A 57,671-nucleotide genomic window follows, 5' to 3' on the forward strand; every position below is an offset into this window, starting at 1 on the left:
TCGCCGCTCTGCTCGTCGGTCACGCCCATATCCATCGGCAGGTCGCCGCCTTCGCCGCCGGCGCGGGAGAACACGACCACGGCCGTATCGCTGAACTGCTTGGCGGAGTCCATCATGTCGTAGACGTCGGTGCATTTGGCGTCGTAGATGTTGTAGTCGCCGCCGTTGGGCGAGAACACATTCCATGAGGCGCTGTCCTGGGACTTTTCGGTGTAGAAGTTCCACAGGTCTTCGTTGATCTCGAGCCCTTCGGCTTCGAACGACTCCTTGAGCGTGTCGTTGTAGGATGCGCCGGACGTGGAGCCGGAGCCGGAGCCGCCGTAGACGAGGTTGACGCTGCCGTAGCCGAACACGTTGATCTTGTTGGAGGTCAATGGCAGGGCGTTGTCGTTGTTCTTGAGCAGGGTGGCGCCTTCGCCGGCGATCTCCTGCGTGATGTCACGGGCGGACTGGTAGATTTTGTCGTCGCCGCCGTTCTTGATCTGCGCGTTGAGATCAAGGGTGGACGAAATGGTGCCGGAATAGCGGGTGAGGGCCACATTGGCGACGATCATCGCCATGACAAGGATCGTGGTGAGGATGAGGCCGATCACGCCGAACGACTTCTTGACCGGATGCACGAGCTTCTTCATCGCATCTCCTCCCGGTACTCCTGGTGGCTGCAACGCATGGCGTTCATGGTGCGTTCTCCTTCTCTGTGATTGAGGATTCACGGCGGCTTCGCCGGTTGATTGCCATTTCACAGGAAAGGCGTCGCACATGCCGGGCAAACGGCACGGTTGGTCGCGTTCGCGGCACGGTTGGTTACCACGCCGGGCTGTCACCGCGCCGGGCGTCCCCCGATTTTCCGCAAACCGCTCCACTGACGGACATGCAGCTGCTTCCGCAACCATTTTTCGACTGTATGTCCGTCAGGGAGGGACGTCGCGCAAGAATGAAAACCGGATGATTGACGGCAATCGTCCCGTCACCGTCGATTGGACAGTTCCTCCACAAACCGGTCAAAATCCGACTCCTGCGTATCGTTGAATCTACGGAACTCCGCAACGGCCTTAGCATCAGCCTGCTTCTTGCTCACCGTGCCCTTGCCCTGCAATGTCGCCCCGCCCGTAAACATGATGTACTGATTGCACAGTTCCACGCATTCGGCCATCGTGGTGGTCTGATGGTTGCGCACTCGCAGTTCGGCGGCATCCAGAAAACCGGAGACCAATTGATTGAGATGGCTGAGCTCATCTTCGCTGAGATAGTTCTTGGCAACTGTCACGTCTGACGAATGGATGCGTCCTTCCGGCGATCCTTTCCACGTCGTCAGCCCCATGTTCGGCTTGCCGGCATCGGCACGTTCGTTGATGATCTCCGCCGCGGTATGGCCGCTGACGGCGTAATGGAACCGATTCTGCACGTTCGCGAAGAAATCGCGCGCCTGCTGGCTTTTCGAATCGTAATCCACGCTGATGTCCTGGAACAGATCAGTGATCTTCTGATAGAACCGTCGTTCGCTGGCGCGAATGTCGCGGATGCGGCGCAGCAGTTCGTCGAAATAGTCCTTGCCGAACGGACGGCCGTTTCTCAGCATGTCGTCGTTGAGCACGAATCCCTTGATGATGTACTCGCGCAGTGTTTTCGTCGCCCATTGGCGGAAGCGGGTCGCCTTCATGCTGTTGACGCGGTATCCGACCGCGATGATGGCGTCAAGATTGTAGAACGCCACCGCACGATTGACCTTACGAACGCCCTCCTGCCGAACTATCCGGAAATTCCGGATAGTTGCCGATTCCTCCAGTTCTTGACTGGAGTATATATTCTTCAGATGTTCGTTCACCGTGCGCACATTGACGTCGAACAGCTCCGCCATCGCCTTCTGCGTCAGCCAGAACGTCTCGTCTTCGTACCGCACCTGAACCGGCACGTTGCGCCCGTCATCCTGATACAGCACGATGTTCGTCTCGACGGCGTCCGCCCCAGCCGCGTCACCGCCTTCAGGCACCGTCATCCCGTTCATCCGGTCCGTCATCGTGGTCATGGTGATCATCTCCTTCCCAGCGATCATCATCGGTCTCATGCTCCAGCTCCCGGAGCACGTCGGCAGCGTCTTTCCCGAAGAAATGGCACAAGGTCACGAACTCCAACAACGTCGGCGTACCGTTTTTCTTGCGTAGAATATCCATGACGCGGTTATGCGTCATGCCGGTACCCGCGCCGATGCGGCGATATGACGGCGTTTCGTCGGCATCCTCACGCAACCGCATGAAATACTCCGCCGTCAACCGTTCGAGTTCACTCCATTGTCTGCCTTTGACTGCCATGTTGCCACCCTATCATCTAGGTTGAATATTCACCCAACAAGCGTGTTGTTCACCCGCCCCAATGGGCATACGGCCGGAATCGAAGGTTGAATCGGCTGTATATGCGCTGGAAGATGCGGAAAAAGGAAAGGAACCCCGCCTATCGCCGCGCGGTGGACTCGCGCTCGATGAGCTTGTACCCCACGTTCACGGTCTGCGGGAAATACTCCTCGTCGGGGTGCTCGATGCGGCGCATGAGCAGCGAGACGGCCGTGTTCGCCATGCCCTTGAAATCCGTGGCGACGGTCGTCAACGACGGCACGGTGTACTGGCCGGACGTGATGCCGTCGAAGCCGATCACCATCACGTCGTCCGGAACCTTCACTCCGGCGTCGGCCAGGCCGCGCAGCACGCCGATCGCGATGCCGTCGTTCAGGCAGTACAGTCCGTCGTAGCCTGTCTCGCGCAACGTCTGCGCGATCGCATGGCCGGTCTCGATGCCGCCGTCGATCGACCATGCGGACTTGATGAAGTCGCGCGTCTCGTCGAACGGCAGTCCGGCGGCCAGGATCGCGGCCTTCGCGGAATGCATGCGCAGGTCGCGCGAGCCGGGGACGACGTTCGGGTTGCCGGGGTCGCGGTTGTCGCCGACGATGCCGATGCGCGTGCAGCCGCGCGCGACGAGATGTTCGATGGCCGCGCGGGAGCCTTCCGCGCTCGGTGCGTTCACGGTGTCGATGCCGGTGCCGGTTTCGTAGTTTTCGAGCATGACGGACGGATGCTCGTGCAGGATGTCGAGCGCGCGCGGCGCGTTGATCGCGATGATGCCGTCCGAGAACGTGTACGACAGATCGTTGCTGCCGTTCAGGTAGCGCGACAGTTCGATGAGCATGTGCGAGCCGCGACGGTTGACCTCGTCGGCGACGCACATCGACAGATGGGAGAAGTAGTCGCCTTCGAGACCGGACGTGAGGAACGTGATCGTGTCGCTGCGGCCGGAGCGCAGGGATCGGCCGGACAGGTTGGTTTTGTAGCCGAGTTTTTTGGCGGCCTCGCGCACGCGCTGGATGGTTTCGGGACGCACGTAATCCTTGCCGCGCAACGCGGCGGATGCGGTCGTGGCCGTGACCCCTGCCAGTTTGCCGACATCCTTGAGCGTTGCCATGCGATCCCTTTCTTTCCCTGTGATTACAGCGCTTTATCGTTAAGATTGATTCGTTAAGATTGATTGTAGGCCCGGTATTCGCGGCGACTCGCGGATACCGGGCCTACAACGACGTTTCGCCCCACGACACTTGGGACGGGACCGCCGGATTACCGGCTCGTCACCAGGTAGGTACGCGTGGTGACGCGGTCCTCGGACGTGACGATGATGCGCGTCTCATCCGATCCCACAGCCGGCGGCACCACGGTGATCGCGACATTGGAGCCAGCCACCGGCACCGGTTCGACGGCCGGTTGCGAACCGTCACCAGACATGCCGGATGCACCCGACGTATACGTCTCCACGTCCGGATCGAACGCGACCGGCTCGCCGTCGACGAGAATCCCTGCCAGATCGGCGTCGCCATGCGCCGCCGGAATCTGCGCGTCGCCCCGCACCTCGGTGATCGCCACGACTTCGCCGTCATCCGTATGGAAGGTGATACGAATGCGCGAGGTGCGCACCATCTCGAACGAGTACGTCGTTTCGTCGCCGTTCGAGACCATCTCGTTGCCCGGCTTGTCGCCGACGGTCGCGTACGCCCACGCCGCGTCGTTTTTCTGCTCGACCGGATGATGGGTCACGGACAGATCACGCACCGGCTTCCATGAAACCGCGTCATCCGACCCCGCATCCACGGAGCCGTCCACATCGAGATACTCGACATCCACGTGCTCCGGCAACACCACGCCGTCGCCGTCCAGGCAGTAGTACACCGTGAACGAGTCAAGCATGAACGGCGTCTCCTCGCCGTAGCCGAAGCGGTATTCCAGCCACGCCGTGTTCGACGGATCTCCGGCCGTCGACCAACGGTTTTTCAGGTTGTAGCCGAGGCGGGCGGTGTACGAGACGGTACCGTCCATCAGGTCAGCCACGTCCTCCTGCGCCTTCGGGTCGGCGTTGGTGTAGGAGGCGCGTACCTGCGGGTACACGTCGTTGCGGAACGAGAACAGGTCGCGGTTCTGCACATGCTCGTCGGTCACGCGAACATGCGCGACGGCACGGCGACCGGTCACCCCGGCGACCGCGCCTTCGACCGTGAACTCGCCCGGTGCGGCGACAGCCGTCGCGTCGATCGCATCCCACACGACCGGCAGGTCTTCCTTGAGTCCGTCGCTCCAGTAGACCGCGACGGTCGGGAAGGTCTCGGCCAGATCGGGCACGATATGCGTGATGGTCGCGATGGATACGTTGGCCACCGCGGATACCGCAACGACGACGATCGTGGCGTGTGCGGCCAGTCCGGTGTCGCCGACGGTTCCGGTGACGGTCACGCGACCAGGTTTGGCCAACGCATCGCCCGGGACCGGCTGCCAATCGACCGGAATCTCGGCATCGAATCCGTGGTCGAACGAGACAGTCGCCGCGGATGGCAGTTCGGGGGCCTCACCCACGATGGTACGCAACGTGACGTCACGCACGGCAGTCGGTCGCTTGGCATGCGTACCGTGCGCCACGGTGAGCGGCAGGGGAGCGCTGGCGACTACTGCGCCGCCGTAGGCGACGGTCGCGGTGACGTTCGCGGTTCCGGCGAGCACTGTGACGAGGGCATGATCAGCCCCGCCGGTCGCGGACTCGGTCCGACCGTAGGCAGGATCATCGGCGGCGAGCACGGCATGATTGGAGCTGTCGATGACAACGTGCGCGTCATCGAGGTCGATCGGCAGGCCGTTGGTATCGGTCGCGGAGACGACGACCGGCACGATCGTGTCTTCGACCGGATTGGCAACGGTCGCAGCGATGCTCACGTTGCCGACCGGAGCGGGGGCGATATCGAGACCGATCGTGTACGTGCGGCCTCGCTTGCCGTCTTCGGAAGTGACGTGTACGCGGTACGCGCCGTTCGGCCAGTTGGCCGGCGGCAGCACGTAGACGAGGTCGTTGCCTTCGGCTTCCGCCTCGATGACCGGCTTGGGCTGGTCGTAACGCTGGGCGAGCGTGTATTCGGTGCGTTCGGGATCGAAATCGGCAACTGGCTTGCCGTTGATGCGCAGCGAGCGAAGCGCAGGTTCGTTGATCGGCCGCTCGCCGTCGGCGAGGATGCGAACGGACGCATGCGCGGTCAGCGAGCGCGACGGACCGGACGCGCCGCCGGGCACTGCAACGGTTCCGGATACCGCGACAACGCCACCGCCCGCAGCATCGACACCATCGGGCAACGCATCCCACGTCACCGGCAACCGCATGAATCCGCCATCACTGGTGATCGCGGTTACGGCATCCGGCAACTCCACCGGGCGATCAGCGCCACCATCGTCGGCGACGGTCAACGCGACCGGCACTATGTCATCCACGGTCACCACGACCACATCAGCGAAGGTTTCACGTGAAACACCATCGCCGCAGTCGATCGCACCGCACACGCGGAACGCACCGGCCGCCGAACCGCAACCATCATCGACCGCATCCCACGTCACCGGCACCGCCCGCCTCGATCCGTCACCGAACCGTACGGTCACAGTCTCCGGCAACGTCGGCGCGACGCCCGCAACCGTACGCACGGCCACCGGCTCGACATCGACCACGTCACCGGCCGCCACGTTTCCGGCAACCGCAATCACGCACGACGCCTTCTTCAATCCCTTGCCACGCGCGGTCACGCGAATCGGCAACCCGGACCCGTCGGATGCGACGATCGCCACCACCAGACCGCTGTACGCGCGATGCGTGGCGGATTGCAGCGGCTCGGTGTTCGTCTGGCTGCCGTTGTCGGTGCCGAGCAGCCGGCCATGCTCCACGCTGAACGTCACCTCGTCGTCGGCACGCGGCACGGTCACGCCGATGTCGTCGGTCACGGCGGCAGTGACGTAGCTCAGATCCTTGCCGTCACCGGCGATCACGTGACGGTCGGCGGATAGCCGCAGAGCCGCCGGCGAACCCGGCGTGGCCTTGCTGTCACGCGCCACGATACGGCCCGTGGCATCGCGCGCCACGACCTCGATCACGCCCGGCTCGAACGGCACTTCCCAGTCGAGGCTGAGCTTGCGGCGACTCGGATTCGCCTTCGCGTAGCGGTACTGGAACGGCTTGTCCGCATGGGACGCATCCAGATGGAAGTCCGTGTCGAAGCTGTCGAATTCGCGCACGCCGAGCGATCGCCCGTTGAGGAACAGCTCGGCCGACGCCGCGTTCGTGTACGCCCACACGCTCACCGCCTCGCCGACGCTCCAGTTCCAGTGCGGCAGCAGATGCACCATCGGCGCATCGTCCGGGTCGGTCCACAGCGATTTGTAGATGTACCACTGATCCTTCGGGATGCCGGCCGTGTCGACCATGCCGTAGTAGGAGCGCAGCGGCGCAAGTACCGTGCCGTCGGACTCGGCCATGTCGGGCTTGGTCCAGTATGAGTTGGAGATGTACGGCGCAGGTTCGCCGATGTAGTCGAAGCCGGTCCATCCGAACTCGCCCACGTTGAACGGGATGTGGATGAGTCGCTCGAACGCGACGTCGATGTAATTGCCTCGCTTGCCGCGGATGTTGTAGGCGCTCAGCTCATAGGTCGTGTCATTCCACGACTTGCGGCCCGGCTCGAACTCGTACTTGCTGGTGTCGATCGGCGGCAGCACGGCCGGGCACTCGCTCACTTCGGTGGGGTAGACATAGTAGCCGCGGTTGGAGCAGATGTTCGCGCTTTCCGAGTTGACGATCACATCGTTCGGGTTCTTCTCGTGGACTTCGAGCATCTTGTCCTTGCTGATGTACGAGTAGCCGCGCACGTCCATGCGGTGATGGATGTCGTTGCCGATGCCGTCGATGCCCTTGGACAGGTAGGACGCGTCGTTGACGGAGTTCGGGCGGGTTGGATCGAGCAGGTGGCAGCGGCGCGTGAGGTCGGCCGCGATCGGCAGCTCGGATTCCTGCCAGGCGATTTCGTTGCCCATGCCCCACATGAATACGCTCGGCTCGTTGCGGTCGCGCAGGATCATGGCCTTGAGGTCTTCCGGGTAGTCCTGGGCGAAGTAGTTGGAGTAGTCGTTGCGGTTCTTCGGCGCGGTCCACATGTCGGTCAGCTCCTCGAGCACGAGCAGTCCGAGCCGGCTGCATTCGGCGACCTGCGTCTTGCATGCCGGATTGTGGCTGGTGCGGATCGCGTTGACCCCACCTTCCTTCATGATTTCAAGCTGGCGCGTGACGGCACGATGGTATGCGGCCGCACCGAGCGCACCTTGGTCGTGGTGCATGCACATGCCGAGCGCGCGCATGTTCACGCCGTTGAGGAACAGGCCGTGCTGCGGGTCGAGCGTGATCCAGCGCAGTCCGAAGCGTGTCTCGTACGTGTCGAGCACGGTGCCGTCGGCGGCGAGCAATGCGGTGCGCGCGAGGTATTGGTATGGGTCGGCGGTGTTCCACAAGTGCGGCTCGGCGATGGTGAGCATCTGTTCGGCGGTCGGTGCGGGCGCGTACTGTAAGTCGGCCGACGCAACGGATTCGTTGGCCGGCGCGGCAACGATACGACCAGTCATGTCAGTCGGCACCGCCGTGACGTCTGTCGTGTCTTCGGCGACGATATTGCCGTCCGCGTCGATGATGGTCGTGCGCAGCGTGACGGCTGTGGCGGCGGACGTTTCGTTGGCGATGGTGGTCTTGACGTTGACGTTGGCGACGCCGTGCGTGACATCGTCGGCCAGCGTCGGCGTGGTGATCTGCGTGCCGTACTGCGCGACGTGGATCGGATCGGTGACGATCAGCGTGATGTCGCGGTACAGGCCGGCACCGGCGTACCAGCGCGAGCTCGGCTCCTCGTTGACCGCACGCACGGTGACGACGTTGGGGTCGTCGCCGAAGCGCAGATGATCGGTCACGTCGAGTTGGAATGCGGTATAGCCATAATGGTGTTCGCCGACCTTGTCGCCGTTGATCCAGATCTCCGAACGGTCCATCACGCCGTCGAAGTCGAGCACGAACCGTTTGCCGGCGAGCGCGGCGGGGATGGTGAACGTCTTGCGGTACCAGCCTTCGCCAACCTTGAGGTAGCCGACGGTGGCGCGGGCGTTGCGCGAGAACCGCCCCTCCACGCCGAAGTCGTGGGGCACGGTGACCTCACGCCAGGAGGAGTCGTCGAAATCGGGGCGTTCCGCGCCGGACGGCGAGCCGCGGAAGAAGCGCCAGTCGCCATCGAAGTCGATGATCTGACGGCCGTCCGCGGACTCGACCAACGCCGGTTGCGGTTTGCTGACGGGAGGTTCGTAGGTGGTGAATTGCATGGGAAATGCTCCTTTGCGCATGGACACGAATGAAAAAGCGAAGTAGGGAAGGTGAGAGGGGAACCAATACCGTGCGCCGCAAAGAGAACGCCGGCGCACCAGAAAACAGGTATAGAAAAACCGGCGGTTTCCGACCCGGCAATCGGATCGGAAACCGCCGGCTGCAAACATCCGTCAAGCGAGAAACAGGAGTTGCACCTGACGGAAAATCAGATCACATCATCGAACCGAAGTCCAAGGTGAAGCGGCTCAGCCGCGGTTGGAGATGTTGATGATGTTGTTGTGGCCCCAGCACTCCTCGTACTTCATGCCGGCGAGATCCTCGACGACCTTGCGGGTCTCCGGGGTGACGTCCGCCATCGAGCCGCCTTCGCGCAGACGCTTGGCCTCGGCCACGAGCACCTTGTGGTTCTCGTCGTTGAGGTGCATGCGGTAGGTGAGGAAGTTGCCAAGCAGGGCGAGGACCATCGGGGTGAGGCAGTACATGTACAGCAGGGCGTTCACGGCGCCGGCGGGCTGGCTGTCGGCGTTGGACTGGAAGCCGACGAGCTGCAGGACGATGCCGGTACCGGCCACGGCGAGGGCCTGGACGACGGTGGACAGCGTCTCGGTGATGCCGGCGTACTGGCCTTCGCGGCGCTTGCCGGTGACGATCTCGTCGACGTCCGGTACGAAGGCCTGGATGTACTGCTGCGCGTTGACGATGCCGGAGTTGCCCAGTCCGAACGCGGTGATGAGCACGGTGAAGCCGATGGCCAGCTGGGTGGCGTTGAAGTTGCCCTTGGTCAGGCCCATCACGAGGATGGCACCGAAGATTATGGTGGTGATGTAGCCGCCGGCGCGGTAGGTCTTCAGGCCGCCGACCTTGCTGGTGGCCCAGCCCCAGAAGGTGACGAACGCGATGCCGAAGACGAAGCTGATGCCGGTGGAGACGGACACGGCCTGCGGGTTGAGCAGCAGCACGAAGATGATGAAGTAGGAGTTCAGAACGCCGCGCACGTTGCGGAAGATGATCTGGGTGAGGAAGATCCACAGGTAGTTGCGGAACGTACGGATGCGGACGACGGAGACGAAGTTCCAGAAGACGGAGACGATCTGCTTGAAGAAGTTCGTCTTGCCCTTGGCGTCCTTGTCGGCGGCGGCGACGTCGGTGGACGGGTCGTACGGACGTTCCTTGATGGCGAACGCGGCGAGGATGAGCAGGATGGTGCCGGCGATCGCGTAGATCATGGCGATCTTGAAGTACGGGTCCCAGGTCTTGGTGCCCCAGATCTGGAACAGATAGGCGTTGAGCATGGACAGGCCGAAGGAGCCGATGGCGCCGCCGATCTGGCCGCCGACGACGAGCTGGGCGCGATCCTTGGAATCATCGGTCATTTCGGACGGCAGGGCGTAGTCGATGGTAGTGACGCCCGGCCAGACGGCGAAGTAGCCGACGTTGAACAGGATGTAGGCCCACACCGGCATGTTCGGCAGCCACAGCAGCACGTAGAACAGGAGGTTCAGCGGGGCGAGGATGAGCAGCATGGCGCGGCGGCGGCCGAGCTTGCGGCCGATGGCGGTGGAGTACATGCGGTCGGACAGCCATCCCCAGATCGGGGAGATGACCGCGCCGGCCCACTTGCCGAACGCGAGCATGGTGGTCACGACGCCGACGCCGATGGCCATGAAGGACGTGTAGTAGAACATCTGCCACGTGTTGACCATCGTGGACATGGTGAACGACAGGCCGAAGAACGCGTATGCGATTTTCGCCCACGAGGACAGGCGACCGGTCTTGGTCGCGCCGCTCGCTATTGAGGTGCTAGTCATTGCTGACCTCTTTCTTTTTCTCCGTTGCTTTCCGTCCAATGGGAACCGGCATGGCTTCGCCCGTATGACGAGTGCAGGCGTTGCGTTGCGCCGGTGACCGAACGATGCCGGCATCACTGCCCGTATCGTTCCGAATAAGTAATTCGATTGAGACGGCTTGAATTGTTGCAAGACTTAATGTAGCACAATCCGGAACCTTCCGGAAATCATCCGGGCCGTTCGGCGTGTCTCATCGATAAGATGACAAGGACCGAAAGACGACGAGACATGAAAAAGGCCCGCGATACCGTGGTATCGCGGACCCTACGATCAGGTACCGAGACGGTTCGATTCGTCAACGGGCGGTGGACTCGCCCTCCACAAGCTCATACCCGACGGTCATGCATTGACGGGCGGCCTTGTCGTCGGGATGCTCGATGCGGCGCATGAGCAGATCCATCGCCACACGCGCCATCGTCGAGAAGTCGGTACGCACCGACGTAAGCGACGGGCTGTAATACCGGCCTTCCAGCACACCGTCGAAACCCATCACCGCCACGTCGTCCGGCACCCGCACGCCACGCTCGTTCAGACCGCGGATCACGCCGAGCGCGATGCCGTCGCTCAAGCAGTACAGGCCATCGAACGGCATACCGGCATCGGCCAGTGCATGCCCGGTCTCGATGCCTCCCTGCCGCGACCACTGTGACCGCACAAACGAGTCGTCGTCGAACCGCAATCCGAGCTTGCGGCACTCGTCTCGAGCCGATTCGTAGCGCAAGTCTCGCGAACCGGGATACACCCCCGGTCCGCTGTTGTCACCGACCACGGCGATGCGCGTGCAGCCGCGTTCGGCCAAATGCCGGATCGCAGCACGCGAACCGGCGGCGCTGGACGCGTTCACGGTGTCGTACGGGCACTCATCGTCGTAATTTTCCAGCACTACGGTGGGATGCTCGCGCAACAGCCGTTCGACGTGCAGCGCGTTGGTGGCGATGATGCCGTCCGACATCGGGAACGGGATCTTCTGCTTCGCGTCGTCGCGCACGAACTTCGTCAGCTCGATCAACATGTACATGCCGCGACGGTTGATCTCCTCGGCGAAGTATGTGGCGACTTCCGCAAAGTAGCTGCCCTGGATGCCCGACGTCAGAAACGTGATGGTATTGCTGCGCCCTGAACGCAACGAACGCGCGGAAACATTGGGCTTGTAGCCCATCTGCTCGGCGATGGCGCGCACGCGCAGCATGGTCTTGGCGCTCACATCGCCTCCGCCGCGCAACGCGTCGGACGCGGTCGTTTTCGACACACCGGCCTTGGCGGCCACATCCTTGATCGTCACCATCGCATACACACCTTTCCTGTACATCACGATCTTCCTCGCATATTACCCGGTGCAACGCATATGTTCGAATCGTTCCGGACGCCAATCGGACAAGGCCGGCGACGGATCTGCGCAGCCGGCCGGCGACGGCGTCAGCGCACAGCCGGGATGTGTGCGGCGGGATGGTGCAGCGTCTCGCGCACGAGCGGCACGTAGTACCGTTCCACGGCCTCCGGGCTGGGATGCGTGCCGTTGCCGGCAACGATCGGCTCGCCGTCGGCGTCCACCTCGTCAAAGCTCAGCGTCTTGCCGATCTCGCGGTCGCGCGTATCGAGCGGCGAATCCTCGAACATGTTCGCCACCGGGATGCCGAGTTCGCCGCAGATACGCACGGCCGTGCCGTAGACGGCGACCTGCACGTCCCAGTCGCGCTTCCACAGGCGGTGCACGGTCACGTACACGACCAGCGCGTCCGGCCAACGCTTGCGGATCAGTTCCGCGGTCATGCGGAACATCTCGCCGAATCGGTCGATGTCGAGATCGGTGTGCACCGCGTCGTTGACGCCGCCGTCGAAGATGATCACGTCCGGATCGACGTGCTCGGCTGCGGCGTTCTTGACCTGGCGCAGGATGTGGTGCGTGGTGTCGTGGTACGGGGAGTCCGGTTCGGTGAAGTCGATGATGGTCGATCCGTTGACCGCATGGCACACGTAGTCCATGCCTTCCAGCTCGGCCACGCGCTTGGGGAACGTGAACTTGGGGTAGTAGTGGCCGTGGCAGATGCTGTCTCCGAAGGAGAACATGAGTTTGCCCTTGAACGCGCCTTTCGCTGATGTCGTTGTCCATTGCTGACCTTTCCGATGATCGGTGATGATTGATGATCGCCGGCCGACGGCGAACGTTCCAGCGGCGGAACGTCAGCGACGGACGATGCGATTCCGAGCGATTCGGAACGTGACGGATAATCTGAGGTGATTCCCATACACGCCGATGCGCAAATCATTGTAAAACGAAGTATTATGGTTTTCAAAATCCATCCGGAACGTTCCGCGTTTCGTTTGGCCGATACCTCATACAAGCACCACATCCATCCAACGAAGGACAGCGTCGATGAAGATCTACGAAAACTTGAGCACACCAGGCCATCGCGCGATCACGCCCGCCGCGCCCGTCATCGTCGACAGCGCCTACCGGCCGTCCGAACGCGACCCGCACGCCGAACGCACCTGGCGGCAGGTCACCCGAGCCGTACAGGATCTGCGGCAGGACATCGCCATGACCACCGGCTCAATCGACTGGCATACGGTGCAGCAGCTGTTCGCCGACGATCCACAGGCCCAGGCCGATCGTCTCGCCGCAGCCGATCCGTCCGCGACACCGGCCCTGATCCGGCTCGACTCGCCAGAATCGGCACTGCGCCAATTCGGAGGCGACGCCCCGATCGATCGCGCCATCATCGTCGGTACCATCGGCCGCAGCGCGATCATCGACACGATCACCGCCAACGGTCGACTCGACGAATCCGAACAGATCGCCGACCGGCAGGAAGCGTTCGCGCTCAAGGAAGTCGATGATCCGATCCCCGGCGTCGCGCACGCGATCGTCATTGCCGGCAGCGACGCCCGCGGCACGATCTACGGCATCTACGCACTGTCCGAACGCATCGGCATCTCCCCGTGGTTCTGGTGGGGCGACGTACCGGTCGACGTACGCCCGATCATCGACGCGAACTACACGCACGCCTGCGTTGAACTCGGTCCGGCCGTGCCGTACCGCGGATTCTTCATCAACGACGAGGACTGGTCAATGGTCCGCTGGAACCGCAAGAAGTTCCCGAACCCGCAGATCGCGCCCGAAGTCAACTACTACCGCCACGTCTTCGAACTGCTGCTACGGCTGCGCGGCAACCTGCTGTGGCCGGCCATGCACCCCGAATCGGTCGCGTTCAACACGGCAACAGGAGAAGACGGCGTGCCGGTCAACGCGCGCGAAGCGGAACGGTACGGCGTCATCATGGGCACGCACCACTGCGAGATCCTGCTGCGCAACAACGAGGGCGAGTGGGACCAGTGGTACGCCGAGCACCACGAGCAGTACCACATGCGCGGCGCGTCCGTGCGCGAATCGTACGATTTCACGCTCAACCGCGAGGCGCTGCTCGCCTACTGGCGCGAGCGGCTGGAGACGAACAAGTCATGCGAGTGCTCACTGACCGTGGGCATCCGCGGCGTGCACGACGGCCGCTTCAACGTGGCCGAGCTCGACCGCTACCCGGGAGATACGACCGAGGAGAAGGAGGTCGCGTTCATGAAGGACGTGATCGCGGCCCAACGCGCGCTCATCGAGGAGGTGTACGGGCCGGCTGAGGCCGCGCGCATCCCGCAAGTGCTCATCACCTACAAGGAGATGAACGACGTGTACAACCACGGTCTGAGTCGGGTGCTGGAACAGCCGGAATACCGCAACATCACGCTGATGTGGCCGGACGACGACTACGGGTTTCTGCGGCAGGTGCCGACCGTTGCGGAGGCGGCGCGCGAGGGCGGCGCGGGCGTGTACTACCACAATTCGTATGTGGGCCGGCCGACGAACAACACCTGGCTCAACAGTTCGCAGCTGCCGCTGATGACCGAGCAAATGCGCCGCGCGTGGAACACCGGCATGCGCAGGCAGTGGGTCATCAACGTGGGCGACATCAAGCTGAGCGACATGTCGACCGAGTATTTTCTGCGGCTCGGCTGGAATCCGGACGCGTGCACGGCCGAGTCGATCGGCGCCGATTTCGTGCGCATGTTCGCGCGGCGCGATTGGGGCGCGGACAAGGCGACCGCGGCAGAACTGGCCGACTGCTTCGACGAGTTCAGCCAGCTGATCGCGATTCGCCAGCCCGGGTTCAATCTCGCCAGTCTGAATCCGGAAGGCGTGGCCGCCGGGATCGATCTGGAGGAGTTCGCGTTCAATCCGTCCTCCTTCGGCGACGAAGCGCAACGCTGGCTCGACCGGTGTGCCGCGCTGACCTCGCGCGTGCGACGCGTGGCAGACGCGCTGCCGGACGCGCGACGCACGGCGTTCTTCGAGCAGTGGTATTACGCGGTGCTGTCGCAGTCCGATACAGCGGCCGAGTACGTGAACTTTTGGGAGGCGTGGGCCGCGTTCCACGACGGACGAATTGGCGATGCACGGCGGTACATCGCATTGTCGAAGGCGGCCCGCGATGCGATCATCGCGCGCAACGACGAGCTGGATGCGATCAACGACGGCAAATGGGCGGGATTCATCAAGTACGACACGCACTTGGGCGACGATCATGATCTGATCGAAGATGACCAGTATCCGAACGTCGAGATGGACGACGGTGATTCCGACGGTGTCGAGGACACCATCGGCGGGATCACTGCGACAAGCAACGACTCAGCCAGGCCAGCCGGCGTCCCGGCCGAGCCAGTCGGCGCGGCACCGTCCGAATCCGCACCGCTCGGATTCGTCGCGACCGACGGCATCGTCGCATGCGAGGCCGAGCATCCGACCCGCATCATCCCCGGCATGGACGGCTCGTATTGGGCGCCGATTGCGAACGAGGGCCAGCATGGCGACACGATGAAGGCGTTCCCGGACCGTGGCATCAGCCGCCCCGGCGAAGGCGCGACGCTCGAATATCAGGTATGGTTCGAGCGGTCCGGCACCGTGCGCGGCACCATCAACCGTCTGCCTACGTTCAACGAGGGAGTCGAGGACGACGGCACGCCGCGCGGTTGCCGTCTGGCCGTGCACGTCAACGGCGACGAGCCGATCGTGCTGGCTGGCAACAACGCGTGGGGCGAGTCGCGCAACCGCCATTCGCTGACCACCGTGTGGGAGCGCAACATCATCCGTGGCTACGAGCCGCTGCAGTTCGAAGCCACGGTGCATGCCGGCTGGAACACGCTCGCTATCGAACGCGTCGACGCATCCGTCGTCATCGACCGCATCGTGCTCGCCGCCAAACCGCTGCCGCGATCCTTCTACGGTCCTGACGAATCCCGTCGCATCTCCGTATCTTATCGATGAGATACACTATATCACAACGATTCCGCCCCGCCTCTAGTTCAAGGACGAACCAATCATGACTGACATCACCGAATATATCGATCAGGACTACGCCGGCAACGGCCGGCAATCACAGAAACTGTATCTTGCCATACCGGCCGGCGCGTCAGCCGGCCATCCCGTTCCCGTCGTGATCTACATCCATGGCGGAGGCTGGATCGGCGGCACCTTCGCACCCGGTTCCACCGGACTGGCGACCGGCCGCGACGACACGAACGCGTTCCTCGAAGCCGGATATGCGGTCGCGGTCATCAACTATCGACTCTCGACCGAGGCGCGATGGCCGGCGCAGATCCATGACTGCAAGGCCGCGGTGCGCTTCCTGCGAGCGCACGCGGGGGAGTACGGCATCGATCCAGATCGGATCGTGGCGTGGGGCGCGTCGGCCGGAGCGCATCTCGCACAGTTCCTCGGATTCACGAACGGCGATGCGCGGTACGACGACCCGGCATCGGCCGCATCCGGCGTCTCCAGCGACGTGAATCTCGTGATCGCGGCGTTCGGCATCAGTGACATCAGCCGGTGGGTGCTTCCCGGACCGCGTTATGACGAGGTCGAGGACTACAAGACGAAACTGCTCGGCGCCGGGTATACGCAGGAGGCCGCGCATGACGCCAGTCCGATCGACCACGTGCACGCCGGCATGGCGCCGATGCTGCTGGCTCACGCCGACGACGATGCGCTCGTGCCGTGCGACCAGACGCATTGGCTGGAGGCCGCGATCCACGAGGTCGGCGGCGGCGCATCGATCGAGACCTGGTATCCGCACACCGGCGGCCACGGCGATCCGCGCGTCTGGCGCGCACCGGAAGCCACCGACCGGTTCATCGACTTCTGCGACCGTCACCTGCGGTAGCCGTCGAGCCACCACGAATACTTTCTGCCGCCACTGCCGCAAACCGCAAACCGTCACCATGCGCGCGCGATCACGAGCGCGCACTCAGTGACATTGGGACATCCCGTCCATCGGAACAGCGTGAGCCGCGTTCCGGACAATCGTTTGCCGAAACACGGTCTCGCACTGCTCTCACACTGTGTCCGGATGCGGTCATGCCGCCTTGTGCAGGGCATTGATCACGTTGTTGTGGCCCCAGCATTGCTCATAGGGCATGCCGGTCAGGCTTTCGACCAGGGCGCGCGTCTCGTCCGTCACGTCGGCCATCGAACCGCCCTCGCGCAACCGCGCGATCTCGGCCAGCAGCAGCCCGTGGTTCTCCTTGTTGAGCTTGAGCCGGTAGGTGAAGAGTATGCCGAGCAGACACAGCATGATCGGAGCAAGGCAGTACATGACCGTGATGGCCGTCATCGTGCCGGCCGGCTGTGTCTGCGCGCCCTCGATGAAACCGGTCGCCTGCAAGACCCAGCCGATGAGCACCGTCTCGACCGCGGCGAAGATGTCGTCAATGGTTGCGTTGACGGACGCGTACTGTCCTTCACGCCGCTTGGATGTGATGATTTCATCCACGTCGGGAATGAACGTGTACGTGTACTGCGTCGCGTTCACCACGCCCGTGATGCCGAAGTTCATGAACAGGCCGAGCACGATGAACGCGACGGCCTTGGCGCCGGACGACAGTTGGGACGAGAACATGGCCAGCATGAACAGCGACAGGAACACGCCGATCACCTCGAAGCCGCCGATCCGGTAGGCGCGCGGGCCGCCGACTTTCGCGGTAAGCCACATGAAGAACGTGAGGCACGCGATGCCGAACATGGTGTTCACGCCGGTGGCGAGCGAGACGGTCTGCGGATCGAGCAGCAGCACGAAGATCACGAAATACGTGTTGATGGTGCCGCGGATGGCGCGAAAACACTGTTCGGACAGATACAGGCCGAGATAGTTGCGGAATTCCCGCACCCGCATCACGGACACGAAATTCCAGATCATCGAGACGATGCGCTGCCAGATCGGCAGTTTGTCACCCGTCGTCCCGCCATCGGCTTCGGACACGTCGGTCGACTCGTCGTATGGCCGCTCCTTGATGGTGAAGAAGCCGACGACGAGCACGCCCACACCGATAGCACCGTAGATCATGGCCATCTTGAAGTACGAGGTCCACGTGTCCTTGCCCCAGAGGATGAACAGGTACACGTTGAACAACGACAGGAACGTGCTGCCGATCGCGCCGGCGATCTGGTTGATGCCGACGAGCTGCGCGCGTTGGCTGGAGTCCTCGGTCATTTCGGACGGCAGACCGTACTGGATCGTAGTCAGGCCGGCGAGGAAGACCCAGTACAGCAGACTGGAGGTGAAGTATGCGGCGACCGGCAGCCCCGGAATCCACATGATGGCGTAGAACAGCGCGTTGAGCGGCACGGCGATCAGCATGATGGACCGGCGGCGGCCGATGCGGCGGCCAATCCTGGTGGCGTACATGCGGTCGGACAGATATCCCCAGACCGGGCCGATCACCGAGGCGATGATCTTGCCAGCGGCGATGAGCGCCGTGGTGGCGGCGACCGGGATGCCGAGGAATGTGGTGAAGTAGAACAGCTGCCATGTACCGATCATGGTCTGCATGACGTATGACAGCGAGAACGTGGAGTAGCCGAGCTTGGCTTTCCACGACAGTGGCGGCAGCACATCCTGCCGATGATTGCGTTGAGACATCATTGTCCTTTCCTGAATACTCGATACACCCCACAATATCCGGTTCGTTCCGGATTTACAAATCGTCTACATTCCAGTCAATTAACGAACTTTTATACCGCAAAAACTATGGTAATCTGTATTACAAGCAGGAACGTTCCGACATATATCGGCCGTCATATCCATGTCATCGCCGGTCATATTACAGTGCTCGCGCCGGCGGCAAAACATGGCATGGCGACGCGGGGCGATCACCGCGGCCATAAGCTCGATGGGCGAGCGTACAGGGAGGCAAATCGGTCATGATCAACGTGCTGTGCTTCGGCGATTCCAATACGAACGGTTCGAATCCGGCGGGCGGCCGCCATCCGCGCGACGTGCGCTGGACCGGCCGCCTGCAGCGGCTGCTCGGCGACGACTGGTATGTGATCGAGGAGGGGCTCGGCGGGCGCACCACCGTGTTCGACAATCCGATCGAACCGCATCGCAACGGACTTGCGGCGCTGCCGGGCGCGCTCATCACGCACCGGCCGCTCGACTACGTGATCATCAGCCTCGGCACGAACGACATGAAGGCCATGTTCCACGCGGACGCGCGCGTGATCGCGGCCGGACTCGACATGCTCGTCCACGAGGTGAAGATCACCGACAACCGCGGGGCGCCGGCGCCGCGCATCGTCGTCGTCTCGCCGATTTATATCAAGCCCGGCATTTCGACCAGCGGGTTCATCGGCTTCGACGAGGGCGCGGTCGAACTGTCGCACCAGCTGTCGGGGGAGTACCGGCGCGTGGCCGAACGGCAGGGATGCCTGTTCCTCGACGCCGCGCAGGTCGCCGAGCCGAGCGATCTCGACCAGCTGCACATGGACGGCGAGAACCACGCCAAATTCGCCGACGCGATGGCCGCGCTGCTGCGCGAGGATTGGGCGGCGCGTCACTGAACCTCGCCGACGCGATCACCGTCACCATGTTCGAACGATCATGATATGGACGCGAACATAGTGACGGTTACGACCGCCAAACAACGCATGAGGCCTCGTTCCGGGCAGGCGTAATCCCGGAACGAGGCCTCATGCGTTGTTTGGTGTTCAGTTATGAAGGGAAGCCGCGGGAGCAGGAGAGATTGGATGGAAGAAAGACCACTCCCGCAGCGAGCTCAGCGAGCCGAGATCATCAGCCCTTGTGGGTCGCGTTGATCACGTTGTTGTGGCCCCAGCACTGCTCGTACGGGATGCCGGCGAGATCCTCGACGACCTTGCGGGTCTCATCGGTGACGTCGGCCATCGAACCACCGTTGCGCAGGCGGGCAGACTCGGCGACGAGGATGTCGTGGGTCTTCTCGTTGAGGTGCATGCGGTAGGTCAGCAGGATGCCGACGAGGGCGAGCACGACCACGGTGCCGCAGTACATGTAGAGCAGCACGTTGACGACGGTCGCGGACTGGGTCTTGACGTCGGCGCCGGACTGGAAGCCGACGGCCTGCAGGATGACGCCCACGAGGATGGTGACCACGGTGTTGACGATGACCTCGAGCGTGGACTGGATGCCGGCGTACTGGCCTTCACGGCGCTTGCCGGTGACCAGCTCGTCGACGTCCGGGACGAAGGACTGCACGTAGGTCTGCGCGTTCACGATGCCGGAGTTGCCGAGCGTGAACAGCGTGATCAGGATGGTGAAGACCAGCGTGACGGTCGCCTTCGGCAGGGAGGAGACGTTCAGCGCGAGGATGTAGATGCCGACGAACAGCGCGATGGTGAACCAGGAGCCGATGCGGTAGGCGCGCATGCCGCCGAGCTTGGTGATGATCGTCGCCCAGATGACGACGCAGACCATGCCGAACAGGAAGCTGAAGCCGGTGGACAAGGAGACCTCGGCCGGGGTCAGCAGCAGCACGAACATGATGAAGTAGGCGTTGATCTGGCCGCGGACGGTACGGAAGGTCATCTGCGACAGGAAGATGCCGAGGTAGTTGCGGAAGGTCTTGATGCGCAGCACCGAGAGGAAGTTCCAGAAGACGGAGACGAGGCGGCCGAAGAAGCCGACCTTCTCGGCGTTGCCCTTGTCGGCGGAGGAGATGTCGGTGGTCTCGTCGTACGGACGCTCCTTGATGCACAGCGCGCCGATGACGAGCAGCGCGGTGCCGAGCACGGCGTAGATCATGGCGATCTTGAAGTACGGCTGCCAACCGTCGGCGCCCCAGATCTTGAACAGGTAGGCGTTGACCATGGAGAGGGCGAAGCCGCCGACGCCGCCGCCGATCTGCTGGACGGCCACGAGCTGGGCGCGATCCTTGGAATCATCGGTCATTTCGGAAGGCAGCGAGTAGACGACGGTGTTGATGCCCGGGTAGACGCCGTAGTAGATGACGTTGATAACCAGGTAGTACCACACCGGCATGTTCGGAACCCACAGCAGCACGTAGAAGATGAGGTTCAGCGGTGCGGCGATGAGCAGCGTGCCCTTACGACGGCCGACCTTGCGGCCGAAGGAGGTGGAGTACATACGGTCGGAGATGTAGCCCCAGATCGGCGTGATGAAACCGCCGATGGCCTTGCCGACCGCGAGCATCGTGGTGACGATGCCGATGGAGATGGCGAGCGGCTGGGTGTAGTAGATCATCTGCCAGGTCATGACCATGGTGGTCATGGTGAACGACAGCGGCAGCAGCGCGTAGGTGAACTTGGTCACCCACGTCAGCTTGCGGCCGACTGCGGGAGTCGAACTGGACATTTCGTGTTCTCCTGTTTCTCTGCGGAAAATCGCGCGCGGCAAGGTCACGGGCTGTTTGCGGTGCGGCGTGATCTTTGGTTGCGGGTGGACTGCTCCGTCCGTTTCCACGTTCCCCCGCAGAGTCTTATCGTTGAGATTCTGCGGTTCGATTTCCCTTACTTGATGTTTGCAAAACCTACCTTACCACAAATCTCATCGATAAGATTATTTTTGCGATTCCGGCGTGTCGCAAACGTTACCGATACGTCTGCAACCGCAGAAGTCGCTTCTACACAATGAGGCTCGACGCCTTATGACGCCGAGCCTCATTCATCAAAAATCAGGGCAGTGAATACCCCGGCGACATGCTCCACGAGAAAAAGTCTATGTTGCGCACCATAAATACCCGTGGTGGTACAGCCTGTCACCGCTCTTATTATGACACAGTTCCTCCCATTTTTCACATGCGCAACCGACCGCAACCGCACATTCCAGTATTCTGAGACACATCTCTTCGACTCCGTTGGTACCGGACGAAAGGAGAACGGTGCACACCGAAAACCATCAAAAATCAATAGTGATAAGGAGGAATCCCATGGGTTCCAAAGAACGCAAGCCGAATAACGGCAATTCCGAAATGTTCCCCGTCATTGCGGCGGCATCGTCTGTCGCCTTGGCCGGTCAAATATCGCCAACGCTGGCATGGGTCACTTACGTGGCCGTTCTGGTATACGCTGCGGTAACTGATCGAAGCAACAAGCGGAAGTAACCGAACGGTTTCTTTACGTTCCCCAGCCTCCGCTGGGGGACGTTCCTTATCCACGTCTCACCCACGCCGGGCGACGTTGATGACGTTGTTGTGGCCCCAGCACTGCTCGTACGGCATGCCGGTCAGGCTCTCGACCAGCGCGCGCGTATCGTCCGTCACGTCGGCCATCGAACCGCCCTCGCGCAACCGCGCGATCTCGGCCAGCAACAGCTCGTGGTTCTCCCGATTGAGCCTCAGCCGGTACGTGAACACAATGCCGACGATGCAGATCACGATCGGCACGAACGAGAACAGGCACGCGAGCGCGAACACGGTCTGCGGCGGCTGCGACTGCGCGCCCTCCACGAATCCGGTCGCCTCCAGGACCAGGCCGATCACGATCGTCTCGGCTGAGGAGAAGATGTCGTCGATCGTCGAGTTGATGGCCGCATACTGCCCCTCGCGCCGTTTGGACGTGATGATCTCGTCCACGTCGGGGATGAACGTGTACGTGTACTGCGTAGCGTTCACCACGCCCGTGATGCCGAAGTTCATGAACAGGCCGAGGCCGATATACAGCACGGCGCGGGTGCCGGTCGGCAAGGCCCCGGCGTTCATCGCGAGCACGAACATCGCGAGGAACACGAAGATCACCTCGATACCGCCGAGACGGTACGCCCGCGGGCCGCCGATGCGCGCGGTGACCCACATGAAGAAGCCGACGCACGCGATGCCGAACAGCAGGTTCACGCCGGTGGCGAGCGAGACGGTCTGCGGGTCGAGCAGCAGCACGAAGATCACGAAGTACGTGTTGAGCGTGCCGCGCACGGTGCGAAACATCTCCTCGGACAGATACAGTCCGAGATAGTTGCGGAATTCCTTGACCTTGAGCACGGACAGGAAGTTCCAGACGACCGAGACGAGCCGCTGGCCGAAGCCGAGACGGCCGTTTGCGGCAGCATCGTCGTCGCCGACGTTCACGTCCGCGTCGGACACGTTGGTCGATTCATCGAACGGCCGCTCCTGGATCGACAGGAACCCGAGCAGCAGCACGGCGGTGCCGATGATGCCGTACAGCAGGGCCATGTTGAAGTACGATTCCCAGTTGTCCTTGCCCCAGATGGTGAACAGGTAGACGTTGAGCACGGACAGGAACGTGCCGCCGATCGCGCCGGCGATCTGGTTGACGCCGACGAGCTGCGCGCGCTGGGTCGGGTTCTCGGTCATCTCGCTCGGCAGACCGTACTGCACGGTGGTGATGCCGGCGAAGAACGCCCAGTACAGCAGGTTCGCGAAGAAGTAGACCGGAATCGGCAGGTTCGGGATCCACAGCAGCAGGTAGAAGACGAAGTTGGCGGGGATCGCGAAGATCAGGATGGACCGGCGGCGGCCGAACCTGCGGCCGAGCGCGTTGCGGTACATACGGTCGGAGATGTATCCCCAGACCGGTCCGATGACGGACGCGACGATCTTGCCGGTGGCGATGAGCACGGCGGTGACGGCCATCGGCACGTTCAGGAACGTGGTGAAGTAGAACATCTGCCACGTGACGATCATGGTCTGCATGACGTACGACAGCGAGAACGTGGAGTAGCCGAGCTTGGCCTTCCACGGCAGCGGTTTGACGGTGGCTTCGGCGGCTGACTGGCGGCCGTGCGGCGCACGTGATGACTGTGACATCGGTGTTCCTCCTGCTTCGTTGCGTCTGCGGTTGCTCGTCAGACCCGTGCGGCCTGGCCGTGCGGCGTGGTGTCGGTTCGCGGGTTACGCCGCGATGGCATGGCCCGGATCTGCCCCGTGGTGTCGCGACTTCGCGACACGCCGTTGATGCATCGTTCGTTGATCTGGTTCAAAACTATATCATCGTTAAGATTTTCGCGCCATCAACGGCGTTTTGGCAGCCTATCAAATCAACATTTTTCAACAATCTTATCGTTGAGATGATATGCTGGTTCACGTCACATAGAAGTTCACCGGATCCCCTCACAAAGGAAGCCGGTTCAACACGCAATGCTGCACCAAGCTCGCTCATCACAAGTCAATGGAGGTCTTACGATGACGACAGACACCAACCCGACCGACGCGTTCCCGCAGCGCGCCAACGATTTCAACCACGGATGGCGCTTCTTCCGCGGCACGCCGAACGGCGCGGAGAAGCCGGCCTACGACGACGCCGACTGGCGCCCCGTCACCCTGCCGCACGACTACGGCGTGGAAGGCAAGTTCTCGCGCAACGCCCGCGCCACCGTCGGCTACCTCAAGGTCGGCGAAGGCTGGTATCGCAAGACCTTCGTCGCCCCGGAGTCCCTCGCCGGCAAGCGCGTCACCCTCGACTTCGACGGCGTGATGGACCGCGCCGAAATCTGGCTCAACGGCGTCAAGATCGCCGAGCACCACTACGGCTACACCGCGTTCAGCATCGATCTGACCGGCAAGCTCAAGCTCGGCGAGGAGAACGTCATCACCGTGCGCTCCAACAACGAGGAGCCGAGCTCGCGCTGGTACGCCGGCGCCGGCATCTACCGCGACGTGACGCTCACCGTCACCGAGCCGGTCCACGTCGCACGCTTCGGCACGCAGGTCACCACTCCGACGCTCGAATCCGACGTCAAGGACGGCATCGCGAACGTGCACGTCGCCACGATCGTCGCCAACGAAACCGCCACCGACGCGGCCGTCATCCTGCGCAACGAAATCATCGACGCCGACGGCACCGTCGTCGCCGCCGTCTCCGATCACGTCACCGTCCCCGCGAACACGCCGGACACCACGCACGCGGCCGCCCACTACGACGACGCGGACGCGGCCAACCGCTACGAGCAGACCGTCACCGTGTCCGAACCGCACCTGTGGAGCACGTCCGACCCGTACCGCTACACGCTGCGCACCACCGTGCTCTCCGAGTCGGGCGACGAGATCGCGGATGCGACCGAATCGAAGATCGGCCTGCGCTGGATCACGCTCGACCCGGCGTCCGGCCTGTATCTCAATGGCGTGAACATGCGCGCGCTCGGCATGTGCATGCACCACGATCTCGGCGCGTTGGGCGCGGCCACCTACCGCCGTGCCGTCGTGCGCCAGCTTGAGATCCTCAAGGACGCGGGCGTCAATGCCATCCGCACCAGCCACAACCCGTGCTCGAAGGTGTGGGCCGAGGAGTGCAGCCGCATGGGCTTCCTGCTGCTTGAGGAGCTCACCGACATGTGGACCGCGCCGAAGAACCGCAACGACTACTCCAACTACTTCGCACAGGACTACCCGGAGGATCTCGCCACGATGATCCTGCGCGACCGCAACGAGCCGTGCGTGTTCATGTGGGGCATGGGCAACGAGGTCGCCTGGCAGGAGGCCGAGATCCCGATCGCGGCCGACCTGACCCGCCGCTGCCACCTGCTCGACCCGACCCGCCCGAACTCCGTCAACGACGCGTCCTACCTGTCCAAGGGCATCGACGGCATCGGCAACAAGATCCACGAGCAGATGGACGTGCGCGGCTACTCCTACATCAACCGCGACCAGATGGAGAAGGTGCACGAGAAGCACCCGAACGACGTCATCCTCAACTCCGAATCCGGCAACTGCACGCCGTGCCGCGGCTTCTACGTGCACCCGACGATCCTGACAGACGAATGGCAGCTGCGCGGCCGCGACTACCCGTTCGCCAAGGGCCGCCGGCCGTGGACGGAGGACACGTACGAGATCTCCGACTACAACGTCACCACGAACCGCGGCTACCCGCTCGACATCGCGTTCGACCGTCTCGTGAACCTGCCGTTCAACGTCGGCGAGTTCGCGTGGACCGGCTTCGACTACATCGGCGAGCCGGCGCCGTACATCTCGAACTTCTACTGGAACAAGCCTGAAATGCCGGAGTCCGACGGCACCGTGCTCGCGCCGTTGCGCTCGTACTACGGCATGGTCGACACGGCCGGCTTCCCGAAGAACCCGTGGTGGCTGTACAAGGCGCTGTGGACCGATCCGGAGGATGCGCCGATGGTGCATCTGCTGCCGCACTGGAACTGGGACGAGGGCGAGTCGGTGGCCGTGTGGGCCTACACGAACGCCGCGTCCGCGGAGCTGTTCGTGAACGGCCGCTCGCTCGGCAAGCGCGAGTTCGAGTCGCACGAGGCGACGTTCCATCTGAGCAACAAGTACGCCGACAAGCCGTTCGAGTACCGCTACCAGAAGAACGGCAACGAGCCGAAGCAGCTGACCCTGCAGTGGGAGGTGCCGTTCGAGCCGGGCACGGTCGAGGTCGTTGCGTACGACAAGGCCGGTAAGGTCGTCGCCCGCGATTCGATCACGACCGCCGGCGCACCGGCTGGAATCAAGCTGGTTCCGGACCGTCATGTGATCGATGGCGACGGTCACGACCTGAGCTTCGTCGAGGCCGACGTGATCGACGATGCCGGCGTGATCGTGCCGCGCGCGAACAACGAAATCGTGTTTCACGTGGAACACGGCGTGCTGCTGGGCACCGACAACGGTTATCAGGCGAACACCGAGCCGCTGCAGTCCCCGGTGCACTCCGCATACTCCGGCAAGGTGCTGGCGATCGTCGCGTCCGACGGCTCCGGCAAGCCGATTCGCGTGACCGCAACGGCCAAGGGCCTGCGCTCCGATTCGGTCGAGGTGTTCCTGAGCGAGTCCGTGACCGACAAGGCTGCCGACGCCGTGCTCGAGGTGCGCGACGCCGCGGTGCGTGTGCGTGCCGGTGAGACGCCGGCGTTGCCGCAGACCGTGACCGCGCTGCTCGCCAACAACTCCCGTGCCGAAATCCCAGTCGAATGGGCCACCTCCGAGCTGCTCGACCAGGCCACCGCAGCCGCCGCCAAGTCCGGCGCGCAGTCCTTCGTCATCAACGGCGAGGCCGCCGGCCTGCCGGTGCACGCGACCGTCACCGTCGCGCATCCGCTCGCCGCACGTCCGGTCACGCTGGCCGCCGCAGCCGGCACCGATCCGGTACTTCCGGCCCGTGCGATGGTCGTTTTCGACGACGGTAGCGAGACCGACGCTCCGGTCGCATGGACGCCGTCCGGCAACGGCACGTTCAACGGCGAGATCGAAGGCTACGACCTGACCGCAACCGCCACCGTGCGCACGCTGGCATCCGCCGACGACGCCGCGCACGACACGACCGACCTCGCGTCGATCACCGTGGACGGCAAGCCGCTCGCCGACTTCGCCGCGGACACGCACCGGTACACGCTGCACCGCGCGTACACCGATCCCGCGCCGGTCATCGAGGTCACCGCGGCCGACAACGCGACCGCGTACGTCGTGCCGCCGCTGCACTACCCGTACGGTTCGTACGTCGTGCGCGTCACGTCCGAGGACGGCGAGCAGCACAACTCGTACGCGCTCGATCTCGACGTGCCGCCGGCACCGGTCGCCGAAGTGACGATCGTGCCGCCGACGCACACGCTGGCCGAGGACGACACCGTTACGCTCGAGGCCCGCGCGACCGACGAGGTCGGCCGTCCGATCGAATTGGCAATGAACGACGACGCGACGGTCACGTTCGCATCCAGCGACGAATCCGTGGCCGGCGTGACCGATGACGGCACCGTCGAGGCCCGCCTGAGCGGCACCGCGAACATCACCGCGTCCGTCACCTACGGCGGCGTGACCAAGACCAGCGCGCCGGCGATCGTCACCGTCACGGCCGGCAGCGAACCGAAGACCCCGGTCAAGACGACCGTCGCCAACGTGCGCACCGTCGCCGGCACCACGCCGACGCTGCCCGCCACCGCGATCGTCACGTTCGGCCACGGCGTCGACGCGCCGCTGCCGATCGTCTGGGAACCGGCGTCCGACGCGGTCTTCGCCACCGCCGGCACGGTCACGCTGCGCGGCAAGATCGCGCGGTTTGATCGCGACGTGACGACCACCGTGCATGTGGTCGAGGTCGCCGCCGTGCAGACGGTATCCCTCGCGACGATCACCGGCATCGAGCCGCTCATCCAGGAGGACGTACCCGAAGTCACCGTCTACTGGTCCGACGGCGCGAAGGAACAGCGCCCGGTCACGTGGGATGTTCCGGAAGCGGCCACGTACCGCCATCCGGGCACGTTCTCGCTGCTCGGTACGGTCGAAGGCATCGAGGAGCAGGCCGTCGCGCACGTTCGCGTGACCGACGATCACGAGCAGAACCGCGATCTGTTCTCGTACCGCAACGACGTGTACCCGCAGGTGCGCGCCTCCTACACGAACCCCGACCCGAAGGCGCAGGAGGACAGCTCGCTGCTCATGGACGGCATCGTCTCGTACACGCCGCGTGTGGGCTACAACCTGAAGAACCGCTGGTCCACCACCGGCGATCCGTCGCGCACCGCATGGCTGGAGTACCGCTTCGGTTACGGCGAGGAGACGCCGTTCATCCTCGGCGCGTTCACCGTGTACTACTGCCTGGACGGCGAGCACGTGGCGCTGCCGGAGCACGTCGGCGTCGAATATCTCGACGCGAATGGCGACTGGCGGCCGGTGCGTAACCTGACCGTCACGCCGCATCCGGTCGAGCAGACCAACGACGCCGCGTGGGTGTACGCGACCGTCGGCGACAAGCCGGGTTCGTCGATGTCGTCGAAGGGCGACGAGACGACCTACTCGTTCGACATGGTGCGCACGTCGCGCATCCGGATCACGTTCGAGTCGGCCGAGGACGCGGTCGTGGCGATCACCGAGGTGCGCGGCGACGCGCAGATCCCGGCGCTCAACTCCGACGCGACGATCGCAGGCCTGACCGTGGACGGCGAGGCGCTGGCCGGATTCGACCCGGCGGCCGAAACCGTGCACGTCGCGGCCGGTCATGAGTCGAGCCTCGCGGTGCTGCCCGCCGGCAACAACGCGGCCGTGACCGTGGTGCCCGGCGCCGACGGCTCCGGCAATGCCGAAACGCAGGTGATCGTCACCTCCGAGGACGGCACCGCCACCCGCACCTACCACGTCGTCTTCGACAAGTAGGAGATACGGTAACGGTCGCGGGATGGAAAATCCGTCTCATATTCCATCCCGCGACCTCACCACCACCTTTTCAGACCCACCACAACCGAGGTGATGCCTATACGACCACATCCGCTTAGCTGATCAGCCGTCTCTTGTTTCCATCCTGCTTCAGACGGCCGCACGAAGCCTCCGCACAACCCCGCGGAGGCTTTGCCATATCCGGCCATATGTCAGTCAACCGTCACCTTCCCTTAACCCAACCGCAATTATCTTAACGATGAGATACGCTATGCTGGACGTCAGCCAAGCAGGGGAGGAGGTGACGCACGATGGATATTCTCAAGTACGTGAAGCGCGGACTGGTCATGACCGGATTCGCCAACATGAAGCACATGGACGACGACATGGCCAAGACCATGATCACGATCGCCCGCGAATACGATCAGGACAGGTAACCCAACCATCAACGAAGCTGATCATTCAGGACAATGGCGTCCGCTTTTCATCGTACTTACATATATTCCGCACACCGCACCGTCACCATGTTCGAGCGATCGCGACACAGACTCGTACATAGTGATGATTCAGACCTCTCAAATATCACTATGTACGAGCCGACGTCACGATCACTTGAACATAGTGACGGTTGCCGTTCAGCACACAACCGATGTGAACAATCTCACGCATGGTTCCGGTGCGAGTCGCGCGTTGCACACCAAGAACGTCGGCATAGCGCTGATTGTCGGCGTCGACAGGGGACAGCAACGCCGATAAACGCACACCAACGATGTTGAACCGCACCTCGATTGTCGGACTGGAATAATCCAAGTTCGATGATCGGAAGTACGGTTCATTCACCGCTCACGGCCCCTCGGCATTACGCCCCCGAAACTCGCGAATCCCAACATGGCAACTCCCGCGTGCTTACATGCAAGGATTGTTGTAAGCAGACAAAAGGAGGGTGCGCGGCATGACCGGTGCCAGAAAACCCGTGTCACGCCCCGATCAGGCCGAGCATCTGCGGCACGCTCTTCTTGCCGAACTCGACCTTCTGCTCGCCGCCCTGGTTGATGACGATGCACGGCACGCTCATCGCGCCGTACTGGTCCTTCAGCTCGGGGAAGTGCGAGATGTCGTACGCTTCCGCTCGCACGCCGGGGTTGAGCGACGCGATGCGCTGCGAGGCGAGCACCGTCTCCGGGCACATCGTGCAGGTGAGCGACACGAGGATCATGATGTCGGTCGGGCTGGCCGCAGTCGCACGTTCGCGCAAGTCGTCGTCGATCGGCTGGCCCGGGCCGGCCGCGTTGTACAGTCCCAGCACGAACGAGTTGAACTCGTGCCCGCTCGGCACGCCGTGGAACGCGAGTCCGGTCGCCGTCAGTCGGCCGGCGGACTCATCCCACACGCACAGACGCACGGCAGGACGCGCGACCGGCAGCAGCCCGGCCGGGTCGAATTCGGCGCGACCGTTGTCGTCCAGCGATCCGTACACCGACAGTTCGGTACCGCCGGGCAGCACGATCGTCGCCGGCTCGCCGACCACCAGTTCCGTCGGTGCGCTCTCACCATCAACGGACGAGACCAAGCCGGCCGCATCGATCGCGACCGAATTCAGCTTGCCGCCGGACAGCGCGACCATCTCGCCGATAAATCCCTGCAATTCCGCGGACAGCGGGGTATCGTCCAGTTCCAGCGCGAGCGTGACCGGCCGGGTCATGCGGCCGAAGACGACGCCGAGCTGCTGCTTGATCGCGGCGGAGAACAGTTCGCCGGGCTTCTTCGCGGTCTGCGCGGCGGCCGCGGCGGCATCCGCGCTGCGCTTGACCGGCGCGGGGGCGGGCGTGGTGCCGGCGTTCGCAGCGACACTTACGTTCGCTGTCGCGCTCGCTTCGGCCTGCTCGTACACGCTCGCGGTCGGGCGCGGCGGCACGAGTCCGGTCTTTTCACTCATCGACTTGGCGTAGCGTTCCAGTTCGACGGCCGCGATCGCGCCGTCGGCGGTCGCGGTGACGACCTGACGCAGGTTCTTGACGCGCAGGTCGCCGGCCGCGTACACGCCCGGCACCGACGTCTCGAGATAGCCGTGCGTGACCACATAGCCGTGATCGTCGAGTTCGACGACCCCGCGCACGAGATCGGTCGCGGGCACGTATCCGGCGAACACGAACACGCCGAACGTGCCGTCATCAGCCGGCTTCCATGTCTCCGTCTCGCCGGTCTCGACGTTGCGGACCGTCGCCTCGCGCAGGCCGCCCTGACCGGCGGTCACACCGTCAAGCACCGTGTTGTAGCGCACGTCGATCTTCGGGTTCTTCTTCGTTTCCGCCGCGACGGACGCATCACAGGTGAAATCGGGCTCGCGCACAAGCACAGTGACCTTGCTCGCGTACTTGGTGAGGAACACGGATTCCTCGGCCGCCGCGAATCCGCCGCCGACAACCAGGACCTCGCGGCCGGTGAAGAACTCGCCGTCGCAGGTGGCGCAGTAGGCCACGCCGCGGCCCGCATATTCGGCCTCGCCCTCGAAGCCGAGCTTGCGCGGGGAGGCGCCAGTGGCGAGCACGATGCCGAACGTGCGCAGGTCGCCGCGCGAGGTGTGTACGGTTTTGATGTCGCCGTCGACATCGAGTCCGGTGGCTTCCGCGGACAGGAACTCCGCGCCGAAATCGCGAGCCTGCTGACGCATGGTCTGGGTGAGCGCGCGGCCGGTCGTGCGGCCGACGCCCGGGTAGTTCACGACTTCGTTGGTGATGGTGATCTGACCACCGAAATCGTCCTTTTCGAGCACGAGCACGCGGTAGCGGGCGCGCGCAAGGTACAGGCCCGCGGTGAGTCCCGCCGGACCGCCGCCGATCACCACCACATCGTAGAGATTGCTGGTATCAGTCATGAAAAAGCTCCTTTGCACCACAGGAAAACGAGATGAAAACGGCTCCCTCACGCGAGGGAGCCGCAGAAAACGTCACGATCAGAGCAGGCCGACCAGATCGAGGCTCGGCTCGATGGTGTCCTCACCCGGCTGCCACTTGGCCGGGCAGACCTGGTCGCCGTGCTCGTACACGAACTGCGAGGCCTGCACGCGGCGCAGCAGCTCGTCCGCATTGCGTCCGACGTTCGAGGAGATGACCTCGTACGCCACGACCTTGCCTTCGGGGTTCACGATGAAGTCGCCGCGCTCGGCCATGCCGTCGGCTTCGTTGTAGGTGTCGAGGTCGCGCGCGAGCAGCGCGGTCGGGTCGGCCAGCATCGGGTACTGGATCTTCGCGATCTTCTCGTTCGCGTCGTGCCACGCCTTGTGCACGAAGTGCGTGTCGGTCGAGACGGAGTAGATCTCGCAGCCGATCTTCTTGAAGTCCTCGTACTTCGCGGCGAGGTCCTCGAGCTCGGTCGGGCACACGAACGTGAAGTCGGCCGGGTAGAAGAAGAACACGGACCAGTGGCCGAGCACGTCGTCCTTGGTCACCTCGTGGAATTCGTTGTTCTGGAAGGCCTGCACCTTGAAATCGGTGAGCTCGTGCTGCAGCAGGGTCATCGTCGTTCCTTTCTGAAAAACTCGGCGTTCCGCTCGGGATACGCGTTCCCGAGCACCGTTTTCTATCGTATCCCGGCCGTCCGCGCCGCGCCGAGTCCCTGCGCCGGCAGCGCACATGAGAATAATCACACCGCAAATCAGCATGACGTTGCCTTACTATGGATGCATTCGGACCACGTCGAAGAGGAGCATCATGTCAGCAGACCAGTTCGAACAGAACCCCGACAATACCGTCAACCCGGACGACGCCGACGGCGCGCAGCGCGAGTCGACCGCAAACTCGACGTGGAGTCGTCTGCTGGCCGGCAATCGCCGGTTCGCGGAAGGCAAGCCGGAGCATCCGTGGCAGGACACGACCACGCGCGAGTCGCTGATCGATCGGCAGAATCCGGACGCGGCGGTGCTTTCCTGCTCGGATTCGCGAGTGCCGCCGGAGATCATTTTCGATGCCGGACTGGGCGACCTGTTCACCGTGCGCACCGCCGGACAGGTGCTGGATGACGCGGTGATCGCGTCGCTCGAATACGCCGTCAGCAAGTTGCACGTGAGTCTGCTGGTGATCCTCGGCCACGAGGGATGCGGCGCGATCGACATGGCCGCACGCGAGCTGGACGAGATGATCGAAGCGACGACGCACGATCCGGCCAGCTCGTTGGAGGCCGCCGAGGCGATCGACGATCTGGACGAGCGGATCGCGGAAGCCGAATCGATCATGCTGCGCACGGTCGGCATGTCGGTGTGGCAGGCGAGGCAGGCCGAACTGGATGCGCACGAGGACTTCGAACGCGTGCACGTGGCACACACGATCGAGGAGCTGGTCACGCGTTCCGAGGTGATCCAGGACGCGCTGGCCCACGACAAGCTCATGATCGTCGGCGCGCGCTACCAGCTCACCACCGGCAAGGTCGAGGTGCTCAGTTTCTGACCCCTCCCAAGTCGGACCGGACTGGACCGGGCCGGCGGAATGTGGGGATGGAGACACCAATAACCGCCGAATATCCGCTTCCACATGGTGTCTTTGTCCCCACTTTTGGGAATGTGGGGACAAAGACACCAAATATTTCGATTTTCGGGAATTATCTGGTATCTCCATCCCCACATTCGAAAATATGCGTCCGTCTATCCCCACATTCAGGGTTCCTCCGCTTATCCTGATTGACGTGCCACACCTCTAGAGTGGAGGGCATGTCACTTGGTATGAACATCCTCCTGATCTTCGTCTTCCTGCTCCTCGGTTCCGTGTTTTCCGGCACCGAACTCGCGCTCGTTTCGCTGCGCGGCTCGCAGGTCGACCAGATGGAACAGGAGGATGCCCGCGGCGCCCGCGTGGCGAAGATCGCCCGCGACCCGAACACGTTCCTGTCCACCGTGCAGATCGGCGTGACGCTCTGCGGCTTCCTGTCCGCATCGTTCGGCGAATCGTCGATCTCCCCGTACATCGTGCCCGTCGTCGAAAGCTGGGGCGTGCCCGCGCACATCGCCGCGCCGCTGACCACCATCAGCCTCACGCTCATCATCTCGTACTGCTCGATCGTCATCTCGGAAATGGTGCCGAAGCGCATCGCCATGCAGCGCACCGAACAGATCGCGCGCGCCGTCGTGCCCGCGATCGACATCTTCGCGACGATCTGCCGTCCGATCATCTGGCTCATCGGCAAGAACACGAACGGCATCGTCCGCCTGCTCGGCTTCGATCCGAACGAGACGGAAAGCGAGGTTTCCGACGACGAGCTGCGCGTGCTGGTCAACACGAACACGTCGCTGAGCAAGGACGAACGCACGATCCTGGACGACGTCTTCGACGCGTCCGAAACGATCGTGGCCGAAGTCATGCGCCCGCGTGCGGACGTCGTGTTCCTTGACGGCTCGCAGTCGATCGCCGACGCGGCCGCCTACGTGCGCGAGATGCCGTACTCGCGTTACCCGGTCACCGGCAAGGACTTCGACGACGTGATCGGCTTCGTGCACGTGCGCGACCTGCTCGACGTGCGCGACCCGAACGCGAAGACCGTGGCCGACGTGACGCGAGAGGGAATCTCGCTGCCGGGCACGTCGAAGCTGCTGCCGAGCCTGTCGCTGCTGCGCAAGCGCGGCATCCACCTCGCCGTGGTGATCGACGAGTACGGCGGCACCGACGGCATCGTGACGCTGGAGGACATGACCGAGGAACTCGTGGGCGACATCCGCGACGAATACGATCTGCCGGAGGAGTCGGGCAAGACCGGCAAGAATGGGCGCACCGCGTTCGTGAACGGCGTGGCGACGATCGACGGCGGCATGACGATCGAGGACTTCGACGACCTGACCGGCATCGAACTTGAGGACGGCCCGTACGAGACGGTGGCCGGATACTTCCTTGCGCACACCGGCAAGATGGGCGAGGAGGGCGACGTACTGCACTCCGACGACGGCTACGACATGGTGGTCACCAAGGTCGACGGTCGCCGCATCGAAACGATCGAGGTACGTAAGGCTGCCGAGGCGTAAAGCGGACAGTCCAGTGGACTGTCCGTAGCCGAGGCCTGAGCGAAACGGTAGTTGAGCGAAGGCAACATTGGGCCTCGCCAACGGCGAGTCCATAATTGCCGATACCCGATCACGCGCCGGTGGCCGAGGTGTAACGCAGCCGCAGAACTCACCTGACATGATGCCCGTTCCCTGTTGGGGAGCGGGCATCGTTCGTTGTGAGGGGAATGGCTTGGACAGCGGTCATGGCAGTGCGGGATACGCACTGTGAGATACGACACTGTCGGACCGCGTGTGGCGGCGGGCCGGGGACCGTAGAGTGGATATACCCGGCTCCCACAAGAAGCCAACCACCGAAAGGAGCAAGTCATGACGCTTGCATTCGTTGTTCCCGGACTCGACGAGGCCACGTCCGAAAAGGCCATCGCCATCCTGCAGAACCGTCTCAGCCAGGAGCAGGAGGCCGCGCTGGTGCTCAAGCACGCGCATTGGAACGTGACCGGACCGAACTTCATCGCCGTGCATGAGATGCTCGACCCGGAGGTCGAATCCGTGCTGGCTCAGGCCGACGAGACGGCCGAGCGTATCGCCACGCTGGGCGGCACCCCGGACGGCCGCGCGGACGCCATCACCCGCAACCGTACGTGGAAGCCGTTCGACGTCGAAGGTCGCGCCGGCACCACCGCCTATCTCGAGGCGCTGATCGAATACTACGACGCGTTCATCGCCGAGGACCGCCGCGCCGTGGCTGAACTTGACGAGCTGGACTTCGTCAGCTCCAACGTCATTCAGGACCACGTCCAGCAGCTCGAGAAGTTCCAGTGGTTCATGCGCAGCCATTTGGCGTAGCGCACAACGCTCTACCGCGCGGTTGACATACACTGAAACCGTCTCGGTTTCTCTACCTCGAACCCGTTATTGGATCTGGGCGTGAGAGGCCATTACGCTCGTTTCGCAGGAAGCGACCTTATACAGCGTCCTTATGCGGCTCACCGGTCGCATAAGGACGCTGTTGCATTGTGCTCACATATGGACTCAGTTACGGCCGTCGCATCACCGGCTGCCGGTCAAGCTCGCGTTTGAGCCGCCGCCAATCCGGCTGATACATGTCCATGCGCCGCTGGAATTCGGGACCGTGACCGCGCGTGTTCCACAAATGCGTCATCTCGTGCACCAGCACGGATTCCAGGAACTTCGGATCCATCAGCCCCAGTTGCAGGTTCAGCCGGATCCGCCCGGTCTTGGGCGTGCACGACCCCCATCGCGAGGTCATGACGCGCAACGAGATATGCGAGGGGGCACGGCCGATAATCGGCTCCCATTTCGCCAGCAATCCAGGCAATGCGGCACGGATCGACGCCTCGGCCCGGCGCGCAAGCTCGTCCGTCCAGACCGGCGCATTCTGCGCCCCGCCCGAGCCTCCTCCCGCCAGACCGCTCAATCGGCTCCGCTGCAACGCGATCCATTCACGCCGCGACCGCACGAAATCGACGATCTGCCTCTCGCTCATGCGGGCCGGCGCGGAAATCTCCACGTCACCGTCAGCGGAACGCACGCGCAGATACATGTTCTTGATCGGCTTGCGCGTCACCGTCACCGGCAATCCATCAACATCGATCCGTGTCGTCCGGACGCGTCCGGACGTCGCCCGTCGTGTCTCCGAAGCCACCGGTCAGCGCAGCTGTCCGGTACCGGTGCCGACCTTGCCGCCGTCAAGCAGGAACCGCTTCATGTTGCGCTGTAGCGAGGTATCTTCGGGAAGCGCCTCGACGGGCAACGGGGAACGCCGGAACACCCATTCGCGCCAGTCCTGCGCGTCCGGGTTCGTTTCGAGAATGTCGAAACGATGCTGGAATGCGAGGATATGCGAGCTGGACGGCAGCAGTTCGTTCAATGCGGGAGACAGCAGCCAGGATTCGCACGCATACGGCAGCTGCGCCCATTCGGGGAAGAACCGTGCGAAGAACGCGCGGGACTTGGCGATCGACAGGTCGCAATGGTCGGGATCGAGACGCGCGTCGGACGGAATGTGCATGCTGACGACGCGGGACGACCCGAGACAGGCCGGCACGTATTCGTAGGCGAGTTCGAATTCCAGATCGCCGAGACGGAACAGTCGGGTGCTCAGCTGACGGTACGTCCAGAAGTCGCGGTCGAACCCGTAGGTGCCGTAGCTGGCCTTGTGCTCGCCGACGAACCGCGTGAAGCAGGCCATTGTCGCGTCGAATACCGGGTCGGAGATGCCGAGACGGCAGTATTCGCGGAACGTGTACTGTCCGGCAGCGTACAGCATCCAGTACAGCATGCGCATGCCGTCCGGATCCTCGCCGATGACGGACTTGAGCGCAAGCCACGACTCTCCCCGTCGCTGAGGTTCGGTAAGCCCGCGTACGGCGTCCATGCCTTCGTCAGGCAGCGTTTCGCCGTTCTCTTCGAGGGTACGCAGCATCGCCGCAACCGGCTCGAACATGCCGATGCGGGCGGCCACTTCCATAACCGTCAAGCGATTGTTGCAATCGTCCATCCCACCACACTTCTCTTCTTCTCTATGGGATCTGCCCGGACGACTCTACCAGCGAACGTCGGGGGAAGGCAACGGACGACCGAACATCGGTCACGCATGCGGTCACGCGCGTAGCAGGTCGGCGCAACGCCAGATCACGTCGGCGATGCGGCGCAGTTCCGATTCGGCGCTGACCGTACGCCAGACGGTCGCATACGTTTCGAACCATCGTTCGAGATCGCGGGCGACGGAGCGCTCGTATCGGGCGAATTCGTCGTCGGACGTACCGTCGTTCGCGTCGCCGACGACCATATCGCCGTCAACGGTACCGCCGGCAGCCGCGGCGCCGGGCATGTCCCCAGCTCCGTTATCCGCATCGATCACGCCGCCACGCACAGCCATGCACCAGCCAAACAGGTTGAGCAGCCGCTGTCCTTCGGCACCCACCAGAATCGGCGCCAACGAACCGGAGGCCGCACCACGCGCGCCGGCCGAGGTCATCCCGGCCGCGACCGCACCCAACCCGGCAACAGTCCGGTCCAGTTCGCGGTTCGCTGCAGGAGTGCGCGCAAGATCGTCGCCAAGCCATGCGAGCAGTCGTTCCCGCGCCTCGGCAACGGTCTCACTGGCCCGGATGTGAGCCCGCGCGTCCGCATCGTCGCCTGTCCAGATCGCGTCCCGCACGTCGCGGTTCAGCGAACCGTCGCCCATGTCCAGTTCGAGATACTGCACGAGCCGGTCCCAGCCGAACGTCACCTGCCGTGACGCCTCGCGCAGCAGCGCGACGAACGTGCCGGTCGCGTCACCGTATTCGGCCACGGAAACGCGCCGGTTCATCTCGTCGATGTCCTGCACGGCGTCCGGGTTCCACGCGCATTGCGCGCCGTAGATCATGCCGGTCACGGCCATGCGCGGGTCGTTGACGTGCCCGTAATCGCCCCAGTCGGTCACGAGGAATCCGGCCGCGTCGTAGCGCATGCCGTAGCGGGCGAGACGCGAGATGTTGTTCCACGCCCAGTCGAGCCGCGGCAGCAGCGCGTTCCAGCACCAGACGGCCGGGCACACGTACTGCCGCGCGCCGGATTGCGCGACGAGCCGTACCTTGTCGTCGGTGATGTTCGGCGCGTACAGCCAGTTGAGCAGGGTCACGTCGTCGGGCAGCATGGTCAGGATCTCGGGCATTTCGATCGCGATGTCGCCCCAGAACAGCGGTTCGCGGCCCTGTTCGGACAGGTGGCCGCACAGGCGAGACACGTAGTCGGCGTACATCGCGGCCACGCCTCGGCGGTCGGCTTCCGACTTGGATCGGCCCTTGCCGAGATCGAAGGTCTCGTCGCCGCAGATGTTGAACTTGCGGGTGCGGAACAGGTCGAGATAGTCGTCGATGAGCGTGAACGACAGGGCCAGCGAGTCCGGTTCGGTGATGTTGAGCGTGTGGTGTTCCATGCGTTCCACGAGGCTGTACGGACGGTCGGCCTGTTCGGGGAATTCGCCGAGCCGGCGCAGCTCGCGGGTGCGCAGCGCCATGTACAGGTGTCCGAACGTCGAGACGGACGGTACCAGTTCGATGCCGCGCGCCGCGCAGTAGTCGTCGAACGCGATGATGTCGGCCGGAGTGAGCGGGCTGGTGCCGCGCCACGTTTCGCTCATCCCATCGAACAGGAACGTGTGCTCGACGTACAGCTGCAGTTGGTTGTACTTGTACAGGCACAGCTTGTCGGCCCAGGTTTTCAGCCAGTCGAGCGTGGGCACGCGGCCGCGCGTCGCGTCGAGATAGTAGCCGCGGGTCTCGTATGCCGGGTGGTCCTCGATGACGAGCGAGGGCAGGACGGGCGCGCACTGACGGATGATCTGGCGCAGCGTCTGCACGCCGTCGCGCAGGCCGGACTCGTCGTTTCCGGTGACGCGGATGCCGTCGGAGCCGACCGTCAGGCGGTAGGCGTGGGCTTGTTGCGGCAGGACGGTTTCGTCGATCGACAGGGTGACGAAGGACTGCCAGCGGCCGCCTTTCGTCACGTCCCAGCGCAGTCCGGTCGCGGCGGCGATGTCGTCGGCGATCTGGTTGGCGAGGACGCAGGATGGGTCATGGTCACCGGTTTGCTGGGCGATGCGACCGGAGTACGGCAGCGTTACGGTTGCCGTACCGCCGGCGGTGGCGTTGCCGTCGGTTGCGTTACCGTGTCCGGACGCGGGAGCAAATTCGATGCGTTGCGGCTGGGGGATGAGTTCGAAGTCCCGAACGATGACGTCGGGAGACGCGTTGTGCGAGGTGGGAAGCTTGACCGAATACTGCACGATGACCGATCCTTTCGCGCGTGCGGCGCGTTCGTTGTGCCGGACACCACTTCATGCACGGCAATATGCTGATTGACGACGGTTTTCAGTCTAGTGACGGACGACGCTATCGCAGTGATCGGCGCGCGACGTTGCCTCGATCGCAACGGACCGGAATGGATCGTGATGGATTGCATCGTGATGGATTGCAGTGGACCGGGGCGGACGGAACGAGCCGGAATGGACTAGGACCGGCCAGGACGACCGGTAGAGACACCTGAAATCGCTTGAGACAGAATGCGACACGCCGAGGACACCCACCGGCTTGACGCAGAAACGATCTCTGGTAATCTAGTCGATTGTGCGCTTTTGAAGCGTATGGATCGGGCCCGTAGCTCAGGTGGTTAGAGCGCATCCCTGATAAGGATGAGGTCGGAGGTTCAAGTCCTCCCGGGCCCACAGGAAAAATGAAGCGGCCTTCGAGCCGCTCTTTTTTTCTACCCAACCAGATACGGGGCATTGGCGCAGCTGGTAGCGCATCTGCTTTGCAAGCAGAGGGTCGCCGGTTCGAACCCGGCATGCTCCACTTACAAACCCTTGGAATTCCAACGATTCCGAGGGTTTTTGCTTTCGTTGGACATCGGCTGTTTTCACGCTCCAAATGGGATTACCGCCACGCCTAATGGAGCGTTAAGTGCACGCGGAGCGCACGGCACCGAATAAAGGGGCTATAGGAACCAAAACTGAACCGCACCCCGATTGTTGGACTGGGGGTTATAGGCCAAATTGTGTGTCTGGTGGTCTGGTCGTTCGGTGGCCATTGGGGTTAAGTAAAGAAACGTGGGTCTTGTCCGCGCGTGTTGTCGGCGTGGCGTGGGTCATTTTGAGCGTCCGTCCCATCCTGTTCTGATGCCGATGCGGGCTCTTTCGGGCATTATGCGTGTCGTTGGCGTGCCACGGTAGCGGATTTAAGGTGATTTGGGGCTACCGTGGCAAGCGTCATGATGGTGGGGAAATCCTGTCATTTCGAAAATGGCGGAATTCCGCGGTTTTGCGGGAGCGCATGTTGTCCCGGTTCACGAAGTAACCGCTTACCCTCCCTACCGTGGCAAATGCGCGTGCCACAGTAGCGGTTTTCCGTCGATTTTCCTCTACCGTGGCACAAAAGAAGCATGACGGCCCAGTGAATCCCTTCACGGACTCATCCCGACATTCCCAAGAAACTCTCAGGATTCTCGGATGTTGCGTCATGAAACGGGTGGTTATATGTAGTCAACGGCCGAAAGGCCCGATAACTGAAACTTCTTCCTTCTTCTCCTTTCTTCTCCTGTGAAAGCCCGGCCCAATCGCCGGGCTTTTTGGGTTGTGCGCGCGGGAGCCGCCTTGTTGCGGCGCCGCACTCCACGTCGTCCGGGCGACGAATCACAATGGACGGGCTGCAAACCGGCACGCTCTCGCCGGCAGAACAACGAACAGCACAATCAGAAGGAATCAGCCCGTATGACATCGCACCTCGCCGAAGCAGGACGCACCATCATCCCACGCAAGAACGATCGGTACGGTTTGCTCAATCCGGCGCTGGTCGTGCTCACATTCGTCGCCGGACTGGTGGATGCCCTGAGCTATCTGGCGCTCGGACACGTGTTCGTGGCGAACGTTACCGGCAACATCGTGTTCCTCGGGTTCGCGTTCGCGCACGCGCAGGGCTTCGTATGGTGGACGTCGGCGCTGACGCTGGCCGCGTTCATGGTCGGCGCGCTGATCGGCGGGCGCATCATCCGTCGTTTCGGCGCGAACCGTGCCAAACATCTGCTCGTGTCTACATGCGTGCAGCTGGCGTTCGTGATCGCCGCACTGGTTGGTATCTGGCTGCTCAACCGGTTCTCGCCCGAACCGACGATCGGCGGGATCGGCGGAGGCACGGCGGCTTCCGCAACGTCGTCATCGGCAGTCGCATCTGCGGCAGCGAGCGCACAGGCCTCGCAGCCGAGCCTGAATTTTCCGACGGCGAGCCATATCGATCTGCATATCATCACGCTGATCGTGCTGCTCGCACCGGCCATGGGCATACAGAATTCGACCGCGCGCAAACTGTCCGTTCCGGACCTGCCGACGACCGTGCTGACGATGACGCTGACCGGCATTGTGGCGGACACGTCGGCGCACGGCCACGAACAGTCGAAGCTGGGCCGTCGCGCCGTGGTGATGTGCGCGCTGGCGCTCGGCGCGCTGACCGGCGCGATGCTGCAGACGCGCGGCTACGAGGACGTGATTCTGATGGTGATGATCGCATGCCTGCTGCTGGTGATCGCGATGATGCTGCCGCACATTCACTCCGACGCCCGATGGGTCGCTGGTGAACGCTGATCGTCGTATCGTTGAGTACGACGACAACATGTGAACCCAATATGTACAACCCATATCGGCAAAGGAGCGAATATGAAGACCCAGGAAATAGGCCAGTCCGGCATGATCGCGTCACGCGTGGCGCTTGGCGTCATGCGCATCGACGCGCTTGACCAGGATGCGGCGACGCGCACGATCGCGGCCGCGGCCGAATCCGGCATCGACTATTTCGACACAGCCGACATTTACGGCTTCCATGCACACGCGCTGCATGCGAGCTCGCGCCGGTTCGGCAAGGCGTGGAAGGACGCGGGTCTTGACCGCGACAAGATCTTCATCCAGACCAAGTTCGGCATCGACTACCGTTTCGATGACGGCGGCGCGCATGGCTACGACTTCACCGCCAGGCATCTGCTGGATGCTCTCGACGCGGAACTTGAGGCCCTGCAGACCGATTACGTGGATGCCGTGCTGCTGCACCGCATCGATACGCTGTTCGAACTGGACGAGGTCGCCGAGGCGTTCGACAAGCTGGAAGCGAGCGGCAAGGTGCGTCACTTCGGCGTGAGCAACATGGGCCCGTGGCAGATCGAACTGCTGCAAAGCGGCCTGAAGCAGAAGCTGGAGATCAACCAGCTGCAGTTCGGACTCATGCATACGCAGATGCTCGACGCGGAGATCCATTTCAACGTGGACGACGATCCAGGCGCGGACCGCACGGGCGGCATCCTGCCGTACTCGCGGCTCAAGCACATGACGATCCAGGCGTGGTGCCCGTTCCAGTCCGGCACGGAATACGGCCCGTTCGTCGGCAACGAGCATTTCCCAGAACTCAACGCCGAACTCGACCGGCTGGCCGCCAAGTACGATTCGACGCCGAACGGCATCGCCGTGTCGTGGATCCTGCGTCACCCGGCAGGCATCCAGCCGCTGATCGGTTCGATGCGCCCCGAGCGCATACGTCAGATGGCCGCCGGCGCCGACGTGGAACTGGAGCGCCGCGACTGGTGGTCGCTGTATCAGGCCGCCGGCAATAAGCTGGTCTGATCGGCAGCCGACGGAGCTACAGCAACCGGCCATGCCTTATGAATACGGGGTGATGTTTCACATGAAACATCACCCCGTTTCGTCGTCGGTCAGTACCGCGCCGTCACGCGCCGCGCTTGGCGAGCTCGTCGCGGATCTCCTTGAGCAATGCGACCGTCTGCTCCTCGGGCGTCGGCTCGGGATCGGACTGAGCCGCCTCCGCCGCGGCCTTGTCCTCGGCTTCCTTGAGCTTGGCCTTGACGAGCAGCGCGTCGGACATGTCGCGGAACTTGTTGATCGGCACGAGGATGAAGAAATACACCGCCACGGCGATGATGAAGAAGTTGAGCACCGCTCCCAGCACCGCGCCGATCGAAACGGTGGCGCCGTTGAAGGTGAAGGCGAGCAGACCGTCCATGTTCGGCTTGCCGAAGATCATGGCGATCAGCGGGTTGATCAGGCTGTTCACGATCGCGTTGACCACCGCGGTCACCGCACTGCCCATGACCACGCCGACGGCCATGTCGATCATGTTGCCGCGGGAAATGAATTTCTTGAATCCGTCGATCATACGTATCTCCTTGCCTGCGTCGTGCGCATCGCCGCGCTGCTGCCATCGTACGCCTGTACCGGCACCATCACACGCAAGGCATGACGCAAGGAGACCGCACCGGCCGACAGCCGGTCACCGCGGTCATCTGACTGCCGCGGTCACCGCAACCACTCGACTGCAGCGGTCACTTGACTACTGCGCCCGCTCGGCCTCGACAACGTCTGACGGTGACGCGAACGGGAAACTGTCCGCGTACGTGACCTTCCACCGCGCAATGCATCGTTCGATGCGCTTGTATCCGATGATCTCCGGTCCCAGACCGGCCTCGCGGAACATCTTCACCGGGGATTCGCCGCGCGAATACCGCTCCATGCACTCTCGCTGGAAGTCCTCCGCGTATTCGATGCGATTCGCCGTCGCCGAGCGCACTGCCGGCAATCCGTTGAGGTACGTCACCTGACCGTCATCGAACAGCACTTTTTTGATAGCCATCGTTCCCCGTTCCAATCCACACTCGTCGCCGCGAGTGGCCCACTTGCTTAACGTTCGCACGCCAAGGTTACGCTAACCTTCACGCATACGCTACAAGATAAGCCCCCCCCCCGGGATGTATTTTTGCCGTGATTTTACTCGTAAAATGCTACGAAACGGCTTCAAACCGGGCATTGAGGCATCGATGACGCACATCGCACCGCACACCATTTTCCCCCTGACAACGTTGACAGAGTGAGACGCGAGCCAAATCTTGGAAAAACCCTGTACATCACCGGCCTCGAACCCTACAATGAAGCCGTCTTACTGATGACTGAACCAAGGGAGATCCATGTTCACCAACGAGTACATCAATCGCGTCTATGCCCAGGTCGAGAAACGAGACGGCGATCAGCCCGAGTTCCTGCAGGCGGTGCGCGAAGTGTTCGAAACCCTCGAACCCGTGATCGAGAAGCACCCCGAGTATGAGAAGGCGGGCGTGCTCGAGCGCATCGTCGAACCGGAGCGCGTGGTCAAGTTCCGCGTCGCCTGGACCGACGACGAGGGCAAGGTGCAGGTCAACCGCGGCTACCGCATCCAGTTCAACTCCGCGATCGGCCCGTACAAGGGCGGCCTGCGCTTCCACCCGACCGTCAACGAGGGCGTCATCAAGTTCCTCGGCTTCGAGCAGATCCTCAAGAACTCGCTGACCACGCTGCCGATGGGCGGCGGCAAGGGCGGCTCCGACTTCGATCCGAAGGGCAAGTCCGATGCCGAGGTCATGCGTTTCTGTCAGGCCTTCATGACCGAACTATGCCGTCACATCGGCCAGTTCACCGACGTTCCGGCCGGCGACATCAACGTGGGCGGCCGTGAGATCGGCTACCTGTTCGGACAGTACAAGCGCATCCGCGACGAGTACTCCGGCGTCCTGACCGGCAAGGGTCTCGAATTCGGCGGCTCGCTCGCCCGCACCGAGGCGACCGGCTACGGCGTCTGCTACTACACGCAGGAGGCCCTGCGCGTGCTGAAGAACGACTCGTTCGAAGGCAAGACCGTCGTGATCTCCGGTTCCGGCAACGTGGCGATCTACGCCGCGCAGAAGGCCGAACAGCTGGGCGCGAAGGTCGTGACCGTGTCCGATTCCAACGGCTATGTCTACGATCCGAACGGCATCGACGTCGCCGTCGTCAAGCAGATCAAGGAAGTCGAGCGCGGCCGCATCAAGGAGTACGCCGAGCGCGTGCCGTCCGCCGAGTACCACGAGGGCTGCTCCGGCGTGTGGACCGTGCCATGTGACATCGCGCTGCCGTGCGCCACGCAGAACGAGATCAACGAGGAGTCCGCGAAGGCGCTCGTGACCGGCGGCTGCAAGGTCGTGTGCGAGGGCGCGAACATGCCGTCCACCCCGGAGGCCATCGCCGTGTACCAGGAGAACGGCCTGCTGTACGGCCCGGCCAAGGCCGCGAACGCGGGCGGTGTGGCCGTTTCCGGCCTTGAGATGAGCCAGAACAGCTACCGTCTGAGCTGGACCTTCGAAGAGGTCGACGCCAAGCTCAAGAACATCATGGAGACCATCGTGGCCGAGTCGCTGGCCGCCGCCAAGGAGTACGGCCACGAGGGCGATCTGATGCTGGGTGCGAACGCGGCCGGCTTCGTCAAGGTCGCCAACGCGATGGTCGCGCAGGGCGTGCTGTAAGCCAGTGCCGTAAGCCGTCATCTCAGACGACGCAATCAAATGGCCGTAACCGAGTCCACGTCGCACCGTTCGGACCCGATTACGGCCGTTTTTCATGCCCGAAACGGCCGTAGTTGAGTCCGCATCACCCCGTCCTGACTCGCTCACGGCCGTTTCACATGCCCAAAAAGACCGTAAGTCACCAGATACGACGAGTTCCCGTTGACTTACGGTCGATTTCGCGGTTTGAAACGACCGTAACTCAACGGGAACTCATCACATCAGAACCCCCGGAACAGTGGGAAAGGGGACCAGCCCCGGCCGCTACCGGCGGCGGGAGCGACGGAACAGGACCAGCGCGATGCCGGCGACCGCCAGCACGACGACGGCGATCACGACGCCCAGCACCGCGGAACCGGTGGACGGCAGCGTATCGGCCTTGTTCGCACCGTTCGCGTCAGCCGAGTCCTGGCCGGTACCCTGACCGGCACCCGGCGTGGTCGGCGTGCCAGGAACCGGCTCGCCCGGCTTGGTGTAGTTCGCGTCGTACGCGAACGGCCAGGAGCCGTCCGGCACGGTCCACAGGCCGGCGCCGTCGCCGAAGCCGAGCTTGGCGATGAGCTGCGCGCGCACGGCGGCGACCTCGTCGGCGGACGGGTTCTCCATCGTGCCGAGCACGATGTTCTTGTAGTCGGCCGGGTCCAACAACGTGCCGTCGGCCGCGTGGCTGGCGATCTCACGGAACCGCACGTCGGCGTGGTACGTCACGTCGACGGACTTGCCGTTCTTGTCCTTGCCGGTCCACACGTTCCAGCGGGTCGCGGGCACCTGGTCGGGCATGGTGCTGTCGAGGTAGGTCACCGCGGAGGAGACGTCGGCGTACTTCGGGTCCTTGGTCGAAGCGTCCCACGACTCGAGGTAGCTGCTGCCGTCGGCGTTGCGGTGGGTGGTGGTGGCGATGACCGTCTGCCACGGGCGGCCGAGCGAGGCGTGCGCCTTGCCGCCGTATTCGGGCGACACGGTCAGGTCGCAGCGGTCGAACACGAGTCCGACGCCGGCCTTGCCGGTGTTCGCCGCGGTGAAATAGCCGTTGTTCTTGCCGGGGAACGCGGCCATGTGCAGCTGCGTGCCGGTGAAGTACGCGTTCGCGTCGCCGAACACGAAGTCGACGGTGCCCTCGACGTAGCCGCCGTCCACGTACACGCGGTTGCCGGTTCCCTGCACGTACAGCGTGTCCTGACGGCCGATGACGCGGCTGTTCTTGAGGTACACCTTGTCGGCCTTGGTGTTGAGCGCGACGGCCGGGGTCTGCTCGCCGGCGGCGGTGTGGTCGGTGACGTTGTAGTCGTTCTGGAACGTGATGCCGTAGGCAGCGAAGCCGGTCGCACCGGCGGCGATCGTCACGGTCGCGCACTTGTCGGTGCCGAGATCGTGGTCGTCCTGCGGCACGAAGACGCCGTTCGCGTCGAACGTGTTGGAGGAGTAGTACGACGCGCGGATCGTGACGGCGCGCTTCGCTGTGACGTCGGCGTTGGCGAAGGTGACGCCCGGCTTGGTGACGGTAACCTTCTCGCGATAGTCGCCGGGGGCGATCTTGAGCACGAGACGGTTCGTTTCGGACGAATCGTTCGCGTCGAGCGCGGCCTGGATGGTCGGATACTGTTCGTTCGGACCGACGGTGACGACGTGGCTGGTGGCGGCCGGGCGGTCGCTGGCGTAGTCGATGACGATGCCGGTCAGGTACAGGCTGCCGGTGCCGGCGACGGCGATCGGCACGTACCTCACGGAATCGGTGGCGACGACGGTGCCGGTGCCCGTGGAGATGGCGTTGCCGTCGAGGCTGAGCGTGGCGCCGTAGGCCTGGCCCTGCACGGTGATCGTCGCGCCGCCTTCGGCCTTGGCAACCGGGACGTACAGGATGGTGCCGGAGTTCACCTGGGTGTCGCTGCCGCCGGTGGCCGCGGTACGCGGGGCGAACTTGGCGCCGGCCGCGCGGGCGTCGATGGCGATGCCGTCATACGTGCCGGTGTTGCCCTGCAGGCTGGGGCGGTCCTTGCCGTTTTCGGTGAAGTCCCAGGTCTTGTCGGCCGCGGCGACGTCGGTCGGCGTGCCCGGGAACACGACTTCGGGCTGGTTCGCGGCGACGGTGAGGCCGTTGACGTAGGTGGTCGCGGTGACGGTGATGTCGACGGTACCGTCAGCTTCGGTGGCGGGCAGGGTGACGACGTTGCCGTCGACCGTGCCTGCGGACGCGCTGATGGACGCGGTGCCGCCGGACAGGCTCAACGTGATCGTGGTGCCGTCGGCGCTGACCGGGACCGGCACGGTGATGACGGTGCCGGGGTTGATCTGCACGTCGTTGGTGCGCGGGGCGAACTTGGCGCCGGTAGCGGTGGCGTCGATGGTCAGATCCTGGAATTCGGCCTTCGTATTCTGCACGGTGCCGAGCGCGGCGAGGTCGGCATTGGTGCTCGGGTCGAGAGTCCAGGTGCGGCTGGACGCGGCGTCCTTCGTCGTGGCGGACTGATCGGCCGTCGTGGTCGTTGCGTTCGCGGTCGTCTCGTTCGTTGACTGCGTCACGGATTGCTCAGCCGTGGCCGGAGCGGCCGGTTCGGTGGCCGACGCGATGCCGACGGTGCCGAACAGGAGTCCGGCGGCCAGTACCGCGCTGGTGATGGCATGCTTGCCCATGGTCTTTTCCTTCGCGTGTATGCCATGTCGTAGGTATGCGGGCATGACGGTTATATGTGAACAGCTTGCGGCCCCGACAGGCAGTGATATGACGCCCCGTTCGAGCCCGCAGCGGGCATACTTTCCCCAGCCCACGAACCTAGACACTCTCATCCCGCGACGCAATGCCCCGTCGCATTGCCCCTAACTGGCCCCTGTTTCGAAAAGCACGACGCTCGTTCATGCAGCCGCATGGCGGATCGGCGGAAGATACGTCGAGCGTGACGCCTTCATCGATCGCACGACATGGATCAGCAGGCCGCCCGCAACGGTCACGGCCGCGACGACGGCGAACACATACGACCTGACGTCGGATGAGGAAGCGGCGGCAACGGATCCGCCGTCATCCTCCCGTATGCCGGATACCAGCAGCCGGTGCGTGTTGACGCCGTACGGGGTGCAGGTCATCAGCGTGACGCGGTCCTCGCCCGGCGTGACGGCAAGCTGCGTGGTATCGTCCGGATCGATCACGGCGATGCGGTCGACCCGATACCGCAACGTCTTGCCCAATACGTCGATGAAGAACTCGTCCCCCTCGCGCATTTCGTCCAGCCGGGTGAACATGGCGGCCTTGATGAGCCCGCGGTGCCCGGTCAATACGGCATGCGTGGAGGCACCCCCGACCGGCAGCGACGAGCCTTGCAGATGCCCTATCCCGGAGGTCAGCGCGGTGGCCGACGTGCCGTGGTAGATCGGCAGGTCGACGGAGATTTTCGGGATGCGAATGGTGCCCATCACGCCGTTGCCCGTATTCAGCAACCCGTCGTATTCGTCGTTGGATGACGACGATGCGGAATCGCCGGACGCCAATGCGACTGCGGCGGTACCGTTCACGGACCCGTCCGCCACCGCGGTTTCCAGCAGCGATTGCGGAGCCTTGGCAAGACGACGGTTGTAGTCGCGCGCCGCGGCGAGCGCACGGTCGACCCGTCCCGCGGGCCACCCGGCCACGACGTCCTCGCTGTTTTCCGCCACCGTCGCCAAATCCCGGGCCGTGCGGTACTGGGCGAGTATCGGGAATCCGAGGGAGAACGCCGCGATGACGGCGAGGATGATCGTGGCGACCCGTACGGCCAACGCACGGCGACGACGTTGGCGGAGGCGCGCGGCCATGCCGTCAGCATCGATGATGTCATCGAAGGCCATCGCGGACATCCTTTCATACGTTCGTGCGATGCGATGTCACGTTGCGGCGCGGTCGCAACGCCAGCGGTAAAAACGACAAGAGCGTTGTCCGGTCTCCCGAAGGAAGGCAGGACAACGCTATTGCTCTATCGGCTACCTATCGGCGCGGATCACCGCACGTAGGCGTCCTTGCGGGAACGCACGCGAAGCACGACGATGCCGGCGAGCGCCAGCACGCCGATCACGCTCAGCACGGCCCCGCCGATGGAACCGGTGAGCGGCAGCTGCGAGATCGCCTTGACGTTCTTCACGGTCACGGCGGTGTTGTCGTCGTTCGCGGCGACCAGGCCGAGGCTGTCGGCGGTCGAGGCGAACGTGACCGTGCCGTCGGCGGCGATCGTCACGTCGAACTTCGGCTTGAACTGGTTGGAGTAGCCGTCGGCCGGGGTGACCTCTTCGATGGTGTAGGTGCCCGCGCCGAGGCCGTTGAACGTCACCACGCCGTTCTTGCCGTCCACGGTCGCGGAGGTCACGGTGTAGTCGGTCGCGTTCGTGGCGAACGACCAGCCGGCCGGGTTCCAGCTGTCGACCTTGCCGAACTTGAGGTAGCACTGCTTGACGCCGTTGCCGGTCACGCATCCGTCGTCGCCGGCCTTGCGGATCGCGAACGCGGCGCCGTTCAGGCCGTCCGCATCGGCGTCCACGCCGACCTTCTGGAAGGTGATGGCGGCGGTGCGCAGCGTGTTCGCCTCGCCTTCGACCCACGTGGCCTGGTCGAGGCTCACGGACGGGGTGTTGGTGAACGTGGAGGGGAACACGTTGGAGTCGATGTCGGCGCCGACGTTCGCGGAGTAGGTGACGCCGAGGTTGGCGATGCTGCCGTCGAGTCCGATCAGTTTGATGACCGTCGTGATGCCGGACTTGTAGTCGCCGGTCTGCGAGGCGAGGACGTAGTCCGAGCTGCGCGCCAGCGTCGTTTCGCCGCTGTCGTATTTGCCGTTGCCGTTGGCGTCGTTGAATACGCGGTAGCCGATTTCGCCGTTCGGCACCTTTACGCCGGCGGAGGTGACGATCTTCAGGTACACGTCGCCGGTGAGTCCGTCCAGCTGCTCGGTGGTCGTGTAGGTCGGGGAGCTTCCGTACGACACCGTGGGCGCGGCGTCGCGGCTGGACGTGGTGACCGGCTTGTTGAGGGTGACCTGCTGCTTGGAGTTGACCGTGCCGCTGGCGTCGATACCGGTCTGCGTGCCGTCGGTCGTCGTGACCGGGATCGTCGTGAACGTGGTGCCATCGGCGGTGACCGGCGTGGCGACGATCGCCGACGTGCCGGCGGTCACGGTCGACTGCGAGCCGGTGGTGTCGGTGATCAGGTACCAGCCCTGCGCCACGGTGAGCTGCACGGTCGAACCGTTGCCTTCGACCGACGGCTGGCCGTCATAGTGGCCGGCCAGGGACTTGCTGAGCTCGTCCGCGAACGTGCGCAGCTTGGTCTGGTCGAACGTGGCGACCGCGGCGGCGGGATTGTTGGCGTACTGGTCGGACAGCGCGCCGCCGTTCGCGGTCTGCGCGGCCTCGCGGACCGTGTCGTCGTATCCGCCGACGATCAGGCCCGAACGCCAGCCTTTCGCGGTGTTGACGTCGATGGACGTGAGCGCGCCGTCCGTGACCTGCGGGTTGTCGAGCGTAGCGAACAGGTACGCGGTGTACGTGTGACCCGTCTGCGTGTTGTTGATGGTGATGGCCGGATCGGTTTCGGCTGCCTGCGCGGATACCGCGCCGACGGCCAGTCCGCCCAGCAGCGTCGCCGAGGCCGCAAGTCCGGCGACGATCTTCCTGATCTTCATTGATTGTTCCTTTCCTTGGTTGTGGCGTACGCCACGGTGTTCAAGGCCTTTCCGGACAGGCAGAGGCGATGTATGTGGTATGGCAAAGGCCGGGGCATCCCGAAGTGGAATGCTCCGGCCTTTGAGAACGGTTCAGCGGATGACGTTACTTCTCGACCGTGAAGCCCTGACCCTCGGCGTAGTCGATGAGGGACTTCTGGAAGTCCTCCATGGACTTGGAGAGCTTCTCCTCCTTGCGGTACGCCTTGCCGGCGTAGTCGCCGAAGGTGTTCTGCACCTGGCTCCAGAAGGGCAGGAACTCGAAGTCGCCGACTTCCTGCTCGGCCGCCTGGGCGAGCACCTCGGTGTACTTCTGGCCGCCGAAGTACTTGTTCAGGTCGTCGGTGCCGTTGAGGTAGTAGTCGGACTTGAAGGACTCGGAATCTGCCGGGAAGGCGCCGGAGGAGACGCGGTTCTTGATGCCTTCCTTGCTGTGGCAGACGTACTCCATGAACTTGAAGGCGGCGTCGGCGTTCTTGGTGCCCTTGATGAGGGTCAGCGAGGAGCCGCCGTTGAAGGAGTTGACGTTCTCGCCTTCATTCCACTGCGGCACGGTGGCCACACGGAAGTTGCCGGAGGCCTGGGCGGCGCCGGAGAGCAGGTTGCCCGGCATCCACGCGCCGGTGACGAGCGAGGCGATGGTGCCGTCGCCGAGGCCCTTGTTCCATTCGTCGGACCAGCTGGTGACCTTGGTGTTGATGAGGTCCTCGTCGATCATGCGCTGCCAGTATTCGACGGCCTTCTTGGTGCCTTCGTCGTTGACGAGGTCGATGGAGACCTTGTCGCCGTCGACCTTGAACGGGGCGCCGCCGGCCTGCGCGATAAGCGACATGAACACGGTGGACTGGTTGTTGTCGCCGGCGTCGGAGGTGATGTAGTAGTCGTCGCCGAGGGCGCGGATCTTCTTGGCGTCCTGGTAGTACTCCTCCCACGTCTTCGGGGCCTCGGTGATGCCGGCCTTGTCGAAGACGGCCTTGTTGTAGAACAGCGCGTTCGGGCCGGAATCGACCGGCAGGCCGTAGACCTTGCCGTTGACCTGCACGCCCTTCCAGATGCCGGCAGGATAGTCGGCGTCGAAGCCGGAAGTCTTGTCGGTGAGGTCCTCAAGCGCGTCGGACAGCGCGAACTGGGCGATGGAGTGGTATTCCATCAGGGAAATGTCCGGAGCGCCCTTGCCGGCGGCGATCGCGTTGTTCAGCGAGACCTGGGTCTGGGCGGAGGTGCCGACGTTCAAGACCTTGATGGTGACGTTCGGATTCTCCTCCATGTACTTCTTGGCCGCGTCCTCGATGGTGGTGTCCCAGCTCCACACGGTGATGGTGGACTTGCCGTCGGCGGAGGTGCCCGAGTTATCGGACTTCGCCCCTGTATCACCGGACCCGCAGGCCGCCACGGATACCATCATGGCCGCGGCGCCAAGCACCGCCACGGACTTCTTGATCGAAAACGACATCATATTCTCCTTTGATGTTGACTGACGTTCCGTTGATTGCGTTGGTTATGTAGGTTGTCGGTTGCACCGACCGTCACTTGACCGAGAATCCCTGGCCTTCGGCGTAGGACTTCAGGTCCTTCTGCCATGCGGCCACGCCGTCGGACAGCTTCTGGTCGCCGGTGTACGACTTGCCGACGAAGTCACCGAACTTGCCGCGGGCGTAGACCTCGAACGGCAGGAACTGGTAGTCGGTGGACACGTTCTCGGCCGCCTGCGCGAGGACCTCGTTGTACTTCTGGCCGCCGAAGTAGTCGACGTCCTCGCCGTCGGAGTTCTTCACGGTGGTCGCGTTGATGAAGCTGTCGGACTTGAGCGACTCGGTGTCGGCCGGGAACGCGCCGCCGGCCACGCGAGTTGCCACGCCGTCGCCGTGGTTCGCGTATTCGATGAACTTGAGGGCCGCTTCCTGCTTCTTGGAGGAGGCGAGGATGGCGAGCGAGGAGCCGCCGTTCTCGGAGTTGGTGGCCGAGCCGTCCGCGGTCGGGGTCGGGGCGACGCGCCACTTGCCGGCGCCGCCGGGGGCGGAGTTGGCGAGGTTGGCCGGCATCCAGGCGCCGGTGATCAGCGAGGCGATCGTGCCGTCGGCCATGCCCTTGAACCAGTCCTCGGACCAGCCTGCGGTCTTGGTGTCCAGCAGACCCTCGTCGAGCAGCTTCTGCCAGAAGTCGTTGAATTCCTTGACCTTCTCGTCGCCGGTAAGGTTGATGGTGACGGTCTTGCCGTCCGAGGAGGTCTCGAACGGCTTCGCGCCGGCCAGCCAGGTCATCGAATCGTAGAAGCCGGCGTCACCGGTGTCGGACGTGATGTAGTAGTCGTCGCCCAGCGCGTGGATCTTCTTGGCGTCCTGATAGAACTCGTCCCACGTCTTCGGGGCCTCGGTGATGCCGGCCTTGTCGAAGATCTCCTTGTTGTAGAAGAAGGCCATCGGGCCGGAGTCCATCGGCAGCGCGTAGACCTTGCCGCCCCACTGCACGGAGGACCAGGTGCCCGGCGTGTAGAAGCTGTCGTAGCCGGAGGTCTTGTCGGTGATGTCCTGCAGGGCGCCGTCGATCGCATAGTTCGGCAGCGCGTAGTATTCGATCTGGGCCACGTCCGGTGCACCGTTGCCGGCGTTGAGCGCGTTGGTCAGTGAGGTGTAGGTCTTGTTGCCCTGACCGGAGTTGACGAGCTTGACCTTGATGTCGGGGTTGGCCTTCTCGAAGTCCTTGACCACCTGGGTCAGGGTCGTCTCCCACGCCCACACGGTGATTTCGGTGGCGCCGCCGGTGGAGCTGTCGCCGCCGCTCTGCTGCGCGTTGTTGGTGGAGGTGCCGCCGCATGCCGCGACGCTGACCAGCATGGCCGCGGCGCCCGCAACGGCGATCATCTTGTTCATTGAGCTATTCATGCTATCCGCCTCTCCTCTTCGAGGTTTGCATCACACAACACACTGTGTGACCGGTTACATGAAAGTACTATACACTGTTATGTGACCGGTTACAAATCGTGTGTCGCCGATCATCGGGATCACGGCCCGGCAAGTCGCGCGGAACATACGCACGACCGCACAATCCACAAGCCGGAACGACAGCGAACGAGACTGAGGGAAACACAAGGGAGCGGGGAGATGTCAGAACCGAATACCATGGTGTTCATGACCACGGCGCATAAGAAAGTGACCATCCGAGACGTAGCGCGCTACGCGGAGGTGTCCTACGGCACGGTATCCCGCTACCTCAACGGCAACGACCACGTCTCCAAGGAGGCGGCGGAACGCATCGGCAACGCCATCGAAACCTTGCAGTACGTGCCGAACAACGCCGCACGGTCGCTCGCACAGCAGCGCACCCAGACCGTCTGCCTGCTGCTTCAGGTCGAATCCGCCGCCACGATCATGCAGGCCAGCGTCGCCGAGGCCATGGCCGCCGCGAACCAGACGCTGGGCGACGGCGGATACCAGATGCTCACCGTCATCGCCAACTCCGACGAGGCCATCCAGCGCATCACCAAACTCATCAAGAGCGACTTCGCCGACGGCTACCTGCTGTTCTCGCTGAGCGAGGACGACTCGCTGGCCCTGGCCTGCCGGGACATCAAACGACCGGTCGTGCGCTCCGAGGCCAGCAACCGCGGCGACCTGCCCTACCCGGCGGTCGACTTCAACAACGCGGAAGGACAGCGCGACATCACGCGGTTCCTGCTCAACAAGGGCCGCTCCCGCCTCGCCTACGTGTGCGGCCCGGGATTCTCCACGTCCGCCATCAACCGACTGAACGGCTTCCGCGAGGCCATGGGCAAGTTCTACGACGACTCGCGCGTGTACTACGCCGACGACTGGGAGATCGGCAGCGGCGAGATGGCGGCCGTCACGTTCCAGCCAATCCTCGATCAGATCGACGGCATCGTGTGCGCGAACGACAGCATCGCCATCGGCGTGATCAACCAGCTCGACCGTTTCGGCTACCGCGTGCCGGATGACATCGCCGTCACCGGATTCGATGATTCGCCGCTCGCGCAGATGGCCAATCCGAAGCTCACCACCGTGCGCCAGGATTCCTATCTGCACGGAGAGACCGTGGCGAAACTGCTGCTGAACATCATGCACGGCGAGGCGGTCGAACGGCATTACGTGCAGCTGCTGCCCACCACGATCGTCGAGCGGCAGTCGGCGTAATCTTCCGTTCCCTCGTTTTTTCGTCAGGATCGGCGCGGCCTTGCGCGCGTAGTTCGGCGCGACATTGTCACACATCACGCCGGACCACTCGCGCGGGGCTGTCTCAGTACGTCATCCTTCGTAATCATGCGGCACCCTCCCGACACGCACCCGCAAATCGTAACCGGTCACACAATATCGTTATACTCAAATTGTAACCGGTCACATACAATGATGAGCGGCCGGCACGTCAACCCACGATCCATAGGGAAGGACATCTCATGTCAACCAGATTCGGCTCATTCCTGCCGACCGACACAGCCGGCAACGTCGCCCAGCTCCACGGCATCGGCGTGCAACGCTTCGGCGACACATGGTGCGCATACGGCGAAAACAAGGCGAACGGCAACCTGTTCCAAGGCGTGTGCTGCTACACCACCCAAGATTTCGTCACCTGGATGAGCCACGGCATCGTGCTCGACGTGCAGGAAGACGGTTCGGCCCTGGCCGCCGACCGCATCGGAGAGCGGCCGAAGGTGCTGCGCTGCCCGACGACCGGCAAGTACGTCATGTACATCCACGCCGAAACGCCGGACTACATGTATGCGCACATCGGAGTCGCGGTGGCCGACAATCCGCTCGGACCGTTCGCGTTCCAGACCACCATCACCTGGCGCGGCTATCTCAGCCGTGACATCGGCGTGTTCCAGGACGAGGACGGCAGCGGCTACATCATGAGCGAGGACCGCGACCACGGCACGCATATCTACCGTCTGTCCGACGACTATCTGACCATCGTCGAAGACGTCGCCTGCGAGCGCGCCAACGACTACCCGTACGGATTGGAATCGCCGACCATCGTCAAGAAGGACGGCCTGTACTACTGGTTCGGATCCAAGCTGACCGGCTGGTTCACCAACGACAACATGTACTCCACGGCCACCGACCTTCACGGCCCGTGGAGCGAGTGGCGCGCGTTCGCGCCGCTGGGCACGCAGACGTTCGATTCGCAGGTGGACATCGTGATCCCGCTCGACGACGACCCGTACCACAGCGACCGGTTCCTGTTCATCGGCGACCGCTGGTACAAGAACGATCTGGGCAATTCGCCGATCGTGCAGCTGCCGATCAGCATCGCGGACGGCACGGCGAGCATGGTCTGGAACAACTCCTATGAGGGATCCACGCATCGCGAGGTTCCCGACGACCATGAGCCGATCACCGATCCGAACGCCTACATCTGCGCACAGGACATGGACGACTAGCGCCGGACGCATTCCGCCGGTCATGGTGAAGCCCGCGATCTCGTCTGGGATCGCGGGCTTCACCATAGTTGTTGAGTTACGGCCGTTTCGGACGCAAAAAACGGCCGTAACTCAACGGTATCGGAGACCTCATGTTGAGTTACGGCCGTTCCCGGACTATTCCTTGACGGCGCCGGCGGCGAGGCCGGACTGCCAGTACTTCTGCAGGCACAGGAACGCGATGACCAGCGGGATGATCGTGATCAGCGAACCCGTGATCACCAGGTTCTGGATCGCCGTGCCGCCCGCGGTGGACGCCTGGTCCTTCCACTGGTTCAGACCGATCGTCAGCGGGTACCAGCTGTCTTCCTTGAGCATGATCAACGGCAGGAAGTAGTTGTTCCACGTCGCCACGATCGTGAACAGCGCGGTCGTGACGATGCCAGGAGCCAGCAACGGCAGGCTGATCGTCCAGAACGTGCGAAACTCGCTCGCGCCGTCCACGCGCGCCGCCTCAAGCAGTTCGGTCGGTACCGCCTGCTCGGAGAAGATCCACATCAGATACAGGCCGAACGGAGAAATCAGGCTCGGGATGATCATGGCCCACGGCGTGTTCGTCAGGTTCAGCTTGGCGAACAGCAGGAACTGCGGCACTGCCAGCGCGATGCCCGGCACGCTGATCGCGCCGATGATCACCGCGAACACGGCCTTGCGGCCCGGGAAACGGAACTTCGCCAGCGCGTAGCCGCCCATGATCGCCAGCAGCGTCGCGCCGCCCGCGCCGACCACCACGTACAACAGCGTGTTGACCAGCCAACGGC

39 protein-coding genes and 2 tRNA genes (2 of these 41 cut by a window edge) are annotated in these 57,671 nt (G+C 63.4%); 16 read left to right on the forward strand and 25 right to left on the reverse strand.

The features are described 5' to 3' along the window. The 8 genes from GFD25_RS05865 to GFD25_RS05900 form a co-directional block, all read right to left on the reverse strand. Positions 1-632, reverse strand: partial view of a beta-glucosidase gene (locus GFD25_RS05865; RefSeq protein ID WP_163230879.1) — the 5' portion only. Its footprint begins 2,221 nt before the window's first position; the window shows 632 of its 2,853 coding nt (coding positions 1-632); it begins with the start codon at positions 630-632; its stop codon lies beyond the left edge, outside the window. A 335-nt stretch (positions 633-967) separates the two neighbouring features. Beyond that, a complete protein-coding gene (locus tag GFD25_RS05870) occupies positions 968-2,026 on the reverse strand; it encodes a virulence RhuM family protein (RefSeq protein ID WP_239512428.1) in 1,059 nt (352 codons plus the stop codon). Further along, positions 1,983-2,309: a hypothetical protein gene (locus tag GFD25_RS05875; RefSeq protein WP_163230881.1), complete on the reverse strand. Its 327-nt coding sequence runs from the start codon at positions 2,307-2,309 to the stop codon at positions 1,983-1,985. The genes GFD25_RS05870 and GFD25_RS05875 overlap by 44 nt, the downstream gene beginning before the upstream one ends. Positions 2,310-2,448: 139 nt before the next feature. Next, positions 2,449-3,453, reverse strand: a complete 1,005-nt coding sequence (locus GFD25_RS05880) for a LacI family DNA-binding transcriptional regulator (RefSeq protein ID WP_163230883.1) — start codon at positions 3,451-3,453, stop codon at positions 2,449-2,451. Positions 3,454-3,602: 149 nt separating this feature from the next. Continuing rightward, positions 3,603-8,696, reverse strand: coding sequence for an Ig-like domain-containing protein (locus GFD25_RS05885; protein WP_163230885.1), 5,094 nt, complete (start codon positions 8,694-8,696; stop codon positions 3,603-3,605). A 249-nt stretch (positions 8,697-8,945) separates the two neighbouring features. After that, entirely contained in the window at positions 8,946-10,508 is a 1,563-nt protein-coding gene (locus GFD25_RS05890) for an MFS transporter (RefSeq protein WP_163230887.1), read from the reverse strand. Positions 10,509-10,842: 334 nt separating this feature from the next. Then, entirely contained in the window at positions 10,843-11,856 is a 1,014-nt protein-coding gene (locus tag GFD25_RS05895) for a LacI family DNA-binding transcriptional regulator (protein WP_239512429.1), read from the reverse strand. A 107-nt stretch (positions 11,857-11,963) separates the two neighbouring features. After that, on the reverse strand, positions 11,964-12,614 hold the full coding sequence (locus GFD25_RS05900) for an SGNH/GDSL hydrolase family protein (protein ID WP_163230889.1): 651 nt from the start codon (positions 12,612-12,614) through the stop codon (positions 11,964-11,966). Positions 12,615-12,921: 307 nt separating this feature from the next. On the opposite strand from GFD25_RS05900, the gene GFD25_RS05905 reads away from it, so the two are divergent. Both GFD25_RS05905 and GFD25_RS05910 read left to right on the forward strand, forming a co-directional pair. Beyond that, positions 12,922-15,858, forward strand: a complete 2,937-nt coding sequence (locus GFD25_RS05905) for a glycosyl hydrolase 115 family protein (protein WP_163230891.1) — start codon at positions 12,922-12,924, stop codon at positions 15,856-15,858. Between the two features lie 55 nt (positions 15,859-15,913). Further along, positions 15,914-16,753, forward strand: coding sequence for an alpha/beta hydrolase (locus GFD25_RS05910; RefSeq protein WP_163230893.1), 840 nt, complete (start codon positions 15,914-15,916; stop codon positions 16,751-16,753). Between the two features lie 192 nt (positions 16,754-16,945). Here the strand turns inward: GFD25_RS05910 and GFD25_RS05915 are convergent, their stop codons facing one another. Beyond that, positions 16,946-18,508: an MFS transporter gene (locus tag GFD25_RS05915; protein WP_163230895.1), complete on the reverse strand. Its 1,563-nt coding sequence runs from the start codon at positions 18,506-18,508 to the stop codon at positions 16,946-16,948. 281 nt (positions 18,509-18,789) lie between these two features. On the opposite strand from GFD25_RS05915, the gene GFD25_RS05920 reads away from it, so the two are divergent. Beyond that, positions 18,790-19,428 carry an SGNH/GDSL hydrolase family protein gene (locus GFD25_RS05920; RefSeq protein ID WP_163230897.1) on the forward strand — a complete coding sequence of 213 codons (639 nt, stop codon included), beginning with the start codon at positions 18,790-18,792 and terminating at the stop codon, positions 19,426-19,428. 232 nt (positions 19,429-19,660) lie between these two features. Here the strand turns inward: GFD25_RS05920 and GFD25_RS05925 are convergent, their stop codons facing one another. Beyond that, entirely contained in the window at positions 19,661-21,217 is a 1,557-nt protein-coding gene (locus GFD25_RS05925; protein ID WP_163230899.1) for an MFS transporter, read from the reverse strand. A gap of 574 nt (positions 21,218-21,791) precedes the next feature. Here GFD25_RS05925 and GFD25_RS05930 point away from each other — a divergent pair. Further along, complete coding sequence (locus GFD25_RS05930; RefSeq protein ID WP_163230901.1) at positions 21,792-21,965, forward strand: hypothetical protein; 174 nt, start codon at positions 21,792-21,794, stop codon at positions 21,963-21,965. A 57-nt stretch (positions 21,966-22,022) separates the two neighbouring features. Here GFD25_RS05930 and GFD25_RS05935 read toward each other — a convergent pair whose 3' ends face one another. After that, positions 22,023-23,624 (reverse strand): MFS transporter, encoded by a 1,602-nt coding sequence (locus GFD25_RS05935; RefSeq protein ID WP_163230903.1) that lies wholly within the window; start codon positions 23,622-23,624, stop codon positions 22,023-22,025. Positions 23,625-23,999: 375 nt separating this feature from the next. Between GFD25_RS05935 and GFD25_RS05940 the strand changes: the two genes are divergently transcribed. Together GFD25_RS05940 and GFD25_RS12390 are read left to right on the forward strand one after the other, a co-directional pair. Beyond that, positions 24,000-28,907, forward strand: a complete 4,908-nt coding sequence (locus tag GFD25_RS05940) for an Ig-like domain-containing protein (protein ID WP_163230906.1) — start codon at positions 24,000-24,002, stop codon at positions 28,905-28,907. Positions 28,908-29,218: 311 nt separating this feature from the next. Continuing rightward, positions 29,219-29,344: a hypothetical protein gene (locus tag GFD25_RS12390; RefSeq protein ID WP_275575576.1), complete on the forward strand. Its 126-nt coding sequence runs from the start codon at positions 29,219-29,221 to the stop codon at positions 29,342-29,344. A gap of 148 nt (positions 29,345-29,492) precedes the next feature. Here GFD25_RS12390 and GFD25_RS05945 read toward each other — a convergent pair whose 3' ends face one another. The 3 genes from GFD25_RS05945 to ahpC form a co-directional block, all read right to left on the reverse strand. Continuing rightward, positions 29,493-29,717 carry a hypothetical protein gene (locus tag GFD25_RS05945; RefSeq protein WP_163230908.1) on the reverse strand — a complete coding sequence of 75 codons (225 nt, stop codon included), beginning with the start codon at positions 29,715-29,717 and terminating at the stop codon, positions 29,493-29,495. A 166-nt stretch (positions 29,718-29,883) separates the two neighbouring features. After that, complete coding sequence (locus GFD25_RS05950; RefSeq protein WP_338024629.1) at positions 29,884-31,800, reverse strand: FAD-dependent oxidoreductase; 1,917 nt, start codon at positions 31,798-31,800, stop codon at positions 29,884-29,886. Between the two features lie 60 nt (positions 31,801-31,860). Further along, positions 31,861-32,424 carry an alkyl hydroperoxide reductase subunit C gene (gene ahpC / locus GFD25_RS05955; RefSeq protein ID WP_163230912.1) on the reverse strand — a complete coding sequence of 188 codons (564 nt, stop codon included), beginning with the start codon at positions 32,422-32,424 and terminating at the stop codon, positions 31,861-31,863. Between the two features lie 295 nt (positions 32,425-32,719). Between ahpC and GFD25_RS05960 the strand changes: the two genes are divergently transcribed. The 3 genes from GFD25_RS05960 to GFD25_RS05970 all read left to right on the forward strand — a co-directional run bounded on the left by GFD25_RS05960 (position 32,720) and on the right by GFD25_RS05970 (position 35,739). Further along, entirely contained in the window at positions 32,720-33,349 is a 630-nt protein-coding gene (locus tag GFD25_RS05960) for a carbonic anhydrase (RefSeq protein WP_239512434.1), read from the forward strand. A 260-nt stretch (positions 33,350-33,609) separates the two neighbouring features. After that, entirely contained in the window at positions 33,610-34,911 is a 1,302-nt protein-coding gene (locus tag GFD25_RS05965) for a hemolysin family protein (protein WP_163230916.1), read from the forward strand. A gap of 348 nt (positions 34,912-35,259) precedes the next feature. Continuing rightward, positions 35,260-35,739 (forward strand): Dps family protein, encoded by a 480-nt coding sequence (locus GFD25_RS05970; protein WP_163230918.1) that lies wholly within the window; start codon positions 35,260-35,262, stop codon positions 35,737-35,739. A gap of 190 nt (positions 35,740-35,929) precedes the next feature. Here the strand turns inward: GFD25_RS05970 and GFD25_RS05975 are convergent, their stop codons facing one another. The 3 genes from GFD25_RS05975 to GFD25_RS05985 all read right to left on the reverse strand — a co-directional run bounded on the left by GFD25_RS05975 (position 35,930) and on the right by GFD25_RS05985 (position 39,688). Then, on the reverse strand, positions 35,930-36,457 hold the full coding sequence (locus GFD25_RS05975; protein WP_163230963.1) for a SprT-like domain-containing protein: 528 nt from the start codon (positions 36,455-36,457) through the stop codon (positions 35,930-35,932). A 105-nt stretch (positions 36,458-36,562) separates the two neighbouring features. Continuing rightward, on the reverse strand, positions 36,563-37,384 hold the full coding sequence (locus GFD25_RS05980) for an acyltransferase domain-containing protein (protein WP_239512435.1): 822 nt from the start codon (positions 37,382-37,384) through the stop codon (positions 36,563-36,565). A gap of 132 nt (positions 37,385-37,516) precedes the next feature. Further along, positions 37,517-39,688: a beta-N-acetylhexosaminidase gene (locus GFD25_RS05985; RefSeq protein ID WP_338024630.1), complete on the reverse strand. Its 2,172-nt coding sequence runs from the start codon at positions 39,686-39,688 to the stop codon at positions 37,517-37,519. A gap of 364 nt (positions 39,689-40,052) precedes the next feature. Here GFD25_RS05985 and GFD25_RS05990 point away from each other — a divergent pair. The 4 genes from GFD25_RS05990 (at position 40,053) to GFD25_RS06005 (ending at position 43,060) form a co-directional block, all read left to right on the forward strand. Further along, positions 40,053-40,126, forward strand: a tRNA-Ile gene (locus tag GFD25_RS05990). Between the two features lie 54 nt (positions 40,127-40,180). Next, positions 40,181-40,253, forward strand: a tRNA-Ala gene (locus GFD25_RS05995). Between the two features lie 914 nt (positions 40,254-41,167). After that, entirely contained in the window at positions 41,168-42,034 is an 867-nt protein-coding gene (locus GFD25_RS06000) for a YoaK family protein (RefSeq protein ID WP_163230923.1), read from the forward strand. A 72-nt stretch (positions 42,035-42,106) separates the two neighbouring features. Further along, complete coding sequence (locus tag GFD25_RS06005) at positions 42,107-43,060, forward strand: aldo/keto reductase (RefSeq protein WP_163230925.1); 954 nt, start codon at positions 42,107-42,109, stop codon at positions 43,058-43,060. 103 nt (positions 43,061-43,163) lie between these two features. Here the strand turns inward: GFD25_RS06005 and mscL are convergent, their stop codons facing one another. Both mscL and GFD25_RS06015 read right to left on the reverse strand, forming a co-directional pair. Next, entirely contained in the window at positions 43,164-43,610 is a 447-nt protein-coding gene (mscL, locus tag GFD25_RS06010; RefSeq protein ID WP_163230927.1) for a large conductance mechanosensitive channel protein MscL, read from the reverse strand. Between the two features lie 174 nt (positions 43,611-43,784). Further along, on the reverse strand, positions 43,785-44,084 hold the full coding sequence (locus GFD25_RS06015; protein ID WP_163230929.1) for a hypothetical protein: 300 nt from the start codon (positions 44,082-44,084) through the stop codon (positions 43,785-43,787). A gap of 331 nt (positions 44,085-44,415) precedes the next feature. Here GFD25_RS06015 and gdhA point away from each other — a divergent pair, with 331 nt between their 5' ends. Then, positions 44,416-45,762 carry an NADP-specific glutamate dehydrogenase gene (gene gdhA / locus GFD25_RS06020; RefSeq protein ID WP_163230931.1) on the forward strand — a complete coding sequence of 449 codons (1,347 nt, stop codon included), beginning with the start codon at positions 44,416-44,418 and terminating at the stop codon, positions 45,760-45,762. Positions 45,763-46,065: 303 nt separating this feature from the next. On the opposite strand, the gene GFD25_RS06025 is transcribed toward gdhA, so the two are convergent. The 5 genes from GFD25_RS06025 to GFD25_RS06050 all read right to left on the reverse strand — a co-directional run bounded on the left by GFD25_RS06025 (position 46,066) and on the right by GFD25_RS06050 (position 54,361). After that, positions 46,066-48,432 carry a pectinesterase family protein gene (locus tag GFD25_RS06025; protein WP_239512430.1) on the reverse strand — a complete coding sequence of 789 codons (2,367 nt, stop codon included), beginning with the start codon at positions 48,430-48,432 and terminating at the stop codon, positions 46,066-46,068. Positions 48,433-48,651: 219 nt separating this feature from the next. Then, positions 48,652-49,617, reverse strand: coding sequence for a class C sortase (locus tag GFD25_RS06035; RefSeq protein ID WP_239512431.1), 966 nt, complete (start codon positions 49,615-49,617; stop codon positions 48,652-48,654). 149 nt (positions 49,618-49,766) lie between these two features. Beyond that, on the reverse strand, positions 49,767-51,440 hold the full coding sequence (locus GFD25_RS06040; RefSeq protein WP_163230937.1) for a SpaA isopeptide-forming pilin-related protein: 1,674 nt from the start codon (positions 51,438-51,440) through the stop codon (positions 49,767-49,769). Between the two features lie 145 nt (positions 51,441-51,585). After that, complete coding sequence (locus tag GFD25_RS06045; protein ID WP_163230939.1) at positions 51,586-52,932, reverse strand: ABC transporter substrate-binding protein; 1,347 nt, start codon at positions 52,930-52,932, stop codon at positions 51,586-51,588. A gap of 73 nt (positions 52,933-53,005) precedes the next feature. Next, a complete protein-coding gene (locus GFD25_RS06050) occupies positions 53,006-54,361 on the reverse strand; it encodes an ABC transporter substrate-binding protein (protein ID WP_163230941.1) in 1,356 nt (451 codons plus the stop codon). Positions 54,362-54,607: 246 nt separating this feature from the next. Here GFD25_RS06050 and GFD25_RS06055 point away from each other — a divergent pair, with 246 nt between their 5' ends. Beyond that, positions 54,608-55,627, forward strand: a complete 1,020-nt coding sequence (locus GFD25_RS06055) for a LacI family DNA-binding transcriptional regulator (protein ID WP_163230943.1) — start codon at positions 54,608-54,610, stop codon at positions 55,625-55,627. Positions 55,628-55,887: 260 nt separating this feature from the next. Next, positions 55,888-56,871 (forward strand): family 43 glycosylhydrolase, encoded by a 984-nt coding sequence (locus GFD25_RS06060; protein ID WP_163230945.1) that lies wholly within the window; start codon positions 55,888-55,890, stop codon positions 56,869-56,871. Positions 56,872-57,027: 156 nt separating this feature from the next. On the opposite strand, the gene GFD25_RS06065 is transcribed toward GFD25_RS06060, so the two are convergent. Continuing rightward, positions 57,028-57,671, reverse strand: partial view of a carbohydrate ABC transporter permease gene (locus GFD25_RS06065; protein ID WP_163230947.1) — the 3' portion only. 349 nt of this gene lie beyond the right edge of the window; 644 of the gene's 993 nt are visible here — the last part of the coding sequence; its start codon lies off the right edge, out of view; its stop codon occupies positions 57,028-57,030.

Origin of the sequence: Bifidobacterium aerophilum (assembly GCF_010667685.1) — a bacterium.
GTDB classification, from domain to species: Bacteria; Actinomycetota; Actinomycetes; order Actinomycetales; family Bifidobacteriaceae; genus Bifidobacterium; species Bifidobacterium aerophilum.

Excerpts from the sequence above, each read along its gene's own strand:
- GFD25_RS05875 (WP_163230881.1), bottom strand. The coding sequence starts at position 2,309 with ATGGCAGTCAAAGGCAGACAATGGAGTGAACTCGAACGGTTGACGGCG.
- GFD25_RS05980 (WP_239512435.1), bottom strand. The coding sequence starts at position 37,384 with ATGGAAGTGGCCGCCCGCATCGGCATGTTCGAGCCGGTTGCGGCGATG.
- GFD25_RS05940 (WP_163230906.1), top strand. The coding sequence starts at position 24,000 with ATGACGACAGACACCAACCCGACCGACGCGTTCCCGCAGCGCGCCAAC.
- GFD25_RS05890 (WP_163230887.1), bottom strand. The coding sequence starts at position 10,508 with ATGACTAGCACCTCAATAGCGAGCGGCGCGACCAAGACCGGTCGCCTG.
- mscL (WP_163230927.1), bottom strand. The coding sequence starts at position 43,610 with ATGATCGACGGATTCAAGAAATTCATTTCCCGCGGCAACATGATCGAC.
- GFD25_RS06040 (WP_163230937.1), bottom strand. The coding sequence starts at position 51,440 with ATGAAGATCAGGAAGATCGTCGCCGGACTTGCGGCCTCGGCGACGCTG.
- GFD25_RS05920 (WP_163230897.1), top strand. The coding sequence starts at position 18,790 with ATGATCAACGTGCTGTGCTTCGGCGATTCCAATACGAACGGTTCGAAT.
- GFD25_RS06055 (WP_163230943.1), top strand. The coding sequence starts at position 54,608 with ATGACCACGGCGCATAAGAAAGTGACCATCCGAGACGTAGCGCGCTAC.
- GFD25_RS06045 (WP_163230939.1), bottom strand. The coding sequence starts at position 52,932 with ATGTCGTTTTCGATCAAGAAGTCCGTGGCGGTGCTTGGCGCCGCGGCC.
- GFD25_RS05870 (WP_239512428.1), bottom strand. The coding sequence starts at position 2,026 with ATGACCACGATGACGGACCGGATGAACGGGATGACGGTGCCTGAAGGC.
- GFD25_RS05885 (WP_163230885.1), bottom strand. The coding sequence starts at position 8,696 with ATGCAATTCACCACCTACGAACCTCCCGTCAGCAAACCGCAACCGGCG.
- GFD25_RS05970 (WP_163230918.1), top strand. The coding sequence starts at position 35,260 with ATGACGCTTGCATTCGTTGTTCCCGGACTCGACGAGGCCACGTCCGAA.
- ahpC (WP_163230912.1), bottom strand. The coding sequence starts at position 32,424 with ATGACCCTGCTGCAGCACGAGCTCACCGATTTCAAGGTGCAGGCCTTC.
- GFD25_RS05935 (WP_163230903.1), bottom strand. The coding sequence starts at position 23,624 with ATGTCACAGTCATCACGTGCGCCGCACGGCCGCCAGTCAGCCGCCGAA.
- GFD25_RS12390 (WP_275575576.1), top strand. The coding sequence starts at position 29,219 with ATGGATATTCTCAAGTACGTGAAGCGCGGACTGGTCATGACCGGATTC.
- GFD25_RS05925 (WP_163230899.1), bottom strand. The coding sequence starts at position 21,217 with ATGTCCAGTTCGACTCCCGCAGTCGGCCGCAAGCTGACGTGGGTGACC.
- GFD25_RS05880 (WP_163230883.1), bottom strand. The coding sequence starts at position 3,453 with ATGGCAACGCTCAAGGATGTCGGCAAACTGGCAGGGGTCACGGCCACG.
- GFD25_RS05915 (WP_163230895.1), bottom strand. The coding sequence starts at position 18,508 with ATGTCTCAACGCAATCATCGGCAGGATGTGCTGCCGCCACTGTCGTGG.
- GFD25_RS05965 (WP_163230916.1), top strand. The coding sequence starts at position 33,610 with ATGTCACTTGGTATGAACATCCTCCTGATCTTCGTCTTCCTGCTCCTC.
- GFD25_RS05975 (WP_163230963.1), bottom strand. The coding sequence starts at position 36,457 with ATGTATCTGCGCGTGCGTTCCGCTGACGGTGACGTGGAGATTTCCGCG.
- GFD25_RS05905 (WP_163230891.1), top strand. The coding sequence starts at position 12,922 with ATGAAGATCTACGAAAACTTGAGCACACCAGGCCATCGCGCGATCACG.
- GFD25_RS06015 (WP_163230929.1), bottom strand. The coding sequence starts at position 44,084 with ATGGCTATCAAAAAAGTGCTGTTCGATGACGGTCAGGTGACGTACCTC.
- GFD25_RS06050 (WP_163230941.1), bottom strand. The coding sequence starts at position 54,361 with ATGAATAGCTCAATGAACAAGATGATCGCCGTTGCGGGCGCCGCGGCC.
- GFD25_RS05930 (WP_163230901.1), top strand. The coding sequence starts at position 21,792 with ATGGGTTCCAAAGAACGCAAGCCGAATAACGGCAATTCCGAAATGTTC.
- GFD25_RS05900 (WP_163230889.1), bottom strand. The coding sequence starts at position 12,614 with ATGTTCTCCTTCGGAGACAGCATCTGCCACGGCCACTACTACCCCAAG.
- GFD25_RS06035 (WP_239512431.1), bottom strand. The coding sequence starts at position 49,617 with ATGGCCTTCGATGACATCATCGATGCTGACGGCATGGCCGCGCGCCTC.
- GFD25_RS06060 (WP_163230945.1), top strand. The coding sequence starts at position 55,888 with ATGTCAACCAGATTCGGCTCATTCCTGCCGACCGACACAGCCGGCAAC.
- GFD25_RS06005 (WP_163230925.1), top strand. The coding sequence starts at position 42,107 with ATGAAGACCCAGGAAATAGGCCAGTCCGGCATGATCGCGTCACGCGTG.
- GFD25_RS05910 (WP_163230893.1), top strand. The coding sequence starts at position 15,914 with ATGACTGACATCACCGAATATATCGATCAGGACTACGCCGGCAACGGC.
- GFD25_RS06000 (WP_163230923.1), top strand. The coding sequence starts at position 41,168 with ATGACATCGCACCTCGCCGAAGCAGGACGCACCATCATCCCACGCAAG.
- GFD25_RS05895 (WP_239512429.1), bottom strand. The coding sequence starts at position 11,856 with ATGTACAGGAAAGGTGTGTATGCGATGGTGACGATCAAGGATGTGGCC.
- gdhA (WP_163230931.1), top strand. The coding sequence starts at position 44,416 with ATGTTCACCAACGAGTACATCAATCGCGTCTATGCCCAGGTCGAGAAA.
- GFD25_RS06025 (WP_239512430.1), bottom strand. The coding sequence starts at position 48,432 with ATGGGCAAGCATGCCATCACCAGCGCGGTACTGGCCGCCGGACTCCTG.